Origin of the sequence: Neobacillus terrae, assembly GCF_011393025.1 — a bacterium.
Taxonomy (GTDB): domain Bacteria; phylum Bacillota; class Bacilli; order Bacillales; family Cytobacillaceae; genus Neobacillus_A; species Neobacillus_A terrae.
Genome location: NZ_JAAOEO010000004.1, coordinates 230,686 through 288,356, shown reverse-complemented (window position 1 = coordinate 288,356; position 57,671 = coordinate 230,686). Strand labels below are relative to the sequence as shown.

At 39.5% G+C, this 57,671-nt stretch carries 54 protein-coding genes, 1 pseudogene, 1 riboswitch and 2 other annotated features (2 of these 58 only partly in view); of the genes and pseudogenes, 49 read left to right on the top strand and 6 right to left on the bottom strand.

Annotated features, from left to right (window positions below; all coding sequences use genetic code 11):
• From polA to G8761_RS07980, 17 genes are all read left to right on the top strand, one after another.
• Positions 1 to 1,218: the 3' end of a DNA polymerase I gene (gene polA, locus G8761_RS08060; RefSeq protein WP_338000926.1), read on the top strand. Its footprint begins 1,428 nt before the window's first position; 1,218 of the gene's 2,646 nt are visible here — the last part of the coding sequence; its start codon lies off the left edge, out of view; its stop codon occupies positions 1,216 to 1,218.
• A 36-nt stretch (positions 1,219 to 1,254) separates the two neighbouring features.
• Positions 1,255 to 2,082 carry a DNA-formamidopyrimidine glycosylase gene (gene mutM, locus G8761_RS08055; protein ID WP_166025390.1) on the top strand — a complete coding sequence of 276 codons (828 nt, stop codon included), beginning with the start codon at positions 1,255 to 1,257 and terminating at the stop codon, positions 2,080 to 2,082.
• A gap of 145 nt (positions 2,083 to 2,227) precedes the next feature.
• Entirely contained in the window at positions 2,228 to 2,863 is a 636-nt protein-coding gene (gene ytaF / locus G8761_RS08050; protein WP_166025388.1) for a sporulation membrane protein YtaF, read from the top strand.
• A gap of 19 nt (positions 2,864 to 2,882) precedes the next feature.
• Positions 2,883 to 3,479: a dephospho-CoA kinase gene (gene coaE, locus G8761_RS08045; protein WP_166025386.1), complete on the top strand. Its 597-nt coding sequence runs from the start codon at positions 2,883 to 2,885 to the stop codon at positions 3,477 to 3,479.
• A 461-nt stretch (positions 3,480 to 3,940) separates the two neighbouring features.
• Positions 3,941 to 4,972 carry a glyceraldehyde-3-phosphate dehydrogenase gene (locus G8761_RS08040; RefSeq protein WP_166025384.1) on the top strand — a complete coding sequence of 344 codons (1,032 nt, stop codon included), beginning with the start codon at positions 3,941 to 3,943 and terminating at the stop codon, positions 4,970 to 4,972.
• A gap of 418 nt (positions 4,973 to 5,390) precedes the next feature.
• Positions 5,391 to 5,765, top strand: a complete 375-nt coding sequence (gene speD, locus G8761_RS08035) for an adenosylmethionine decarboxylase (RefSeq protein ID WP_027320232.1) — start codon at positions 5,391 to 5,393, stop codon at positions 5,763 to 5,765.
• Positions 5,766 to 6,045: 280 nt separating this feature from the next.
• Positions 6,046 to 6,444 carry a hypothetical protein gene (locus G8761_RS08030; protein ID WP_166025382.1) on the top strand — a complete coding sequence of 133 codons (399 nt, stop codon included), beginning with the start codon at positions 6,046 to 6,048 and terminating at the stop codon, positions 6,442 to 6,444.
• A gap of 115 nt (positions 6,445 to 6,559) precedes the next feature.
• The gene (gene nrdR, locus G8761_RS08025; RefSeq protein ID WP_166025380.1) at positions 6,560 to 7,021 is read left to right on the top strand and encodes a transcriptional regulator NrdR; all 462 of its coding nucleotides are present in this window, start codon (positions 6,560 to 6,562) and stop codon (positions 7,019 to 7,021) included.
• Between the two features lie 56 nt (positions 7,022 to 7,077).
• Positions 7,078 to 8,475 (top strand): replication initiation and membrane attachment family protein, encoded by a 1,398-nt coding sequence (locus G8761_RS08020; protein WP_166025378.1) that lies wholly within the window; start codon positions 7,078 to 7,080, stop codon positions 8,473 to 8,475.
• A 13-nt stretch (positions 8,476 to 8,488) separates the two neighbouring features.
• Positions 8,489 to 9,418, top strand: a complete 930-nt coding sequence (dnaI, locus tag G8761_RS08015) for a primosomal protein DnaI (protein WP_166025375.1) — start codon at positions 8,489 to 8,491, stop codon at positions 9,416 to 9,418.
• A 124-nt stretch (positions 9,419 to 9,542) separates the two neighbouring features.
• Positions 9,543 to 10,409 carry a sporulation protein YtxC gene (gene ytxC / locus G8761_RS08010; protein WP_166025374.1) on the top strand — a complete coding sequence of 289 codons (867 nt, stop codon included), beginning with the start codon at positions 9,543 to 9,545 and terminating at the stop codon, positions 10,407 to 10,409.
• A gap of 517 nt (positions 10,410 to 10,926) precedes the next feature.
• Positions 10,927 to 12,858: a threonine--tRNA ligase gene (thrS, locus tag G8761_RS08005; RefSeq protein WP_166025371.1), complete on the top strand. Its 1,932-nt coding sequence runs from the start codon at positions 10,927 to 10,929 to the stop codon at positions 12,856 to 12,858.
• A gap of 652 nt (positions 12,859 to 13,510) precedes the next feature.
• The gene (locus G8761_RS08000) at positions 13,511 to 13,738 is read left to right on the top strand and encodes a hypothetical protein (protein ID WP_166025369.1); all 228 of its coding nucleotides are present in this window, start codon (positions 13,511 to 13,513) and stop codon (positions 13,736 to 13,738) included.
• Positions 13,512 to 13,647: a sequence feature (ribosomal protein L20 leader region), on the top strand. (Overlaps the previous gene by 136 nt.)
• Positions 13,739 to 13,816: 78 nt before the next feature.
• The gene (gene infC / locus G8761_RS07995) at positions 13,817 to 14,320 is read left to right on the top strand and encodes a translation initiation factor IF-3 (protein ID WP_207789148.1); all 504 of its coding nucleotides are present in this window, start codon (positions 13,817 to 13,819) and stop codon (positions 14,318 to 14,320) included.
• 17 nt (positions 14,321 to 14,337) lie between these two features.
• Positions 14,338 to 14,538, top strand: a complete 201-nt coding sequence (gene rpmI / locus G8761_RS07990) for a 50S ribosomal protein L35 (RefSeq protein WP_027320224.1) — start codon at positions 14,338 to 14,340, stop codon at positions 14,536 to 14,538.
• A 36-nt stretch (positions 14,539 to 14,574) separates the two neighbouring features.
• The gene (gene rplT, locus G8761_RS07985) at positions 14,575 to 14,934 is read left to right on the top strand and encodes a 50S ribosomal protein L20 (RefSeq protein WP_166025367.1); all 360 of its coding nucleotides are present in this window, start codon (positions 14,575 to 14,577) and stop codon (positions 14,932 to 14,934) included.
• Positions 14,935 to 14,996: 62 nt separating this feature from the next.
• Positions 14,997 to 15,275: a DUF1294 domain-containing protein gene (locus G8761_RS07980; protein WP_166025365.1), complete on the top strand. Its 279-nt coding sequence runs from the start codon at positions 14,997 to 14,999 to the stop codon at positions 15,273 to 15,275.
• On the opposite strand, the gene G8761_RS07975 is transcribed toward G8761_RS07980, so the two are convergent.
• Positions 15,267 to 15,650: a sigma-w pathway protein ysdB gene (locus tag G8761_RS07975; protein WP_166025363.1), complete on the bottom strand. Its 384-nt coding sequence runs from the start codon at positions 15,648 to 15,650 to the stop codon at positions 15,267 to 15,269. The two genes, G8761_RS07980 and G8761_RS07975, sit on opposite strands and share 9 nt — an antisense overlap.
• Before the next feature lie 155 nt (positions 15,651 to 15,805).
• On the opposite strand from G8761_RS07975, the gene G8761_RS07970 reads away from it, so the two are divergent.
• The 4 genes from G8761_RS07970 to G8761_RS07955 all read left to right on the top strand — a co-directional run bounded on the left by G8761_RS07970 (position 15,806) and on the right by G8761_RS07955 (position 18,734).
• A complete protein-coding gene (locus tag G8761_RS07970) occupies positions 15,806 to 16,411 on the top strand; it encodes a dCTP deaminase domain-containing protein (protein WP_166025361.1) in 606 nt (201 codons plus the stop codon).
• A 13-nt stretch (positions 16,412 to 16,424) separates the two neighbouring features.
• Positions 16,425 to 16,955: a dCTP deaminase gene (locus tag G8761_RS07965; protein WP_166025359.1), complete on the top strand. Its 531-nt coding sequence runs from the start codon at positions 16,425 to 16,427 to the stop codon at positions 16,953 to 16,955.
• Positions 16,956 to 16,965: 10 nt separating this feature from the next.
• Positions 16,966 to 17,565, top strand: coding sequence for a hypothetical protein (locus G8761_RS07960; protein ID WP_166025357.1), 600 nt, complete (start codon positions 16,966 to 16,968; stop codon positions 17,563 to 17,565).
• Between the two features lie 83 nt (positions 17,566 to 17,648).
• Complete coding sequence (locus G8761_RS07955) at positions 17,649 to 18,734, top strand: M42 family metallopeptidase (protein WP_166025355.1); 1,086 nt, start codon at positions 17,649 to 17,651, stop codon at positions 18,732 to 18,734.
• A gap of 237 nt (positions 18,735 to 18,971) precedes the next feature.
• On the opposite strand, the gene sspI is transcribed toward G8761_RS07955, so the two are convergent.
• A complete protein-coding gene (sspI, locus tag G8761_RS07950) occupies positions 18,972 to 19,181 on the bottom strand; it encodes a small acid-soluble spore protein SspI (RefSeq protein WP_166025353.1) in 210 nt (69 codons plus the stop codon).
• A 225-nt stretch (positions 19,182 to 19,406) separates the two neighbouring features.
• Here sspI and G8761_RS07945 point away from each other — a divergent pair, with 225 nt between their 5' ends.
• From G8761_RS07945 to pheT, 3 genes are all read left to right on the top strand, one after another.
• Entirely contained in the window at positions 19,407 to 20,159 is a 753-nt protein-coding gene (locus G8761_RS07945; protein WP_166025351.1) for a TrmH family RNA methyltransferase, read from the top strand.
• 55 nt (positions 20,160 to 20,214) lie between these two features.
• Positions 20,215 to 20,466, top strand: a binding site (T-box leader).
• A gap of 74 nt (positions 20,467 to 20,540) precedes the next feature.
• Complete coding sequence (pheS, locus tag G8761_RS07940; RefSeq protein ID WP_166025349.1) at positions 20,541 to 21,581, top strand: phenylalanine--tRNA ligase subunit alpha; 1,041 nt, start codon at positions 20,541 to 20,543, stop codon at positions 21,579 to 21,581.
• A gap of 35 nt (positions 21,582 to 21,616) precedes the next feature.
• Positions 21,617 to 24,031 carry a phenylalanine--tRNA ligase subunit beta gene (gene pheT / locus G8761_RS07935; protein WP_166025347.1) on the top strand — a complete coding sequence of 805 codons (2,415 nt, stop codon included), beginning with the start codon at positions 21,617 to 21,619 and terminating at the stop codon, positions 24,029 to 24,031.
• A 48-nt stretch (positions 24,032 to 24,079) separates the two neighbouring features.
• On the opposite strand, the gene G8761_RS07930 is transcribed toward pheT, so the two are convergent.
• The 3 genes from G8761_RS07930 to rnhC all read right to left on the bottom strand — a co-directional run bounded on the left by G8761_RS07930 (position 24,080) and on the right by rnhC (position 27,245).
• Positions 24,080 to 25,606, bottom strand: a complete 1,527-nt coding sequence (locus G8761_RS07930) for an SPFH domain-containing protein (RefSeq protein WP_166025345.1) — start codon at positions 25,604 to 25,606, stop codon at positions 24,080 to 24,082.
• An 11-nt stretch (positions 25,607 to 25,617) separates the two neighbouring features.
• Positions 25,618 to 26,145 (bottom strand): NfeD family membrane protein, encoded by a 528-nt coding sequence (locus G8761_RS07925; RefSeq protein ID WP_166025343.1) that lies wholly within the window; start codon positions 26,143 to 26,145, stop codon positions 25,618 to 25,620.
• Positions 26,146 to 26,303: 158 nt separating this feature from the next.
• Complete coding sequence (gene rnhC / locus G8761_RS07920) at positions 26,304 to 27,245, bottom strand: ribonuclease HIII (RefSeq protein ID WP_166025341.1); 942 nt, start codon at positions 27,243 to 27,245, stop codon at positions 26,304 to 26,306.
• Positions 27,246 to 27,409: 164 nt separating this feature from the next.
• On the opposite strand from rnhC, the gene zapA reads away from it, so the two are divergent.
• The 15 genes from zapA (at position 27,410) to G8761_RS07845 (ending at position 44,988) form a co-directional block, all read left to right on the top strand.
• A complete protein-coding gene (gene zapA / locus G8761_RS07915; protein WP_166025339.1) occupies positions 27,410 to 27,670 on the top strand; it encodes a cell division protein ZapA in 261 nt (86 codons plus the stop codon).
• A 5-nt stretch (positions 27,671 to 27,675) separates the two neighbouring features.
• Entirely contained in the window at positions 27,676 to 28,230 is a 555-nt protein-coding gene (locus G8761_RS07910) for a CvpA family protein (protein ID WP_166025337.1), read from the top strand.
• Between the two features lie 393 nt (positions 28,231 to 28,623).
• Positions 28,624 to 30,354, top strand: a complete 1,731-nt coding sequence (gene polX, locus G8761_RS07905) for a DNA polymerase/3'-5' exonuclease PolX (RefSeq protein WP_166025335.1) — start codon at positions 28,624 to 28,626, stop codon at positions 30,352 to 30,354.
• Positions 30,355 to 30,376: 22 nt separating this feature from the next.
• Positions 30,377 to 32,734 carry an endonuclease MutS2 gene (locus G8761_RS07900; protein ID WP_166025333.1) on the top strand — a complete coding sequence of 786 codons (2,358 nt, stop codon included), beginning with the start codon at positions 30,377 to 30,379 and terminating at the stop codon, positions 32,732 to 32,734.
• A gap of 19 nt (positions 32,735 to 32,753) precedes the next feature.
• Positions 32,754 to 33,161: a DUF350 domain-containing protein gene (locus tag G8761_RS07895; RefSeq protein WP_166025331.1), complete on the top strand. Its 408-nt coding sequence runs from the start codon at positions 32,754 to 32,756 to the stop codon at positions 33,159 to 33,161.
• Positions 33,162 to 33,549: 388 nt separating this feature from the next.
• Positions 33,550 to 35,253, top strand: coding sequence for a long-chain-fatty-acid--CoA ligase (locus tag G8761_RS07890; protein WP_166025329.1), 1,704 nt, complete (start codon positions 33,550 to 33,552; stop codon positions 35,251 to 35,253).
• Between the two features lie 273 nt (positions 35,254 to 35,526).
• Positions 35,527 to 36,111: a TetR/AcrR family transcriptional regulator gene (locus G8761_RS07885; protein ID WP_166025327.1), complete on the top strand. Its 585-nt coding sequence runs from the start codon at positions 35,527 to 35,529 to the stop codon at positions 36,109 to 36,111.
• A 32-nt stretch (positions 36,112 to 36,143) separates the two neighbouring features.
• The gene (locus G8761_RS07880; protein ID WP_166025325.1) at positions 36,144 to 36,917 is read left to right on the top strand and encodes an enoyl-CoA hydratase; all 774 of its coding nucleotides are present in this window, start codon (positions 36,144 to 36,146) and stop codon (positions 36,915 to 36,917) included.
• A 109-nt stretch (positions 36,918 to 37,026) separates the two neighbouring features.
• Positions 37,027 to 37,800 carry an electron transfer flavoprotein subunit beta/FixA family protein gene (locus G8761_RS07875; RefSeq protein ID WP_166025322.1) on the top strand — a complete coding sequence of 258 codons (774 nt, stop codon included), beginning with the start codon at positions 37,027 to 37,029 and terminating at the stop codon, positions 37,798 to 37,800.
• Between the two features lie 37 nt (positions 37,801 to 37,837).
• On the top strand, positions 37,838 to 38,815 hold the full coding sequence (locus G8761_RS07870) for an electron transfer flavoprotein subunit alpha/FixB family protein (RefSeq protein WP_166025320.1): 978 nt from the start codon (positions 37,838 to 37,840) through the stop codon (positions 38,813 to 38,815).
• Positions 38,816 to 38,997: 182 nt separating this feature from the next.
• Positions 38,998 to 39,312 (top strand): thioredoxin, encoded by a 315-nt coding sequence (trxA, locus tag G8761_RS07865; RefSeq protein ID WP_027320203.1) that lies wholly within the window; start codon positions 38,998 to 39,000, stop codon positions 39,310 to 39,312.
• Positions 39,313 to 39,515: 203 nt separating this feature from the next.
• Positions 39,516 to 41,021 (top strand): FTR1 family iron permease, encoded by a 1,506-nt coding sequence (locus G8761_RS07860; protein ID WP_166025318.1) that lies wholly within the window; start codon positions 39,516 to 39,518, stop codon positions 41,019 to 41,021.
• Positions 41,008 to 41,409, top strand: coding sequence for a hypothetical protein (locus tag G8761_RS07855; RefSeq protein WP_166025316.1), 402 nt, complete (start codon positions 41,008 to 41,010; stop codon positions 41,407 to 41,409). The genes G8761_RS07860 and G8761_RS07855 overlap by 14 nt, the downstream gene beginning before the upstream one ends.
• Positions 41,410 to 41,608: 199 nt before the next feature.
• Complete coding sequence (gene uvrC, locus G8761_RS07850) at positions 41,609 to 43,381, top strand: excinuclease ABC subunit UvrC (RefSeq protein ID WP_166025314.1); 1,773 nt, start codon at positions 41,609 to 41,611, stop codon at positions 43,379 to 43,381.
• 70 nt (positions 43,382 to 43,451) lie between these two features.
• Positions 43,452 to 43,630: riboswitch (Lysine riboswitch) on the top strand.
• A gap of 122 nt (positions 43,631 to 43,752) precedes the next feature.
• Positions 43,753 to 44,988 carry an aspartate kinase gene (locus G8761_RS07845; RefSeq protein WP_166025312.1) on the top strand — a complete coding sequence of 412 codons (1,236 nt, stop codon included), beginning with the start codon at positions 43,753 to 43,755 and terminating at the stop codon, positions 44,986 to 44,988.
• Between the two features lie 122 nt (positions 44,989 to 45,110).
• Here the strand turns inward: G8761_RS07845 and G8761_RS07840 are convergent, their stop codons facing one another.
• The gene (locus G8761_RS07840) at positions 45,111 to 45,560 is read right to left on the bottom strand and encodes a YslB family protein (RefSeq protein WP_338000923.1); all 450 of its coding nucleotides are present in this window, start codon (positions 45,558 to 45,560) and stop codon (positions 45,111 to 45,113) included.
• 445 nt (positions 45,561 to 46,005) lie between these two features.
• Here G8761_RS07840 and G8761_RS07835 point away from each other — a divergent pair, with 445 nt between their 5' ends.
• From G8761_RS07835 to racE, 10 genes and pseudogenes are all read left to right on the top strand, one after another.
• Positions 46,006 to 46,614: a succinate dehydrogenase cytochrome b558 subunit gene (locus G8761_RS07835; protein WP_166025310.1), complete on the top strand. Its 609-nt coding sequence runs from the start codon at positions 46,006 to 46,008 to the stop codon at positions 46,612 to 46,614.
• Between the two features lie 54 nt (positions 46,615 to 46,668).
• Positions 46,669 to 48,426: a succinate dehydrogenase flavoprotein subunit gene (gene sdhA, locus G8761_RS07830; RefSeq protein WP_166025308.1), complete on the top strand. Its 1,758-nt coding sequence runs from the start codon at positions 46,669 to 46,671 to the stop codon at positions 48,424 to 48,426.
• A gap of 7 nt (positions 48,427 to 48,433) precedes the next feature.
• On the top strand, positions 48,434 to 49,195 hold the full coding sequence (gene sdhB, locus G8761_RS07825; RefSeq protein ID WP_166025306.1) for a succinate dehydrogenase iron-sulfur subunit: 762 nt from the start codon (positions 48,434 to 48,436) through the stop codon (positions 49,193 to 49,195).
• A 114-nt stretch (positions 49,196 to 49,309) separates the two neighbouring features.
• Positions 49,310 to 49,894: a class D sortase gene (locus G8761_RS07820; RefSeq protein ID WP_166025305.1), complete on the top strand. Its 585-nt coding sequence runs from the start codon at positions 49,310 to 49,312 to the stop codon at positions 49,892 to 49,894.
• Between the two features lie 188 nt (positions 49,895 to 50,082).
• Positions 50,083 to 52,176 (top strand): annotated as a pseudogene (locus G8761_RS27810) (alpha-amylase family glycosyl hydrolase); the annotation flags it as partial.
• Between the two features lie 651 nt (positions 52,177 to 52,827).
• Positions 52,828 to 55,674, top strand: a complete 2,847-nt coding sequence (gene pulA, locus G8761_RS07810) for a type I pullulanase (protein ID WP_338000925.1) — start codon at positions 52,828 to 52,830, stop codon at positions 55,672 to 55,674.
• 324 nt (positions 55,675 to 55,998) lie between these two features.
• Complete coding sequence (locus tag G8761_RS07805; RefSeq protein WP_166025303.1) at positions 55,999 to 56,463, top strand: thioesterase family protein; 465 nt, start codon at positions 55,999 to 56,001, stop codon at positions 56,461 to 56,463.
• A 136-nt stretch (positions 56,464 to 56,599) separates the two neighbouring features.
• On the top strand, positions 56,600 to 56,824 hold the full coding sequence (gene gerE, locus G8761_RS07800; RefSeq protein WP_027320192.1) for a spore germination transcription factor GerE: 225 nt from the start codon (positions 56,600 to 56,602) through the stop codon (positions 56,822 to 56,824).
• Positions 56,825 to 57,094: 270 nt separating this feature from the next.
• Positions 57,095 to 57,550 (top strand): MarR family winged helix-turn-helix transcriptional regulator, encoded by a 456-nt coding sequence (locus G8761_RS07795; protein WP_166025301.1) that lies wholly within the window; start codon positions 57,095 to 57,097, stop codon positions 57,548 to 57,550.
• A gap of 10 nt (positions 57,551 to 57,560) precedes the next feature.
• Positions 57,561 to 57,671, top strand: the 5' end (the start) of a protein-coding gene (racE, locus tag G8761_RS07790) for a glutamate racemase (protein WP_166025299.1). 690 nt of this gene lie beyond the right edge of the window; only the first 111 of its 801 coding nucleotides appear in the window; its start codon is at positions 57,561 to 57,563; the stop codon falls past the right edge of the window.

Genomic DNA, 57,671 nt, shown 5'->3' with positions numbered 1-57,671 from the left:
GAATTGTTTCGCGAGCTTGAAATGCCCCTCTCACTTATTTTAGCCGACATGGAATATACCGGCATCAAGGTAGATGTTGAAAGGCTAAAAAAACAGGGACAGGAAATTAACCAGCGTCTGAAGGAAATAGAAAGCAGAATTTTTGAGCTTGCTGGGGAATCATTTAATATTAATTCCCCAAAACAGTTAGGCTTAATTTTGTTCGAGAAATTAAATCTTCCAGCCCTGAAGAAAACTAAAACTGGCTATTCTACATCGGCGGATGTTCTTGAAAAGCTGGCCGGCGATCATGAGATCATCGAACAAATTCTCGAATATAGACAGCTCGGAAAATTGCAGTCTACCTATATAGAAGGCCTTTTAAAGGTAATAGACCCTGCATCGGGAAAAGTTCATACCAGATTTAATCAGGCCCTGACTCAAACAGGAAGATTAAGCTCTACCGATCCAAACTTGCAGAATATCCCTATCAGACTTGAGGAAGGTAAAAAGATTCGACAGGCCTTTGTTCCTTCAGAAGAGGGCTGGCTGATCTTTGCCGCTGACTATTCACAGATTGAGCTGCGTGTGCTTGCCCATATTGCAAATGATGATAAATTAATACAGGCCTTTAAAGAGGATCTCGATATTCATACTAAAACAGCAATGGAAGTTTTCCATGTTGCCGCAGATGAAGTAACCTCCAATATGAGGCGACATGCAAAGGCAGTAAACTTTGGAATCGTCTATGGAATCAGTGATTTTGGACTGTCTCAGAGCCTTAATATTACACGGAAAGAAGCAGGAAGGTTCATAGAAAGATATCTGCAGAGTTATCCTGGTGTACAGGAATATATGGATGATATTGTTAAGCTTGCAAAGCAAAAAGGCTATGTAACAACTTTGATGCAGAGAAGAAGATATATTCCAGAGATTACAAGCCGCAACTTTAACCTGAGAAGCTTTGCAGAAAGAACTGCAATGAATACGCCAATTCAAGGTAGTGCAGCGGATATTATCAAGAAAGCTATGATAGATATGGCTGACAAACTCGCTGAACAAGGCTTAAAATCACGGCTTCTGCTCCAGGTGCACGATGAATTAATCTTCGAAGCACCAGAGGATGAAATTGAGATACTGAAAAAAATAGTACCAGAGGTCATGGAAAACGCTATTGAATTAAAAGTACCTCTAAAGGTGGATTATTCCTATGGTCCAACCTGGTTCGATGCCAAATAACTAAAAACAGCGATGAATTAGCAGGAGGAGATTAATATGCCGGAGCTTCCTGAGGTTGAAACGGTAAGGAGGACACTGCACCATTTAGTTCTTCACAAACAAATTAAAGATATCACTGTTCTCTGGCCAAAGATTGTTAAGAAGCCTGAAGAGGCCACGCAGTTTATTGATGCCCTAAAAGGAGAAACCATCCTTGACATTGGCAGAAGAGGTAAATTCCTGATTATTTACACTGACCATTTTGCCTTGGTTTCTCACTTGAGAATGGAAGGAAAATACGGACTGTATAAAGCAGACGAACCTGTTGATAAACATGTACATGTTATTTTTTACTTTAGTGATGGAACCGAGCTAAGATACAGGGATGTTAGGAAATTTGGAACCATGCATCTTTTCAAGAAAGGGGAGGAATTTTCTTTTCCTCCCCTCAGCCAGCTTGGCCCCGAGCCTTTCTCTGAAGATTTCACTGTTGAAATCCTGAATAGCAGACTAAAGAAAACAAACCGCAAGCTAAAAACGGCTCTTTTAGATCAAACAAATCTTGTTGGACTTGGAAATATTTATGTTGATGAAGCACTTTTCAGAGCGGGGCTTCATCCCGAACGATCCGCTAAGGAACTTACGGAGGAGGAAACAGCCAGGCTGCACCGGGAAATTATTGCAACACTAAGTGAGGCAGTGGAAAAGGGAGGAAGCACCATTCGATCCTATGTTAATTCACAGGGACAAATTGGAATGTTTCAGCTTGATTTACTTGTATACAGCCGTAAAGGAGAAGAATGTAAAACCTGCGGTAAACCTATTGAGAAAACAGTTGTGGGAGGAAGAGGTACCCACTTTTGCCCTAACTGCCAAAAACTTTAAATTTATGCTGAACAAAATATATAGCCATTGCCCTGTACATGTCCATTAACTTAATAATCCCAATTTTTGCTGTTGCTTTTTGAATGACACGGGAAAGGCTCCTTTCATATACTATCGTGATGATTGACAGGAAGGAGCTATTTTCATGGTTCACATTCTTTCACTTTTTATTCTCGCTTTTGCTGTCAGTCTTGACAGTTTTAGTGTTGGCTTTACCTACGGCCTCCGGAAAATGGTCATGCCCTTTAAGTCTGTATTAATTATTGCTGCATGCTCAGCTATCTCCCTTATGCTTGCGGTAACCATAGGGCATGGGCTTCAAAGGATTCTTTCGCCTGGGATTACAGCGGCACTTGGCGGTATGATCCTTATTATTTTGGGAGCCTGGGTACTATATCAATTTTTTAAGCCAGAAAAAAACAAAGATCAGGAAAGTGGCGAAAAAACAATAGTTAACTTTGAGATCCGTTCTCTGGGTCTTGTCATTAATATACTGAAAAGACCACTATCCGCTGACTTTGACCAATCAGGGACCATTACAGGCATAGAAGCACTTTTGCTTGGAACAGCACTGTCCATGGATGCTTTTGGGGCAGGGGTAGGGGCAGCAATGCTTGGATATCCCCCTTTTTATCTGGCTGCTTCTGTTGCAGTAATGAGTTCGCTTTTCGTCATTGCGGGAATCAAGAGCGGCACCTTTTTCTCAAAATGCGACTGGGTGCAAAAGCTTACATTCCTTCCAGGACTATTATTAATTATGATTGGAATATGGAAATTATAATCGCTGAAAGGATTTATCAATGGCACTAATAATCGGACTAACTGGCGGTATTGCCAGTGGAAAAAGCACAGTATCCAATATGTTTAAAGAAAAAGGAATTACGGTTGTTGATGCAGATGTTGAAGCACGTCTTGCGGTGGAAACAGGAGAACCTGCATATTTTAAAATCGTTGAAAACTTTGGTTCAGATATACTACTGCCAGATGGGAGTATTGACAGGCCGAAGCTCGGGTCTATAATATTTCATAATGAAGAGAAGCGGCGGGTGTTAAATGAGATTGTTCACCCTGATGTTCGCAGGCGAATGAATGAGAAAAAAGAAATAGCCGTTAATAGAGGAGAAAAAGCAGTTGTTCTGGATATCCCGCTATTATTCGAAAGCCGCTTGGAATACATGGCTGATAAGACTATTCTTGTTTATGTAGATGCCCCAGTGCAGTTGTCGAGGCTGATGAGCAGGAATGGTTTATCTAGGGAAGACGCGGAGGCTAGAATAATGTCACAAATGGATTTAAAGATAAAAATAAATTTGGCAAATGCTGTTATTGATAATAACGGTACGATAGAGGAAACAAAAAAGCAGTTAGACTCTATCCTGGAAAGCTGGATAAAGTGAATATAGTATAACACATTGAGAAGGATAGCCTTCTCTTTTTTTTGTTTGTATCCCTGTTAAACGCAGCTTTTAAAGGAGGGGAATATCGATATTCCATTAAAATAAATTAGATTTTTCATGGGAAATGCACTTTAGTCTAACGGTGTCTCGCATCCTTTGTACATAATCAAAATTTATATCCATCACTCATGAAAGCACGACGGACTGGAGAAGGAAGTCTTTCAGAGGAAGTGCTAAGGAAAGCATCTTGTGATGTTGCGTTTGGAGCTTGATAAGTGGAAATATGGCTTTGCTCTCAACTGAATGTTAAATATCCAGCAATCCCCTAGGGATATTATTCAGAATAGTAAAACATTTCGTTAATTCCGCTCTTTTAGTATCACAAAAGTTTTTAAATATGTTATACTAATTACAAATATACAAGTGATTAAGTATAACATTAATGCGGAAGGAGCCGTACAATGAAAGCAAGAATAGCAATAAACGGTTTTGGGAGAATTGGAAGAATGGTTTTTAGGAAAGCCATTCTTGAAAATAGTCTTGAGGTAGTGGCAATTAATGCTAGTTATCCGGCAGAAACATTAGCGCATTTAATTAAATATGATACAACCCATGGCCAGTTCGAAGGCGAAGTGGTTCCTTTAGATAATGAATTGATCGTTAATGGCAAAAGAGTTCAATTACTGAATAATAGAAATCCAGAATTGCTCCCTTGGAAGGAAATGAATATTGATATAGTAATAGAAGCAACCGGCAAATTTAATTCTTATGATAAAGCAAGCCTTCATCTTGAAGCGGGAGCCAAAAAGGTTATTTTAACAGCACCTGGAAAAGATGAAGATATCACAATTGTTATGGGAGTTAATGAAAATAAATTGGATCCGACTAAGCACCATGTTATTTCAAATGCTTCCTGTACAACCAATTGCCTTGCGCCTGTAGCTAAGGTACTTGATGAGAAATTCGGCATAATTAATGGACTCATGACAACTGTTCATGCTTATACAAACGATCAGAAAAATATTGATAATCCTCATAAGGATTTAAGAAGGGCTCGCGCATGCGGCCAGTCAATCATCCCGACTTCCACAGGTGCTGCAAAGGCATTATCTCTAGTTCTTCCTCAGCTCAAAGGGAAAATTCACGGAATGGCTCTCCGTGTCCCTACACCAAATGTATCGCTTGTGGATTTGGTTGTGGATTTAAAGAGGGAAGTAACTTTAGATGAAATCAATGATGCTTTTATTGAGGCAGCAACGGGACCATTAAAAGGCATTCTTGGATTTACTACTGAGCCTCTAGTTTCAGTAGATTTCAATACTAACGAACATTCAGCTGTTATTGATGGCCTTTCAACTTTAGTTATGGGCGGTCAAAAGGTGAAGGTTTTGGCCTGGTATGACAATGAATGGGGCTATTCATCCCGTGTAGTAGATCTCACTATGTATGTTGCTGAAGCAATGGCAAGTGAATCACAGGTGAAAGTCGGATAATATAAATATTTAAAAAGAAATTGCTGTCCAACAGGGCAGCAATTTTATGCGTTATAGGATTTTTAGGCAGTAAGGGAAGCTATTAAGCAGGAGGTTTCGGAAATGTCTACACATTATTTTTTGCTTGACTATGCAGAAAAAATTCTCCGCACAAACCCAGTGCTCTGCAGCTGCACTATTTGCTTAAAGCCCGTGCAAATTATTTTGAAAAATTATGTGAAAAATTTTAATTTGATAGGTTGCAAAAAAAATATAAACAAAGTATACTAGTCAACGTGAACTTCTTGAGATTAGGTATAGGTTAATTACTTAAAGGGTTAGGACCTCTCTGGACTAACTTTCCCCCGTGGTAGTTAGAAGATACCGTGAATATCAGGGTTTCAGGAAGATACAAAAATGTACGAGGGGGAAATTTATTATGGAAACAATGGGACGCCACGTCATTTCCGAACTATGGGGATGCGACTTTGAAAAATTGAATGATATGGATTTTATTGAACAAACATTTGTAGAAGCTGCTTTAAAATCGGGTGCTGAAATTCGCGAAGTTGCTTTTCATAAATTCGCACCTCAAGGTGTAAGCGGAGTAGTTATTATTTCTGAATCACATTTAACAATTCACAGCTTCCCTGAACATGGTTATGCAAGCATTGATGTTTACACATGTGGAGATTTAAACCCAAATATTGCTGCTGACTTTATTGCGGAAGCATTAAATGCACAAACACGCGAAAATATTGAGATTCCTCGTGGAATGGGTCCTGTGCATGTGAAGCAGGCAAAAGTTCTTTAATTCTAACAATAATAATGTGAAATTGAAACGTACGGAGGTGTATTTTGAATACACCTCTTTTTATTTACTAATCAGATTTATACACATGAATTCTGTACGCACGACGGAAGGACAAGGAAAGCATCATCAGCTTTGCCTCGTACGAAGAAAAATCATAGCGTACCGTTTTGAGCCGGTAAGTAATACTACGGTATCCGCCAATAGAAGCTGGCTGAAGCTGAGTTTTCTAATATTGGTTCTTAAGGTAAAATATAAAGAAAAGACGTAAAGGAAGAGGTTAATGGGCATTTTTAGCAGTATTTTTAGCCGCTATCAAAAACAAATTGAAACAGCTGAAGGCCAAACAGATGAGCAGTTAAGGACTCATTATTACAAAGCTAATTTTCATAAGCTTTTTCAATCAGTTGAAGAAATATTCCGCAATGATCCAAACTGCAGGATAATCAGTGTTTCCAAGGAACACGGCGAAATAGCAGTCGAGGTAAAATCTCCATTGCAAAGCTTTCTGATTGCGACAGTGATTTCAGTAAAACCTCTTGAAACTGCCGTGGATTTTAATGTATCATCCGAAAAAATGTCTCTAACTGGCTTGCGTCCGTCTCTAAGGAAGCAGATTGCGGGTTATTACAGCCGACTCAATAAGCTCCATACATATACGGGAGCAGGGAAAAACGTATAATAGTAAGTCTTGTATTAACTATTTCTTTTTTATAAAATAATATTAAAGAAGCGTATTGAAGAAAAGGTTTTTTAACATTTACCGCAACTCTTATAGAAAAGATGGAGCTGATGGAATGAAGTGCCCTTCATGTCAAAATATCGGAACACGCGTGCTTGACTCCCGTCCGGTTGACGAGGGGCGGGCAACGCGGCGCCGTCGTGAATGCGAGGAATGCGGTTTCCGATTTACTACTTTTGAGAAAATAGAAGAAATACCGCTAATTGTGGTTAAAAAAGAAGGAACACGCGAAGAGTTCAGCCGGGATAAAATTTTGCGCGGGCTGATTAAAGCCTGCGAAAAGCGCCCGGTGGCATTAAAAGTTCTTGAAGACATTACTGCTGAAGTAGAAAAAGAACTGAGAGGCCAGGGAACCTCCGAGATAAACAGTGAAATAGTAGGTGAGATGGTAATGGACAGGCTTGCCACTGTCGATGAGGTCGCCTATGTCCGCTTTGCTTCTGTTTATCGCCAGTTCAAGGATATTAATGTATTTATTGATGAATTAAGGGAATTGATTAAAAGAGGGCAATCCTAAGAGCTGAAGCATCAATCTTTAGCTCTTTTTTACTCTTTAAGAAAGGTTTGAAAAAGATGGCGCAGCACTGGCAGGAACTTGTTCCTATCGATAGGTACATCGTTGCAGCAGAGGGGCTCCTGCATGAGTATGACCGGAAAGTCCTGACGTTTTTATATCAGCCGCTAATTGGCAGCAGCTGCTTTAGTTTATACATGACACTTTGGGGTGAACTGGAAGCAAATCGTTTATGGTCCGAATCTTCATCCCATCATCTTTTAATGAATTTAATGGGAATGAATTTGAAAGATATATATGAAGCGCGGTTAAAGCTTGAAGGCATCGGTCTTATAAAGACATATGTAAAAACTGAAGATGGTGAGCGGGCATTTATCTATGAACTGCAGCCTCCATTAACTCCGGAGCAGTTTTTCCTTGATGGCATGCTGAATATTTATCTATATCGCAAAATAGGAAAAAATCATTTTGCACGGTTAAAACGCTTTTTTAGCGACCAAAAAATACCAGACGAGCATGAATATAAAGAAGTAACAAAATCCTTTCAGGATGTATACGCATCAGCAGCTCCAGGTTCAATGCAGTATATGCAGGATAATTCCAGAGAGCTTGAGGCGGAGGATGAACAGGTTTTTGTTGGGAGGCATGGGCAAAAAGGGGTACAAATTAATACTGTTTCCTTTGACTTTGATCTGCTGTTGTCTGGTTTAACCGATTCCCTTGTTCCAAGAAAAGCTTTAAATCCAAAGGTAAAGGATGTAATCAGTAACCTAGCTTTTTTATATGGAATCGACCCCATGCAGATGAAAAATATTGTTTTAAGTGCTGTGGACGAAGAGAATGAAATAGATGTTGAAGAGTTAAGAAAGGCAGCCAGAGACTGGTACCAGTTTATACACTATGATGATCTTCCATCTTTAATTGAAAGATCCCAGCCTGCTATTCATAAAGTTCTCCATGATGAGCCAAAGACAAAAGAAGAAAAGCTGATGCATTATATGGAAACAGCTTCACCTCTCCAATTTTTAAAAGATCTTTCAGGGGGCGGAGATCCTTCGAAGTCAGATATGCAAATAATTGAGGAAGTCATGTTTAAGCAAAAGCTTCTTCCAGGAGTTATTAATGTACTTATTCATTTTGTTATGTTAAAAACGGATATGAAACTGACAAAAGGCTATGTAGAAAAGCTGGCAAGCCATTGGAGCAGGAAACAGGTTAAAACCGTAAAAGAAGCAATGGAGCTCGCTAAAAATGAACACAGCAAGTACATTAGCTGGACTGAGACCAAAACGGCAGGGAGGTCCGCTTCCAAGAAGAAACCGATTCGGACTGAATTTCTTCCTGACTGGTTTGACGAGACCACCGAGAATAAACCTACGGTCAATACGGCTGACCAAAATGATATTGATTTGAAGAAACGGGCCCTTGAAGAAAAGTTAAAGGCTCTTCGCAAATAGGAGGTGATTGGGTATGGAGAGAATTAACCAGACATTAAAAAGGCTTGCTTCGAATGAGAATTTTCAAAAGAGATACGAAAAGATGCGGAGCGATACCTTAAATCATCCTGATGTGAAATACTTTTTAATGGAGCACCAGGACGATATTACCTCAGAAATGATTGAAAAAAGTATTGGTAAGCTATTTGAATATACCAATCAGAGTAAAGAATGCACCCTTTGTCCAAGCCTGGAGGGCTGTATAAATATCATGCAGGGGTATCATCCAAGGCTTGTTTTGAATAGAAACTCCATTGATGTTCAGTATGACCGCTGCCCAAGAAAAGTCATGCACGATGAAAAACAGAAAAACCAAAAACTGATTAAAAGTATATACGTACCTAGAGAAATCTTAACTGCAACCTTTGACTCTCTAAAAATCAGTGAAGGTAAAATGGACGCTGTTGATAAAGCGGCTTCGTTTGTGATGAATTACAAGCGGGGGCAAAAACAAAAAGGTTTATTTCTTTATGGGAAATTTGGTGTTGGAAAGTCTTATCTTCTGGGTGCTATCGCCAATAAGCTGGCAGAGGATCAAATTTCTTCCATGATTGTTTATGTGCCAGAATTACTGCGTGAAATGAAGAGCTCTATCGCTGATTCAACCTTAAATGAAAAAATTGAGAAGCTGAAAAGGGAACCAGTGCTAATGTTAGACGACATTGGTGCCGAGGCTATGTCCAGCTGGACCAGGGATGAAGTTCTTGGACCTATTCTACAGTTCCGTATGCTTGAAGACCTTCCTACCTTTTTTACTTCAAACTTTGATTTTCAGGGGCTTGAGCATCATTTAACTTACAGCCAGCGCGGAGAAGAAGAAAAAATGAAAGCAAAGAGGATTATGGAACGTATCCGTTATTTAACAGAGCCAGTACAAATAGACGGGCCAAATCTGCGGAATTAATATATTAAGCCGAAAAAACTGCCGAAGAAATGCGGCAGTTTTTTTTACTATCGTTCCCCATTCTAATTTCGGACAATCCCCCATATACATTAAACAGAGATTCTGGGAGCATGGGGGGATCTGGTTGATCGAAATTACTTTTCAAAGCAAAAATGATGCAGTAAGTTTGTTTAAAATAATTAAACAGCAATTGCCGGAAGAGGAACAAGAAAAAATTCTTCTTGGTGAAGATCGATATATATTTACAATAACACTGCCGAATTACTGTGACAGAGTACTGACAGATGGTCTTTGCCGATTTATATATGGACCCAAAAAAGATGATTGGTTCATAAATGTCCTTAAACAACGTTTTTATTACGAAGATCCAGAAGAGCAGCAGCAAATAACTTACATTTTCTATTCTATTTTGGAAGGAACCAGAAAGGGTCTAAAATCCTTTTTATCCAATCCTGAGGATGAAAAAATAGTACCTGAAGCTGTTGGGCAAATGGTTGTGGAGAATGCTTGCTTCTCTTTTGATTCGTTTGTCCAATTCCGTCTTCGTCCATATCTTAAACTTCTTGAGAACTACGCTGAAATAGCCATTGATGAATATAAAATGGAACAGGAATATCAAATGTTTGTCCAGACTTTAAGAGACTTTTTGTCCAGGCAGCCTTCTTCCTATAGCTGTATTCATGCTGTCTTTGCCGATGAAATTACCTTTTATACGGGACAGTTTATTCCTATCAAGAAAAATGAATTGATAAAGATGATCGACAGGCGATTACTAATCAATCATCCTGTTTATGTAGATTCTGTTTCGATTGCGCCGCTTCTATCGATTGCACCTGAGTCCATCTATGTCTATACGAAGGATAGAGATCAGCCGTTAATTCGGACAATCCAAAATATTTTTGAAGAAAGGGTTGTCATTAAGAATCTATCTGAGTTTCCTGGAAGTACTACAGCTGACAGGCAGACCTCTGCAGCAAATGACACTAACTGAAATTTTAAGCTGGAAGCCAGAAAAAATACTCTTATAACACCTATTTTTAAAAAAATATTTTTGTCCGCTTGATTTTTCCATTCTTAAAAATTATAATTACGTACATAGTAATTAGAAAAGCGTAAGCGCCCGTTAAGCGACGTTTGGACACTAGGCGCTGAAGCTGGACAGTAATTAAGTTTAACATTAAAAGTGATGATAAGGACATGGGTATTCATTTACGGTTTCCAGAGAGGGAAGGGTGCTGAAAACTTCCTAACACGAATTGAGTGCTTACCGCCTTTAAACTTCGGCTGTGAAAGTTCTGTTTTATACTGAACGATTAATAGCTGACGGATGCAGCCGTTACACTGCCCACAAGCCGGTGATTTTTCATGCCGGAAAATTGGGTGGAACCACGTGTTTATTAAAACTCGTCCCTTTACCAGGGACGGGTTTTTTTATTTTTTTTTAGTTGCTGGGAATACCGTCAATAGTTCCGGGTTTCAGCAATCCAAAATGAAAAGGAGGAGTTACCATGTCAGAAGTTGTGAAAATAGCGTTTCCAGATGGAGCAGTAAAGGAGTTTGCTGCGGGTACAACGACTGAAGACATCGCTGCTTCCATTAGCCCGGGCCTCAAGAAAAAAGCAATTGCAGGGAAATGGAATGGCCAACTGTATGATCTTCGCCGTCCAATTAATTTGGATGGTTCCATAGAAATTGTGACACCAGATTCAGGAGATGCCCTTGAAGTCCTTCGCCACAGCACAGCCCATTTAATGGCACAAGCGCTTAAAAGAATCTATCCTAATGCTAAATTAGGAGTAGGTCCAGTGATTGAAGGCGGTTTCTACTACGATATCGATCTTGAAGAGTCCCTGACACCTGAAGACCTTCCAAAAATCGAAAAAGAAATGGCGAAAATTGTTAACGAGAATCTTGAAATTGTCCGCAAGGAAGTCAGCCGCAATGAAGCTAAAAGACTTTTTGAGGATATTGGTGACCAATACAAGCTTGAATTGATTGACGCCATCCCTGAAGATGAAACAGTAACAATTTACGAACAAGGCGAATTTTTTGACCTTTGCCGGGGGATACATGTACCTTCCACAGGCAAAATTAAAGAGTTCAAGCTTCTAAATATTGCTGGTGCGTACTGGAGAGGTAACAGTGATAATAAAATGCTTCAGCGTATTTATGGCACTGCCTTCTTTAAGAAAGAAGATCTTGCAGAACATCTTCGGCTGCTGGAAGAAGCAAAAGAACGAGACCATCGGAAGCTTGGTAAAGAATTAAGCCTGTTCACTACATCTCAGAAGGTGGGGCAGGGGCTTCCACTTTGGCTTCCTAAAGGTGCAACTATCCGCCGGATTGTAGAACGTTACATTGTCGACAAAGAAGAAAGACTTGGATACAGCCATGTTTACACTCCAATCATGGGAAGTGTGGACCTTTACAAAACTTCAGGACACTGGGACCATTATCAAGAGGATATGTTTCCTGTCATGGAGATGGATAATGAGCAGCTTGTTCTTCGTCCAATGAACTGCCCTCATCACATGATGGTTTATAAAAACAGCATTCACAGCTACCGAGAGCTTCCTATTCGAATAGCTGAACTTGGCTTAATGCACCGTTATGAAATGTCAGGCGCCCTTTCAGGACTGCAGCGGGTTCGTGGAATGACTTTAAATGATGCCCATATATTTGTAAGGCCTGACCAAATCAAGGAAGAATTCCAGCGTGTTGTCAGCCTGGTTCTTGATGTATATAAGGATTTTGATTTAAAGGATTATTCTTTCCGTCTTTCTTATCGCGATCCACAGGATAAAGAAAAATATTTTGATGATGATGCAATGTGGGAAAAAGCTCAAAGCATGCTGAAAGAAGCAATGGATGAACTCGGCTTGGAATACTTCGAAGCCGAAGGAGAGGCAGCCTTCTATGGCCCTAAACTAGATGTTCAGGTTAGAACAGCTCTTGGTAAGGATGAGACTCTTTCAACTGTCCAGCTCGACTTCCTTCTTCCTGAAAGATTTGACCTGACTTATATCGGTGAGGATGGCAAGCAGCACCGTCCGGTTGTCATCCACCGCGGTGTTGTATCTACAATGGAGCGCTTTGTTGCTTTCCTTATTGAAGAATATAAAGGAGCTTTCCCAACATGGCTTGCTCCTGTTCAGGTTCAGGTAATCCCTGTATCTCCTGATGCCCATCATGATTATGCTAAAAAAGTTCTGGAGCAGCTTCATAGTGAAGGCTTTAGGGTTGAAATGGATGGCCGTGATGAGAAAATCGGCTATAAGATCCGTGAAGCTCAAATGCAAAAAATTCCGTATATGCTTGTAGTTGGTGATAAAGAAGTGGAAGAAAACGCAGTCAATGTAAGAAAATACGGTGAACAAAAATCCGAAACTATCCCATTTGACCAATTTATTACTTCCTTGAAAAATGAGGTAAAAAGATAAATATAGAAATTTAAGAGGGAGAAGCTTTTCTCTCTCTTTTTCTATTGGATTTATTCTCTTGAAAGAGAAAATTTTAGATACGCTAAGTTGATTGGTAGAAAGATGGTTCCCAATGGAGGATATTTTTCAATAAAAGACATATTAAGAACATTTGTGTTCTAGAAGAGCAAGAGTTTGTTCTCAATGGGGCTTGTTAAGAACATTTAGCCCTTAACAGTGCATGTAAAAGTCCTCTATAAGGAATATTAAGGAAATTTCACCCTTGAAACACATGGAATTTTCCCAATAAATTACTTATTGAGAACATTTGCGTTCTAGAAGAGCAAGAGTTTGTTCTCAATGGGGCTTCTTAAGAACATTTAGCCCCTAAAAGTGTGTGTAAAAGTTCTTAAGAAGAGGTATTAATGAAAATGCCTTCTGCAGGTGAGACTCGTAGACTGCCTGAGCTGAAGAGGCTTTCGAACCGTCCGCGGAAGGTGACAGCCGGGAGCGAGATTAGCGGTAAAAATAAAAAGACTAAAAAATATAACTAAAGGTATTGTAAAAACTATTTTATTTTGATATGATACAAAGCGTTGTGATGAGAATGATTCGTTTGACATCTAATGTTCCTATATGATATAGTTACAAAGGTAAAATTGAATACGAGTTTTTGGGAAAAGAAGAAGCACCCGCTTCTCACCTGATTGACGCGATCCTTAGCAGTTGGCAGGTTTTACGTAAACGAACTAGAACCTTTAATGTGTTTCGTAAAGTGTGGGTGTATTACATCCGCACTTTTTTGTTTGTGAAGGGAACGCTGGAATATCCCGGCCATGTAAGCCTGCATCTGCTGGCTTTTGTGATCAGCCAGGTGTCTGGCGGAGTAATGCAGGGATAATAGCTTATCCTATTAATTTCTTGACCCAGATGTGTATTCGTTATTAAACCTTGGAGGTGGCTAATTATTAGTAAAGATATGCTGTTAAACGATGGTATTCGTGCTCGCGAAGTCCGTCTGATTGACCAGAACGGCGAGCAACTTGGTATTAAGTCTAAAATTGAAGCGCTTGAAATAGCCGGACGCGTTAATCTTGACCTGGTGCTTGTTGCACCAACTGCCAAGCCACCGGTAGCCCGAATTATGGATTATGGAAAGTTTAAATTCGAGCAGCAAAAGAAAGATAAAGAAGCTCGTAAAAATCAAAAGATCATCACTACTAAAGAGGTTCGTCTGAGCCCTACAATTGATGAGCACGATTTTAATACAAAGCTTCGCAATGCAATTAAGTTCCTTGAAAAGGGCGATAAGGTAAAAGCCTCGATCCGCTTTAAAGGCCGGGCAATTACCCATAAAGAAATCGGTCAGAAGGTTCTGGACCGTTTTGCTGAAGCGTGCAAGGAAGTTGCTACAATTGAGTCCCATCCAAAAATGGACGGACGGAGCATGTTCCTCGTTTTAGCACCTAAAAACGACAAGTAATAGGGAGGAATTCCAAAATGCCAAAAATGAAAACACACCGCGGCGCTGCAAAGCGTTTCAAGAAGACTGGTTCTGGCCAGTTAAAGCGTGACCACGCTTATACAAGCCACTTATTTGCAAACAAATCTACTAAAGCAAAGCGTAAGCTTCGCAAATCATCTCTTGTTTCTAAAGGTGACTTCAAACGCATTCGTCAATTATTAACAAACATGAAGTAATCTCGAAGATCGAGTCATATATAGGAGGGAAATTACATGCCACGTGTAAAAGGCGGTACTGTAACGCGCAAGCGTCGTAAAAGAGTTCTTAAATTAGCAAAAGGTTATTTCGGTTCTAAACATACATTATACAAAGTTGCTAACCAACAGGTTATGAAATCATTACAATATGCATTCCGTGACCGTCGCCAGAAAAAACGTGACTTCCGTAAACTTTGGATCACTCGTATCAACGCAGCAGCTCGTATGAACGGTCTTTCTTACAGCCGTTTAATGCACGGTTTAAAGCTTGCTGGTATCGAAGTAAACCGCAAGATGCTTGCTGAATTAGCAGTTAGCGATGCAAATGCATTTGCTCAATTAGCTGAAGCAGCAAAACAACAAAACAATAAGTAATAATATATAAGCCATTCTCTTAGTTGAGAATGGCTTTTTATACATTAGGGGGAAGGGGAAAAATGGACGGTAAATCATTAATACTGGCGGCCTATGTACTGATGAATTTCATAGGTCTGCTTACGATGAAGGCAGATAAACAGAGGGCTATTAAGCATCAATACAGGATTCCAGAAAAAACTTTATGGCTTGTAGCTTTATTTGGCGGTGCCATAGGTACTTCAATGGGAATGCAGATGTACAGGCATAAAACAAAGCATTTATCTTTTATGATAGGGTTTCCTCTGCTCGCAGTTATTGAGTTTTTGGCATTTGTTTATATCAACCTAAAACTAGTCTAACAGAAGGAATTCTTTTATGGGGCTCTTCCATTCGACTTCCGCTTTAGGATACTGTTCGTGAATTTTTTTTTCAAGAAACAAAAAGTCTTCACGAGTCAATCCTTTTAATGAAGGTGAATTTTTAGACCATATGAAAATCGAGACAACTTCAAAGGAACTCTTTGATGGATCTGCATATTTTTCACCTTCAAAAAGAGCTCCTTTATAAGTAAGAAAGAAATTTCTTTCGATACTATAGGGAAAATCTATCAAACAGTACCGCTTCTTTTTGAGGGCTTTATTAAGTTTGCGTTTTGGATCGTCAATCGTTTTATAAACAAGAAAAATTAAAAAGAAAATGAGCATGATTAAAATAATGCGCAGCAGCCAAATCATTTTCGTTTCCTCCAGCACTTATTTTAATAATTATACGAGTTAAACATTTAATTGTTTCATTATAATGCTTCAAAAGAATAATCCCGAAAACCTTCCATTTTCTAGTATCTTTTAATATTATTATTAATAGATATCAGAACTAAGGGAGAGTTATTATGATAATAGACTTAAAACAGAGAACAACTACTGATTGGAGCAAGTTTGATAGTTATAAAAAATCAATGGAAAGTCTTATTTTTGTTGATAAGAAAAATATTAAAGATGATGGAGCTTGTTGTTTAGACTTTACAATTGGAGAAAGATGGTTCAATCAATCTAATTCACAATGGTATATTATCCCGGATGATGGAATTATTCTTAAGTCTACCGAAGCAATAACGATTGAAACAAATGAAAAACTGGGAGTACCTCTCAACGTTTTCGGAGTAGTAACCGGTGTCGGCAGGAATATTTATTCTGGGGGAATGGTTTCCTCGGGAAAAATAGACCCTGGTTTTAATGGAAAGTTAAGAATAGGTTTTTTTAATTCAAGCAGAAAAAAAATGACTTTAAAAAAAGGTGAAACAATTTGCGCATGCTATTTTATTCAGTCTGAAACTAGTATTGTTGCTCCTTTACCTGCCTACATAGATGAGTCGCAATCTTTACCAACAAAAGGAGGTTTTAAGGTTAAAAAGTTTTTGCTGGCAAATTGGGATAAAATTTTAACGATTGCTATCGCTGGTTTTGCGTTATATGTCAGTATTTTAGCCTTGAAATAGGGAGGTCACTAATATGTTAATTGTAGGAGATAATTTAAAATATCTTATAAAACAATATGATGTAGTTTCAGAGGATTCGTTTGACAATACTTCAGTTTCGTTGCGGCTTGGAAAAACTATAATTAGGATGGAGCCGCCAACAAGTGAAAAAACATTTATATATTATGGGGAAGATATTCCAGAAGAGTTCTTTAAAGAAGAAGAAATTACTCAGGGTGGTTTAATTATTCCTCCTAAAAGTTGTATCTTAGCAAGTTCATATGAGAAAGTTAATATTCCAAATGGGTATTTTGGTTTATTGCAAACGAAGGGATCATTAGCAAGGTTATTTGTAAGTTTAACATGTACCGATGGACAAATTGAACCTGGCTATTCAGGGAATATTACTTTTGAGATATGTAATCATTCGAATTTTTATATTAAAATTAAACCGAAGCAATTTGTTGGCCAGTTATTTTTGTTTAAGACTTCAACAAAACAAGTAGAGTTATATGCAGGAAAATATCAAAATGCAACAGGGCCTACAAAACATAAATCAGAGTGAGATGGTATAGATGGAAAATGTAGTAGTAGTAAAAAGGGATTTTATTTCCAACTTAATTAACATGGAAGTGCCACAACTAAATAATGAAAAAAATGAAAAGTTCATTGAGGTTGTTGATAAAGAGTCTTTTCTACTTTCTAGGGATAGTGCTGAAAAAAATGAGAATTATAAACAAATAATACCTTATGCTTTTTTAACTTATAATGATTATATATATATTTTAAAAAGATTACCTAAACAAAATGAAAAAAGATTACATAATAAATTTTCTGTTGGTGTAGGTGGTCATATTAATGATTTAATGCCATCCGGTGATTATAATATTGTTGAAACTGGCTTATTGAAAGAACTAAACGAAGAAATTATCCTGAAGGATTGTACCATAATTTCTTTGGAATTTAAAGGCATACTAAATGATGAATCCAATGAGGTTGGAAAGGTCCACCTAGGATTTGTTTATCATATAAAATTAGATAATCAGGCAATAGAAATTAATGAAACTGAAAAAATGACTGGTAAGTGGATAAGAATTGAAGAAATAAAAAATTATTTTAAAAATATGGAAACATGGTCAAAAATTTTATTAGAGAATCTTTTTTCCTTGGAGTGAAGGATTATCTATATACAGAATCTTTGTACATCTTCTTCAGGATTCGTTATAATTAATGATGTACATATGAAGGGGGTAAATATATGGCACAATTAGATGAAACTCTAACAATGCTTAAGGATTTAACAGATGCCAAAGGCATACCAGGAAATGAACGAGAAGTACGCGAAGTAATGAAAAAATACATAGCTCCATTCGCAGATGAAATTACTACTGATGGATTAGGAAGTTTGATTGCCAAAAAAACAGGCAAAGAGGGCGGCCCTAAAATAATGGTAGCCGGTCACCTTGATGAAGTTGGCTTTATGATTACTCAAGTTGATGATAAAGGATTTTTGCGCTTCCAGACAGTTGGAGGCTGGTGGGGACAGGTTATGCTTGCCCAGCGTGTTACGATCACAACAAGGAAAGGTGATGTAACTGGAATCATTGGTTCCAAGCCTCCTCATATATTGCCTGCTGAAGCACGTAAAAAACCAGTTGATATCAAGGATATGTTCATTGACATTGGTGCTTCCAGCCGCGAGGAAACGGAATCTTGGGGAGTCCGCCCTGGAGACATGGTAGTTCCTTATTTTGAATTTACTGTTATGAACAATGAAAAAATGTTGCTTGCCAAAGCATGGGATAACCGCATTGGCTGTGCCATTGCTATTGACGTCCTTAAACAATTAAAAGATACAGACCATCCAAATGTGGTTTACGGTGTTGGCAATGTTCAGGAAGAGGTTGGACTTCGCGGTGCACGTACAGCCGCAACCAAAATTAATCCTGACATCGGTATTGCTGTTGATGTAGGTATTGCTGGAGATACACCAGGGGTTTCGGAAAAAGAAGCTATGGGCAAAATGGGAAATGGACCACAAATCGTACTTTACGATGCGTCCATGGTAGGACATAAAGGGTTGCGTGATTTTGTAACAGATGTTGCAGATGAATGTAATATCCCTTATCAGTTTGAAGCCATTCCTGGCGGCGGAACTGATGCAGGAACTATTCACCTTACCCATAATGGTGTACCAGCGCTTGCTATTTGTATTGCAACCCGTTATATCCATTCACATGCTGCAATGCTCCACCGTGATGATTATGAAAATACAGTGAAACTGATTGTTGAAGTAATCAAGCGTTTGGATCGTGAAACTGTAGATAAATTAACTTTTGAATAAGAATAGATTGTAGCTGATTCTAAAGGATATTATTTGTCCTTAGATTCAGCTTTTTTTTGTAGAAAAAATACCCCTTTTTGTAGAAAATTTCTTAAATTGTAGATGTTCCCTTTCTTTTTGTTGATAGGAACAAAGAAATTGTAGAAAGCCCCTCTATTTTTGTAGAAGAGATATGAGATAGTTCCAATCCATTAAACCAAAAAAAAACTGCCAACATGAGCTGGCAGTCATACGTCCTTACTGTTTTAACCCATTTTCAAGTGTTTCAAGCATTTCTTTCTTCTCCTCTTCGGAGGAATTCTGCCAAATTACTTCAAAAAGGACTCCCAATCCAGGAAGCATTTTTTCTTCCCCATTTTGAATTGCGTCAACAATGGTATCTTCCAGTTGATCCTGTGTGTTTCCGGTTACATTGTGTATAATGGCATTTCGTAAATTAAGATTCAATTGATTCACTCCTTTTACATTTTCTTTTTAGTATCAAATTTATTTGTTATCAAACTTGATATTGTTTGCTCCAGCACCCAAAGACTAGCCAATTTATCCTTACTACCCATAGTGTTGAAGGGTGCTTCCGCATTTCTTTCATAGCTTTTTCTGATTTAGGTTTTATTATGTATTGTGGTTAAGATATAATTAGAAAATCATGAAAAGGAAAAAGGAGAGACTGTGTTGAATCATATTCACTCTTCAAAGAACCCGCAGGTTAAACAGTGGAAAAAGCTTCATACGAAAAAGGAACGAGATTTAACCGGGACATTTATAATAGAAGGTTTTCATCTTGTAGAGGAAGCATTAAAACAAAAAGAAATGGTGGATGAGCTAATTTATTCAGAGGAGACTGATCTGCCTCATAGCTGGGATTATGAATCCATTCCGGTAACAATCATTACGGAAGAGGTAGCAAAAGCTATTTCTGAAACAGAGGCGCCACAAGGGGTATTTGCTGTATGCAAACAAACGGAGGCTTCTATAACAGATGCGAAAACCTTCCTTCTGATCGATGCAGTTCAGGACCCCGGAAACCTCGGCACTATGGTCAGAACGGCTGATGCGGCTGGTATTGACGCCGTTATTGTTGGTCAAGGCAGTGTTGATATTTACAATTCCAAAGTTCTCCGGTCGGCCCAGGGCAGTCACTTTCACCTTCCGATCATAAGAGGGAATTTATCGGAATGGATTGATCAGCTTTTAAGCAAAGAAATCCCTGTATACGGAACCGCCCTGGAAAATGGGAATATATATACGGAAACAGCTCCTTCAGAAACCTTTGCTCTCGCAGTAGGAAATGAGGGCAGCGGGGTTAGCAAAGAGGTTTTATCTAAAACAACAAGGAACCTATATATTCCTATTTACGGAAAAAGTGAATCACTTAATGTTGCCATAGCCACTGGCATCCTTTTATATTACTTAAGAAAGTCGTAAATCAGTTTGAAACCAAACAAAACTTATTATATAATAAACAACAAAATCAATATTTTTAATGACTAAGACGGAGAAAAGTACCTTGTGTGAAACCATTCAGGGAGAAAGTGCCCGGGACTGAAAGCACTTTTATGGAGGATACATGGGAAGTTCACCTCCCGAGTTGGCATCAGGACCACTTAAAGCAGCAGCTTTTTGTGTAAAGATGCACCGGCATAAGCCGTTATCCGAATGAAGCGAACACAATGTTATGTATACATAGCGTGTTTACAAGGGTGGTACCGCGAAATAGAACCTCGTCCCTTTCCAGGGAGGAGGTTTTTTGTTTTTTTTCAGGGATCTTCTATTCGGAATACATAAAAGAAAAAGGAGGATTTATTCATGCAGGAACGTTTACAGGAATTGCAAACTGAAGTACTTCAAAAGATTGAGCAATCTGAAAACCTAAAAGAGCTAAATGAAGTAAGAGTGGCCTATTTGGGGAAAAAGGGACCAATTACAGAGGTTCTAAGAGGAATGGGGAAGCTTTCGGCTGAGGAACGCCCGAAAATGGGTGCGCTTGTCAATGAAGTGCGCGAGGCTATATCTGTGAAATTAGAAGAAAAACAAAAGGAACTGGAGGAAGCTGAGGTTCTTGAAAAACTAGCATCTGAAACAATTGATGTAACCCTGCCAGGACGTCCAGTAAAGGCTGGCAGCCATCATCCATTAACAAAGATCATTGAAGAAATTGAAGATTTATTTATCGGTATGGGCTATCAGGTTGCCGAAGGGCCAGAGGTTGAAAAAGATTATTATAATTTTGAGGCACTTAACCTTCCAAAAGGCCATCCAGCAAGAGATATGCAGGATTCCTTCTATATCTCAGAAGAAATTCTGTTACGCACACATACATCTCCTGTCCAGGCACGCACGATGGAGAAGCATCAGGGAAAAGGCCCTGTAAAGATTATCTGCCCCGGAAAAGTTTACCGCAGAGATAACGATGATGCGACCCATTCCCATCAATTTATGCAAATTGAAGGCTTGGTTATTGATGAGAATATCCGAATGAGTGACCTGAAAGGTACACTCGAGGTATTTGCCAAAAAAATCTTCGGTGAAGACAGAGAAATCCGGTTAAGACCAAGCTTTTTTCCTTTCACTGAACCATCTGTAGAGATGGATATCTCCTGTAAAATTTGCGGCGGAAAAGGTTGCAGTGTATGTAAAGGAACAGGCTGGATTGAGATATTGGGAGCAGGTATGGTTCATCCTAATGTACTTGAAATGGCAGGATTCGATTCGAAAAAGTATACCGGTTTTGCATTTGGAATGGGACCTGAGCGAATTGCCATGCTGAAATACGGCATTGACGATATCCGCCATTTTTATACTAATGATGTCCGGTTCTTAACACAGTTTTCAAGGCATGAGGAATAACCCCATAATCCGGTTGATATAAAGGAGGAATAAAAATGTTTGTATCATATAAATGGCTGCAGGACTATGTTGATCTATCCGGCATAACGCCTGAAGAGCTGGCTGAAAAAATAACTAAGAGCGGAATTGAAGTTGAAGGTGTCGAAACCCTGAATGAAGGAATTAAGGGGGTTGTTATCGGTTATGTAGTCCAACGTGAACAGCATCCTAATGCAGATAAATTAAACAAATGTCTTGTAGATGTCGGAGAAGAGGCACCTATACAAATCATTTGTGGGGCTCCAAATGTTGCACAAGGCCAAAAAGTTGCCGTCGCTAAGGTTGGAGCGGTCCTGCCTGGTAATTTTAAAATCAAACGCGCAAAGCTTCGCGGAGAAGAATCAAACGGAATGATTTGTTCTCTTCAAGAACTTGGTATGGAGGGAAAAATTGTTCCGAAAGAGTATGCAGAAGGCATCTTTGTTTTTCCTGGAGATGCAGAAGTAGGAACTGATGCTATCGGGGCTTTAAACCGTGATGACTCAATTCTGGAACTAGGCCTGACTCCAAACCGTTCAGATTGCCTAAGCATGCTGGGTGTTGCTTATGAAGTGGCAGCAATTTTGGGCAGAGAAGTAAAATTACCGGAGGTTCGCCTTGAATCTTCTTCAGAAATGGCTTCTGACTATATTGATATTAAGGTAGAAGCAAAGGAAGATAACCCGTTATACGTGGCTAAGGTAATCCGAAATGTAAAAATTGCTCCATCTCCATTATGGATGCAAACGCGTTTAATGGCTGCCGGGATTCGTCCGCATAATAATGTTGTAGATATTACCAACTACATTTTGCTGGAATATGGCCAGCCGCTTCATGCCTTTGACTATGACCGTCTTGGTTCAAAGGAAATCGTCGTTCGAAGAGCAACTGAAGGCGAAACAATGGTTACGCTTGATGATGTAAAAAGAACATTATCTGCAGACCACCTAGTTATTTCTAATGGTAAGGAGCCAGTGGCTTTAGCTGGAGTTATGGGGGGAGCAAACTCAGAAGTTTCCTCTGAAACAACCACTGTCTTGCTTGAATCCGCTTATTTTAGCGGAGCAGCAGTAAGAAAGGCTTCAAAGGATCATGGATTAAGAAGTGAAGCTAGTGCCCGTTTTGAAAAAGGCGTTGACCCGAATCGAGTAAGAGTTTCCGGAGACCGCGCAGCCTATTTGATGGCAAAGTATGCAGATGGGGAAGTGCTTGGAGGATCTGTAGAGGCGGATACCTTAACAGTGGAACCCGCAGTTGTTTCCATTACTCTTGAAAAAATCAATCGCGTGCTGGGAACTGAATTGTCTATGAACGTGATTGAAGATATTTTTTCGAGGCTTCAATTTGATACCAATACAGAAGAAGATACTATCACAGTTACGGTACCAACCAGACGCGGTGATATTAGAATTGAAGAGGATTTAATCGAAGAAGTGGCCCGTTTATACGGCTATGATAATATTCCAAAAACACTGCCGGAAGGTTCCTCTACACCTGGGCATTTAACTGGGTATCAGCAAAAACGCCGTGTTGTCCGCCATTTCCTTGAAGGGGCGGGGCTTTACCAGGCCGTTACCTACTCACTAACAAGTGAAGAAAGAGTAGCTCAATATGCACTGGAAAATGGAGAGGCTATCCGCCTTGCAATGCCGATGAGTGAAGACAGAAGCATGCTTCGTCTAAGCATTGTGCCGCAATTGCTGGAAGTATTAAAATACAATAGCGCCCGCCAAAATGAAAATTTCGGTGTATATGAAACTGGTGCCGTTTTCCTTGCCAATAAAGGTGTTGAGCTGCCAGAGGAAAGAGAGCATCTTGCAGCAGCCATAACTGGTGTTTGGCATAGCCATTCCTGGCAGGGAGAGAAGAAGCCTGTGGACTTCTATGTCCTAAAAGGTATTCTTGAAGGTTTATTTAATAAGCTTGGAGTTTCAAGTCAGATCAATTATGTCCAGGCAAAAATGGATGGTATGCATCCAGGCCGTACAGCTGAGATCCTTCTCAATGGTGCTAAGATTGGCTTTGTTGGCCAGGTTCATCCAACCGTGCAAAAGAATTTTGACTTAAAGGATACTTTTGTATTTGAACTTTCCTTAAAAGCTGTCCTTGAAGCAAGCGTTGAACCGCTTCATTACAATGCGATTCCACGCTTTCCGTCCATTACAAGAGATATAGCTCTTGTAGCGGAAAAGGAAACTGCATCAGGCCAACTAAAAGAAATTATTGCCGAGGCAGGCGGGAAGCTGCTTAAAGACGTACAGGTATTTGACTTATACGAAGGTGACCGCATGGAAGCAGGCAAGAAGTCCATTGCCTTTTCACTGAAATATGAGGACCCTGAAAAAACTTTGACCGATGAAGAAGTAACAAAGGTTCATGAGAAGGTTTTAGAGGCGCTTAAAGAAAAAGCAAGAGCGGTTTTAAGAGGCTAAGTATAAAGGAAAAGGGAGACCTGCCAAAACGGTGAGGTCTCCCTTTTCTTATTTGCTTTCTACTAGAGAATCAGATTGAACAGCTCGCGATTCAATTAACTCGTCAATGCTTGCCCGGATGTTTCTTTTCCCGGCCAGATTTTCGAGAAGCTCTTTTACATCAAGTCCTGAAGATGCTTTTAATGATTCCTGCATGGTTGACATTAAATTGGTTGCATATGAGGTTATTTTATTTGCGCCCCCTGATGCTGAATCACTGCCGGTATCAACCACTGTTATTTTGTCAATATTGGATAGAGGACTTGCAATTTCTTTTGCATACTGTGGAAGCATTTTAAGAACCATATCTAAAACAGCAGCCTGGCCGAATTGTTCAAAGGCCTCGGCAATTTTACGTTTTGCTTCTGCCTCTGCAAGACCCTTCATTCTAATTACCTCTGCTTCTGTCTCACCCTGTGCACGCTGCGCATCGGCTTTTGCAACTCCGTCTACCCGGACACGTTCGGCATCAGCTTTAGCCATTGCTTCAACCCGGTACTTTTCTGCATCCGCTTCTGCCATTAGCTTAGCTTTACTTGCAGCTGCAGCCTGTTCTACAGAGTAGCGGTCGGCATCGGCTTTTTTCTTAACCTCAGAATCGTACTGTCTTTCGCGTCTCAATATTTCCTTTTCTTCCAATTCAATTTGTTTTTGGCGCTCGACGATTTTAACCTGCATTTCCTGCTCGGTTACCTCTTGTTTGGCACGTGCAGTTTCCAGATCATATGCCTGGTCGGCGCGCGCTTTTGCAATATCCTGTTCACGGCGGTATTCTGCTACTTTTAAAAGATTTACTTTTTCCGCCTCAGCAATTTCAGTTGCTCTTTCTAATTCCGAACGTTTCGCGTCCTTTGATGCTTCGGCACGCTTAATTCTGGTTTCTTTGTCAGCTTCTGCAGTTGCAATATCGGCATCCCTTTTAACCTGGGCAATTCGTGGTTTTCCAAGTGATTCCAGATAGCCGTTTTTGTCCCGGACATCCTTGATTGTAAAGGACACAATCATTAGTCCCATTTTAGCCAAGTCTTGAGATGCAACTCGCTGGACCTCCTGGGAAAACTTTTCGCGGTTTTTATAAATCTCTTCAACGGTCATAGATCCCAGAATAGAACGGAGGTGGCCCTCTAAAACCTCACGTGCCTCACTTTCTCGGTCTTCCTTTGTTTTTCCTAAAAATTGTTCAGCGGCTGTCGCGATTTCCCCAATTGATCCGCCGATTTTTATAATGGCGGTGCCATCTGCCATAACAGGAACACCCTGTTCTGTATATACCTCATGTGTATTGACATCCAGCTTGCTCGAGAGGAGGCTTAAAGGCTTAGCCTGTTGAAAAATAGGCAGGATAAAAGCACCGCCGCCGCGGATAATTTTAATTTTATTTCCGGACTCATCAACATGAACATTTTTACTGCCTAAGTAACTGCCAGTTACTATCAAAGCCTCATCAGGACCTGCGGTATGATATTTTTTGATAAATACACCAATAAAAGCAAGTAAAATAAATACAACAATAGCTACAACAATCCAAATAAACACTTATTCCCCTCCTAAAATGGATGCTCGTATTCTTTAACTGTTAAAAAACCTATTTCTGCATCTATTATTAAAACAGTTGCCCCCTCTTTAATTATAGAATCATCAAAGCTCCGGGCGGATTTTGATATCATTCCGGTAGTGCTTTCCAAAACTACTTCTCCAAAGCCATTGGCCGGAATGGTAATAATTACTTTCCCAACCCGCCCATTAAGGGACTCTGCTGTATAAACAAGAGACTCTTCTGCTTTTGAAAGTGGAAGAAGAACAAAAACATTTAATATGATATCAAGAATAAAAGAAATAATAGCCGAAATAACAAGTATGAGGTAGCTATTCAGACTCGTTACACTCTCAAATATGTAGCCAGATGCAGACATAAAGGTAATAAATGCGAGCACGATTACCGGATTTAAGAAATCCAGCCCTACGGCCGCGCCATGTGCAGCATCCCCAAAGAAGATAAAAAGCACAGTAAGAGCACCAATAATAAAAAGAGTGTATAGATAAATAGTTTCTATGGGAGTTCCAAATAACTCCATGATCCCCCCTCCTTTAGCAAATTTAAATTCTGGGATTCCCCATGACCCTTATACGCACCACATGTTAGAAAAGTTTCAAAAATTTTACATTAATTGTAACAAAAAAAGCATCTATCGTCGATGCTTTTTAAAAATTAGGATTCCCCTCTTTAAAGTCTTCAGATGCCTTTTTTCTTATTAACCAGATTCATTGCTTTTCCAGTGTTAGCAAAATGGAGTTTGACGAATCTTGGCAGCACATCTTTACCTTTGGCCATGATCAATTTAGCAGCCGCAACATCAACTTGAGCGCCGGCGCCTTTTGGAATGGTAAATCCTGCTGAACTGCTTAACTTCTCAAAATATTGGACAAACGCATACCTGGCCAATATGGACGCAGCGGCAACAGCAAGATGGATTCCTTCTGCTTTCGTGCTGAAATAAACATTTTCCTTTGCAATTACTTTCTGCCCCTTTAAGTGCCGATAATAGGATTCAGCCTCAACAAATTGATCAATAAGGATAGCCTCGGGCTTGGTAGGAGCTATTTTATCGAGAACATTTAATATCGCTTTGTTGTGAAGGATGGCCTTCATTTTACCCTGTGACATTCCCGATTGCTGAAGCTGGTTGTATTTTTCATTATGTAATGGTAATAAACTATGCGGTACAATGTCTTTTATCTGCCGCGCAATTTCTATAATTTTAGCATCGTTTAAGTCTTTGGAGTCTTTGACTCCTAACTCCTTTAATAATGAGATGTCTTCTTTCCTAACATAAGCGGCTACAACTGTTATCGGTCCAAAAAAATCACCGGTGCCTACCTCATCAGAACCAATAGCCGACATGGAACTGATTTGGGGAGGCAGTCCAGCGGAGCTTTTCCCAGCTTTTTTGGCTGGAGCTGTCTTGGCAGAAGCTTTTCCCCATTTTAGTGCTTCTGCTTCACTGCCGCCTCCCTGAAATAAAACTTTTCCTGATTTATAAGCAGTGATCACACAGGCAGGGGTTTTTGCTGAAAATAATCCTCCTTGGGGAACCTTTTCCAGAAGGTAGGGACGATAGAATTCTTTTAATTTATTTAATTCGTTTGCTTCTAATACAATAACTGAGTTAGCCAAAATAGGATGCTCCTTTTTCATTTTGTTTTATTTTTTGTTTGGAATATAGACGCTTCCACTTTTTCGAAAGGGAGGAGAACGGCCTGTGAAACTGTTTGGCTTTTCTGCTGATATTCCTTCATGATATGATATAGATTAGGATTCTTTGAATGGAGGCATTTACGTTGTCGAACCAACATAAAAACCGGACTGCAGTAGATATATACGGACAGCAATATATCATTATTGGTGAAGAAAGCTCAAGGCATATCAATATGGTTGCTTCGCTGGTTGATGATAAAATGCGTGAGATAGGTTCCAAGAATCCATCGCTTGAAGTAAATAAACTTGCAGTGTTGACAGCATTAAATGCCGTCAATGATTATATAAAAATTAAAGACCAATTGGAACGGCTTCAAGCTGAATTGGAAAGGGAAAAGGGCTGAAATACATGTTGGATTTAGCTATTATTATTATTTTAATTATTGGTTTTTTTGTAGGCCTTAAAAGAGGCTTAATCATGCAGCTATTTCATTTAGTAGGCTTTATAATTGCTTACATTGCTGCAAGAACTTATTATGATGACCTTGCACCAAAACTTACACTTTGGATTCCATATCCCAGCCTGGGAGAAAACAGCACTCTTAAGCTTCTGACAGACAGTGCAAATATGGAAGCTGCTTTTTATCGGGCCATTTCTTTTGTGATTATCTTTTTTGCTGTTAAAATTCTTCTCCGAATTATTGGAGCAATGCTTGACTTCATTGCCCATCTGCCTGTATTAAAACAGTTAAACACTCTGGGAGGAGGCATTCTTGGTTTTATAGAAATTTATTTTGTCCTTTTTATATTATTATATATTGCTGCCTTAATTCCAATAGAAGTTCTTCAGGGACCGCTTGACAGGTCTTTCCTGGCGGATGCAATTGTGAATCATACACCGGTTCTCTCCGACCAGCTGAAAAAGCTTTGGATTGCCTATGTCGCAGCTCCAACTTCTCTGTGACAGAGAAGTTTTTCTTCTTTTAGGAAATTATCGATTATTACCTTGTGGATAACTTGAACTTGGTTATTGTAATCCAGCTCCAGCACCCAGCCAGTTTTCCTCGAGAATATGCTTCTTTGAATATCTTGTGAGGATCATGACCGATAGGTGATGATTCGAGCAGCTCGGGGTCATAAGCCAAATCACTTCAGAAATAAGGATTTCCTACGTGATTCGTCTTATGCCTGTTGGAGGCCCACAGGAAGTGGGTCAGAAAGGCGTTGCCACAGGATGTGGCGTATTTAGCCTTTCATCATAAAAATAGGGCGCTTGCGCCTTTTGTTACTGTTTGAATGATTTTCATTAGGGAATCCAAATTAATTCCAGATTAAAATTTTTAGGGCGGTGTTAAAAATGGAAATAAACAAAAAAGATGTTATTCACCTTTTGGAAGCAATCGCTATCTACCTGGAACTGAAGGGTGAAAATCCTTTTAAAATATCAGCCTTTCGTAAAGCTGCAGGTGCTTTGGAGGCGGATAACCGCAGTTTAACAGAAATTAAAGATTTTACTGCTATTTCCGGGATCGGTAAAGGAACGGCAGCCGTTATAGAAGAGTATATGGTTGACGGCGAATCAAGTGTACTGAAGGAGCTTCAGGAGGAAGTGCCAAACGGGCTGATTCCTCTCCTTGACCTACCCGGTTTGGGCGGTAAGAAAATTGCCAAGCTTTATCAGGAGCTTGGGATTGAAGATATTGCCGACCTTGAAGAGGCCTGCCGTGCGGGAAAGGTACATTCCCTGCCAGGCTTCGGAAAGAAAACAGAAGAAAAAATTCTCCATGCTATTGAGAATTTTGGTACCAGGCCAGAAAGGCTTCCTATTGCCTACATGCTGCCAATTGCAGAGAATATAGAGAAAAGCCTTACAGAAATTCCTGAAATCATTCGTTTTTCACGAGCTGGAAGTTTAAGACGTATGAGAGAAACAATAAAGGACCTGGATTTTATTATTGCCACAGAAAGTCCGGTGGCTGTTAAGGACAAGCTCCTTGCTTTTTCCAAAATTAAAGAAGTAATTGGGGCCGGAGATACAAAGGTATCTTTAACCTTTGCCCTGGACAATGATGTTTCGGTTGATTTTAGACTGGTTGAGCCTAAAGAATTTGCTACAGCGCTTCACCATTTTACTGGTTCTAAGGAGCATAACGTAAGAATGAGGCAGCTGGCAAAGGAACGCGGCGAAAAAATCAGCGAATATGGGGTAGAAAATAACGAAACTGGTGAGATTCTCACTTTTTCATCAGAAGAAGAATTTTACCATCACTTTGGACTTCCTTTTATTCCGCCTGAAATTAGAGAGGATGGGACCGAAGTGGAAGAATTCCGTCCAGCTGAAAAACTAATTTCTATTGAGGATATAAAAGGCGACCTTCATATGCATTCAACGTGGAGCGATGGTGCTCATTCCATCGAAGAAATGGTAGAGGCCTGCAGGGAAAGAGGATATCAATATTTGGCTATTACAGACCATTCGCAATTTTTAAGGGTTGCAAATGGCCTAACCCCGGAAAGGCTGCTTCAGCAAAGGGAAGAAATTAAAAAGCTTAATGAAAAGTACGACGATATTACCATACTGTCAGGGATAGAAATGGATATCCTTCCTGATGGCTCGCTTGATTATGATGATGAACTGCTTGAGGGGCTGGATATAGTAATCGCCTCCATCCATTCTTCTTTTTCACAACCAAGAGAAAAAATAATGCAAAGACTAAAAAATGCATTAACCAATATTCATGTTGATATAATTGCCCACCCTACTGGAAGGCTAATTGGCAGGCGGGAAGGGTACGATGTTGATATGGACATGCTGATTCAATTGGCAAGGGAAACAAATACAGTTCTTGAATTAAACGCAAATCCACACAGGCTTGATCTTTCATATGAAAATTTAAGGCAGGCCCAGGATGCAGGCGTGAAAATTGTTATTAATACGGATGCACATAAAATGGATACACTGGAACATATGGAAATAGGGGCTGGGGCAGCAAGAAAAGGGTGGATCAAAACATCAAATGTAATTAATGCTCTTGATAAAAATGATCTTCTTGACTTCCTGCATAACCGTCACGCTCGAACTGACTAAGAATAATAGGAGGATCATCTCCATGCAGCGAAATGCTTTAAAGGTATTAGAATATGCAAAGATAAAAGAACAGCTTTTGGGTCATGCATCATCCTCATTGGGAAGAGATGAAATTAAGAATCTGCTGCCATCAGCGGATTTTGAGAATGTAGTTCGCCTTCAGGAAGAAACAGATGAGGCAGCAATGTTATTAAGATTAAAAGGAAATGTTCCCTTATCCGGGATATTTGATATACGTGCCCATATTAAAAGGGCTGATATTGGCGGTGTTTTAAGCCCGTCAGAGCTTGTCCAGATCTCCAGTACCATTCATGCCAGCAGGCAAATAAAGCGGTTTATTGAGGATTTAGCTGAAGAAGATATCAAGGTTCCAATTCTCTCTGAAAAAACGGAAAGAATCATCCCCTTGGCGAAACTGGAAGAAGCAATCAAAAATGCAATTGATGAGAGCGGAGAAGTTCTTGACAGTGCCAGTGAACTTTTGAGGTCACTTAGAAACCAAATCAGAGCAAACCAGGCACGTGTAAGAGAAAGGCTCGAGGGAATGATCAGATCCTCCAGCGCTCAAAAGATGCTATCGGATGCGATCATAACCATTCGTAATGACCGGTTCGTTATTCCGGTAAAGCAGGAATACAGAGGCCATTATGGCGGTATTATCCATGACCAAAGCTCTTCAGGGCAGACTTTATTTATAGAGCCACAGGCTATTGTTCAGCTTAATAATGCCCTTCAGGACATACGGGTAAAGGAACAGCTTGAAATCGAACGGATTTTAGCTGATCTTTCTGCCCAGACAGCTGAATTTGAAGGAGAGCTCCGGATTATTGTTGAAGTTATGGGAAGCCTTGATTTTATCTTCGCAAAAGCAAGGTATAGCAGGCAGATAAAGGGATCAAAACCTCTAATGAATAATGAAGGCCGTATTTCTTTATATAAAGCCCGTCATCCGCTTATTCCCATAAAAGAAGTTGTGGCTAATGATATCCTTCTTGGCAGGGACTTTACAATCATTGTAATTACAGGCCCAAATACAGGAGGTAAAACCGTTACTTTGAAAACCGTTGGATTGTGTACTCTTATGGCGCAATCTGGTCTGCAAATACCTGCGCTTGATGGGTCTGAATTGGCTGTATTTGATTCTGTATATGCAGACATTGGTGATGAACAATCGATTGAACAAAGCTTAAGTACATTCTCATCTCATATGGTTAATATCGTGGATATTTTAAAAAAGGCAGATTTCAATAGCCTGATTCTGTTTGATGAGCTTGGTGCAGGAACTGACCCGCAGGAAGGGGCTGCCCTGGCCATTTCCATTCTTGATGAGGTATATAAACGTGGAGCAAGAGTTATTGCCACTACTCACTATCCTGAGTTGAAAGCATATGGCTATGACCGGGAAGGCGTTATGAATGCAAGTGTGGAATTTGATGTAGAGACGCTTAGTCCAACCTATAAGCTTTTACTTGGTGTTCCAGGCCGAAGTAATGCGTTTGAGATTTCAAAAAGGCTTGGTCTTGATGAAGGTGTTATCAATGCGGCCCGCTCTCATGTGAGTGCAGATACCAATCAGATTGATAAAATGATTGCTTCCCTTGAGGAAAGCAGACGACAGGCTGAACGTGATCGTGAAGAAGCAAACGACTTTTTGAAGCAGGCAGAGAGACTTCATAACGATATGCAAAAGCAGATGGCTGACTATTATGTTCATAAGGATAATCTATTTGATAAGGCTGCTTCCCAGGCAGTAGATATTGTAGAGCAAGCCAAAGAAGAAGCGGAAAAAGTTATTCGCGATCTTCGAAAAATGAGGCTGGAGAAGCATGCGGATATAAAGGAACATGAATTAATTGATGCAAAAAAACGCCTGGCTGGAGCTGCTCCTGACATCAAGAGATCAGGCCGTAAGACGGCGCTAAAGGACCAAAAAAGGATCTTTAAGCCAGGTGATGAAGTTAAAGTTCTTACTTTTGATCAAAAGGGAACTCTTCTTGAAAAAACATCAGATAATGCATGGAATGTCCAAATTGGTATCTTGAAAATGAAAGTCACAGAAAAGGATTTAGAGTATTTATCAACTCCAAAACAAACTGAAAAGCGTGCTGTTACTACCATAAAGGGGAAAGACTTCCATGTGAGTCTAGAACTCGACCTCCGTGGTGAGCGATATGAAAATGCGCTGATGAGGGTAGAAAAATACTTGGATGACGCCCTATTGGCCGGATATCCCAGAGTATCGATTATACACGGTAAAGGAACAGGGGCATTAAGGCAAGGTGTTCAGGAATACCTGAAAAACCACCGTTCCGTCAAAAAAATCCGCTTTGGGGATGCTGGAGAGGGCGGGACTGGCGTAACCATTGTAGAGTTTAAATAAAGTCCGGGGAGAATGGGATATGGACCGATTTTGGGAGAATAAATATACTCTGACAGCAGCTAATTACAGCGTGGTCATTTTATGTTTAATTGTCTTTATGGCTGTTTTTGAACTGGTAACAAAATATAAAAATTGGGAAGAAATAAAAAATGGAAATATGGCGGTTGCTATGGCAACAGGCGGAAAGATATTTGGCATCATAAATATTTTCCGTCATTCTATTGCGCAGCATAATTCTCTAATGAATATGATTGGCTGGGGAATTTATGGATTTATCCTTTTGCTGGCAGGCTACTTTATTTATGAATTCCTTACACCCAAGTTCAATATCGACCATGAAATTAAAAATGACAACCGAGCTGTTGGATTTATATCAATGGTTATCTCAATAGGCCTTTCCTATGTCATTGGTGCAGGGATTAAATAAGGAGAGATTGGAATTGGAGAAGCTGGCAAAAATCCTTCTAGTACTGTGCGGCTTATTTTTGCTAATCGGGCTGGGTTATATGTTGTTTTTTGCACAATAGTAAAAAAATCAGGGCTGTCCTTTTGGGCGGCCTTTTTTTAGTTAATCGCCAATTAAAACTTCGTCAGCTTTAATTGGCATGGAGGACAAACTTAGCTTCCTTGAGACTGCGGAGGTTTGAACGTGAACAACTACGGCTATGTTCTTGCTAAAAGCGCGGTAATCGCTGAGTTTACTAAAAGCATTTTGTCGAATATCAAAAGGTGTTCTATTTGTTTTAAAAAAATGATTATATTATAATAGGCAGAAGTAATTAGAATTTTATAATAATTCGAAAAGGAGGGTTTGCATGTTTGAAACAAGACCTTGGATTAAAAACTATCCTAATGAAATCCCTTCCAGCCTGGAGTATTCATCACAGCCTGTTCAAGATTACTTGAAAAAGGCAGCTGATGAATTTCCCAACAAAATCGCCATTCATTTTATGGGAAAGGATTTATCCTATTCAAAGCTGTATGAGTCTGCAAACAAATTCGCTGGGTATCTTCAGGAAATTGGAATCACTAAAGGTGACAGGGTAGCTATTATGCTTCCTAATTCACCACAGTCTGTTATTAGTTACTTTGGTATTTTAATGGCAGGTGGAGTAGTGGTTCAGACAAACCCGCTATATATGGAGCGGGAGCTGGAATACCAAATGATTGATTCGGGATCAAAAGCCATTGTTTGCATGGATATCCTTTATCCACGAGTATCGAAGGTAATCTCCAAAACAAATTTAAAACACATCATTGTAACCGCTATCAAGGACTATTTGCCGTTTCCAAAAAATCTGGTTTACCCATTTATTCAGAAAAAACAGTATGGCATTGTGGTTAATGTCAAGCATGAAGGGAACTCTCATTTGTTGACAGAAATCCTAAAACAGCCGGCCAGAAATTTGAAAGAGCATGAATATGATTTTGAAGAAGATCTAGCTCTATTGCAATATACGGGCGGAACAACAGGATTTCCAAAAGGAGTCATGCTAACCCATAAAAATCTGATTGCCAATGCGTCTATGTGCCAGGCCTGGATGTACAAATGCAAACGCGGTGAAGAAACCGTTCTTGGACTGCTGCCATTCTTTCATGTTTATGGAATGACAACGGTTATGATTCTATCAGTAATGCAAGCCTATAAAATGGTCCTGCTCCCAAAATTTGATGCTGAGGCCACTCTTAAAACGATACAAAAACAAAAACCCACGCTTTTTCCAGGAGCTCCCACTATTTATATTGGCTTATTGAATCATCCAGATATTAAAAAATATGATCTTTCGTCCATCGATTCTTGCATAAGCGGGTCCGCTCCGCTTCCTGTTGAGGTACAGCAAAAGTTTGAAGAAGTAACTGGAGGGAAATTAGTAGAAGGTTACGGTTTAACTGAGTCCTCACCTGTTACCCATTCAAATTTTCTCTGGGACCGGCCAAGGGTAAAGGGAAGTATTGGAGTTCCGTGGCCTGACACTGATGCGGCTATTTTTTCTATGGAAACTGGAGAAAGGCTTTCTGCCGGTGAAATTGGAGAAATTGCTATTAAAGGGCCACAGGTAATGAAGGGCTATTGGAACAAGCCGGAGGATACGGCACAGACTTTAAGGGATGGCTGGCTGTTAACTGGGGATCTTGGATACATGGATGAAGATGGTTATTTTTATGTTGTAGACAGAAAGAAAGATATGATCATAGCTGGTGGATATAATATATATCCGAGGGAAATCGAAGAAGTATTATATGAGCATCCAGATGTACAGGAAGTTGTCGCTGCAGGTATTCCGGATCCCTATCGGGGTGAAACGGTTAAAGCCTATGTTGTTTTAAAAGAAGGGACAAAAATTACAGAAGAAGAACTAAATAAATTTGTCCGCCAGCATCTTGCTGCATACAAAGTGCCACGTATTTATGAGTTCAGACAGGAACTTCCCAAAACTGCAGTTGGAAAAATCCTGCGAAGAGCACTTGTGGAAGAAGAAAAGAAAAAAATAGAGGATCAAGGCCAAAAACATGCTTAATTTTTGAGCCGGAAAGTGGCTCTTTATTTTTGGAAAATTAGGCTTGTCCGCTTGAAGCTTTATAGTAAAAAATATAATATAAAAAAAGAACTGTATTTCTTGACAGAAAAGCGGTATCTAACTATTATTAAATTATGAATGACTATTCATTCAGTTTTGATTGATAGTTATACCGTTTTTTATATACTTAATGTTTTTCAAGCTCCATTTTGTATTTCCATGAAGGCTATTAGGTGCTTCTTCTGAGAAATACGGCTTTGAGGGAGGGATAAAATGAAAAAAAACAAACCGAAATATAAGCAGATTATCGATGCTGCAGTTATAGTAATAGCTGAAAATGGCTATCACCAGGCTCAGGTCTCTAAAATTGCTAAACAGGCAGGCGTCGCTGATGGAACCATTTATTTGTATTTTAAGAATAAAGAAGATATTTTAATCTCTCTCTTCGAAGAAAAAATGGGCAGCCTTATTGAAAATTTAAATGAAATGATGGCAGGAAAAGAAAGCGCAGCAGAGAAGTTATTAATGATGATTGAGACGCACTTTAACCTGCTGTCAGGTGACCGACATCTTGCCATAGTTACACAATTAGAGTTAAGGCAATCCAATAAGGAACTTCGTTTAAGGATAAATGATGTACTTAAAGGGTATTTAAAGCTGATTGATAAAATTCTAAATGAGGGCAAAGAAAGCGGAGAGTTTTCCCAGCAGCTCGATGTCAGACTAGCAAGGCAAATGATCTTCGGTACGATGGATGAAACAGTGACATCCTGGGTGATGAATGATCAAAAATATGATTTGCAGGCCCTTTATAAGCCAGTACATCAGCTGCTCATCAGCGGGTTGCGCGGATCATAAATATTGTTTCTTTAGCCATAGGAGGGATTGATTTGGAATACTTAAAATGGTCGACAGCAGACAGAATCGCTACCATAACGATTCAGCGGCCTCCTGCAAATGCCCTTTCATCAGGCCTTTTGAGGGAATTAGCTTCAGTGCTTGATGAAATTGAAACAAATGAAGAAGTCAGGGCAATTATTGTCCATGGCGAAGGGCGTTTCTTTTCGGCAGGTGCAGACATTAAGGAGTTTACATCTATTCAAACAGGTGAAGACTTTTCAAAGCTTGCGAAATATGGCCAGGATTTATTTGACAGAATGGAAAGGTTCCCAAGACCAATTATTGCTGCTATTCACGGTGCAGCACTGGGAGGCGGCCTGGAACTTGCTATGGCCTGCCATTTTAGGCTTGTCAGCGAAACAGCAAAATTAGGCCTTCCGGAATTACAGCTAGGTCTTGTTCCCGGATTTGCCGGAACTCAGAGACTGCCGAAATTCGTAGGCACTGCCAGGGCTGCTGAAATGCTTTTTACTTCTGATCCTATTACCGGGTTGGAGGCTGTGCAATTTGGCTTGGCAAATCATGCCTATCCTGAAGAGCAAGTTATGGAAAATGCCTATAAGATTGCTAAGAAGATTGCCAAAAAGAGTCCTGTGGCATTAAAGGCTGCCATTGAATTACTTAATTTCTCGAAGACTGAGGAATTTTACAATGGAGTAAACAAAGAAGCTGAACTATTTGGACACGTATTTTTGTCTGAAGATGGACAGGAAGGGATTCGGGCTTTTATGGAAAAAAGAGAGCCTGAATTTAAAGGGAAATGATATAGCGGGAATAGGTAACTCCCGCTTCTCAAATTAAAAAAATTTTTTTATATAAAATTTTTTTAATCTTTAGAACAGAAAAAATGTTTGAATTCTTAGGAGGGAAACTATGAATATTTATGTTTTGCTGAAAAGAACATTTGACACTGAAGAAAAAATTACTATTTCCGGCGGCAAAATCAATGAGGATGGTGCCGAGTTTATCATTAATCCTTACGACGAATATGCGGTTGAAGAGGCAATCCAAGTAAGAGATGCACAGGGCGGAGAAGTTACTGTCGTTTCGGTAGGAGACGAAGAAACAGAAAAGCAGCTTCGCACTGCACTGGCTATGGGTGCTGATAAAGCCGTTCTTATCAACACTGAAGATGATGTGGAAAATGGTGATCAATTTACAACTGCTAAAATCCTGGCTGAATACTTAAAGGATAAAGATGCAGATCTCATCATTGGAGGAAACGTAGCTATTGACGGAGGGTCTGGTCAAGTTGCTCCCCGTGTAGCTGAAATGCTTGGCATTTCATACGTAACCACTATTACAAACCTTGAAATTAACGGTACTACTGCAACTGTTACCCGCGATGTTGAGGGAGATTCCGAGGTTATTGAAACAACCCTTCCTTTATTGGTTACCGCACAACAGGGATTAAATGAGCCAAGGTATCCATCCCTGCCGGGCATCATGAAAGCAAAAAAGAAGCCGCTTGATGAGCTCGAGCTTGATGATCTCGATTTGGAAGAAGAAGATGTTGAAGCTAAAACAAAAACAATTGAAATCTATCTTCCTCCAAAGAAAGAGGCTGGTAAAGTGCTTCATGGTGAACTTACTGATCAGGTAAAGGAACTTGTTAATCTGCTCCACACTGAAGCAAAAGTAATTTAATCCTTTAAGACAACAATTCATGCAGGAGGTAAATAGAATGGCTAGAAAAGTATTAGTTTTAGGTGAAGTACGAGACGGCGCATTGCGTAATGTATCTTTTGAGGCAGTTGCTGCAGGAAAAACGGTTGCTGAAGGCGGAGAAGTTGTAGCTGTTTTGGCTGGGGAGTCTGTAAGCGCTTTAGCAAATGAAATGGTTGCAGCTGGTGCAGACCGAGTGCTGACAATAGAAAACGAAAACTTAAAGCAATATACTCCGGATGGTTATTCGCAGGCCGTTTTGGCTGCAGTAGAACAGGAACAGCCTGAAGGATTAATTTTTGGTCATACAGCCCTTGGAAAAGACCTTGCACCAAAAATTGCAGCAAAACTTTCATCTGGATTAATCTCCGATGCTACTGATGTGGAAGCGGCAGGAGGAAACATTGTATTTACACGCCCTATTTATTCCGGTAAAGCGTTTGAAAAGAAAATCGTAACGGATGGATTGGTTTTTGCAACGATTCGTCCAAATAACATTGCACCGCTTGAAAAGGATGATAGCAGATCAGGAGAAGTAACAAGCCTTTCAGTTGATGTAAAGGATCTTAGAACTGTTATTAAGGAAGTTGTCCGCAAAGCAACAGAAGGTGTTGATCTTTCTGAAGCAAAAGTTATTGTAGCGGGTGGACGCGGCGTAAAGAGCGAAGATGGCTTTGAGCCGTTAAAGGAACTTGCAAATGTTTTGGGCGGAGCAGTCGGAGCATCCCGTGGAGCATGCGACGCAGATTATTGTGATTATTCACTTCAGATTGGCCAGACAGGTAAAGTAGTAACGCCAGACCTTTACATTGCGTGCGGAATTTCAGGAGCTATCCAGCACCTAGCAGGTATGTCCAATTCTAAGGTCATTGTGGCTATTAATAAGGATCCTGAAGCCAATATCTTCAAGGTTGCAGATTATGGCATCGTTGGAGACCTTTTTGAAGTAGTGCCAATGCTTACAGAAGAATTTAAAAAGCTTAAGGTACATTCGTAATACTTCCCTTTTATAAATCGGTTCCAAGGTAAAAATGGCCGGCAATGCCGGCCGTTTTCTGTATCTATGAATAGTTTAATTGAAAAAGGGTAAAATACATCAGAAACAAATTATTAGCATGATTTTTAAATCGATGATATACTTTCCGTAGTATTTGAGTATTAAATTAGGAGGAAATTCCAATGGCAATTTCACACGTTACAGACCAAACTTTTTCAGCTGAAACTGGATCAGGCTTAGTGCTTGTTGACTTCTGGGCTCCATGGTGCGGACCTTGCAAAATGATAGCTCCAGTTCTTGAAGAACTTGACTCAGAAATGGGAGATAAAGTAAAAATTACTAAACTTGATGTAGATGATAACCAGGAAACAGCTGCTAAATTCGGCGTTATGAGCATCCCAACATTGTTGGTATTAAAAGACGGAGAAGTAGTAGATAAAGTTGTTGGCTTCCAGCCAAAAGATGCTCTTGCAAGTGTTTTGCAAAAGCACATCTAATAATATATAGATAGTTAACCCCCAGCTTTAGCTGGGGGTTTTTGTTTTGTAAAACCATTACAGTAGTAATGTGCATTTTTAACTTGCTTATTCACTTAAATGACATTGACATTCATTCTCAATGAATATATAATTTTTAATGTAATTGAAAATGGTTTTCATTTATCAAACATAATAGACAGTCAATACATAAGGAGGAAACTATGAAACTTAAATTTATTACGGCTTTATTAATAGTACTTGCAGCATATATAGCCCTCCCAACAAATAGCTCTGCTGCAAGTACAGAAGAAGATATGACAAATGCAAACATAATTATTAACGAAACAATTGGGTCAGTTGATAAAGGTGAATTGGAAAAAGCTTCGGAACAATTTAAGAAATTTAATTCAACTTGGCTTTCAATTGAGGATGGCATTAAAAATAAATCTTCTCAGGCTTATCGTGAAATTGAAGATAAAATGGGCATGGTTTCATTTGCATTTGCACAGCAGCCTGCAGATCAGACGAAGGTAAAAAATGCTCTTCTTGATTTGAAAGAAACCAATGAAAAGTTTATCGACGGAAAGTATACAGACGGACCGGATAAAAATAATAATAATAACGGCCAAACAGGGAATGTTTCTGAGCTGGTTACCTTGTTAAACCAATCGTTATCCAAAATTAAAGATAATGATATTGAAGGTGCCAGAAAGGATATAGAAGAGTTTCGTAAATCCTGGTTAAACGTTGAAGGAGTTGTCCTCACACAGTCTTCAACAGTCTATAGTGATGCAGAAAGGGATATGGTTTCTTCCTATGCGATGCTTTCATCAAAGCCGGCAGATGTAAAAGATGCCAAAAAGACAATTGAAGGTATGAGAGATTACCTTTCACCTCTTGTTGCAAAAACAAGCTACAACATGATGGATGCGATAACGATTCTTTTGCGTGAAGGATTAGAAGCTCTGCTTGTTATTGTCGCTTTACTTGGATTCTTAAAAAAATCGGGGCATGAAAATAAGGGAAAATGGATTTGGTTAGGGGTGGCAGCTGGACTGGGAATAAGTATTATTCTTGGGACAATTGTTAACTTATTATTCTCTGCAGGTGCATTTGGCAGCAACAATTTTCTTATTGCTGGCTGGACCGGTGTTTTTGCAGCCGCCATGCTTCTTTATATGAGCTATTGGCTTCACAGCAAATCAAGTATTTCAGAATGGCAGAGATACATTCGAACCCAAAGTACTAAGGCCTTAAATAAGGGAAGTCTCATCTCACTGGCCCTCTTATCGTTCCTGGCTGTTTTCCGTGAAGGAACAGAAACAGTCTTATTCTTTATTGGGATGGCGTCATCTATTAAACTGACATCTTTACTCTTAGGCATTGCAATTGGTTTAGCTATTCTAGCTGTATTATCTTATCTAATCCTAAAAGTAGGCTTAAAAATTCCAATGAGACCGTTCTTCCTGGTATCAAGTATTTTAATGTTTTATTTGTGCTTCAAATTTGCAGGTATGGGTATTCATGGCCTGCAGCTTGCAGGACTCTTGCCAGCTACCCAAGCACCAATACCAACTATCGACTTTTTTGCTTTATATTCAACCTGGGAAAGCTTCATCCCACAATTGCTTCTCCTGGTTATTGCGGTTATCGCAGCAATTATAAATAAAAGAAAAGATAACAAAATGAAGATGCAATCTGGGAGGAATTTAAATGAAATCGCCTAAACTTATCATACCAATCATACTTGCTTTATCATTCTCACTTGCGGCCTGCGGCGGGGGAAATGAAAACGAAAAGGCTGAAAAAACAAATAGCGGTACTTCAATCAGCGAAGGGGCAAAAGAAATGCAAAAGACCATTGCAGACTTGAAAATACAGCTAAAAGACAAAGATTCTGCTAAGGTTAAAAAAAGTGGGGCAGAACTTGAAGAATCCTGGCAAAAATTTGAAGATGGCGTAAAGGATAAAGACAAAGAATTGTATGAAAAAGTAGAAACACCACTTCATACAATTGAGGCGGGGGCCAAATCTGAACCGCTGGATGGAAATACCCTTTCCAAGGCAGCAGATGAACTTAATAATGCTTTGACAGAAGTTAAAAACTTAAAATAATAAAGAAGAAGAGCAGAGCTAATCTTTGCTCTTCTTTTGCCGTTTAATATCAGTTATTTTATTTCCTGCAGGAATCAAGCAGAGGACAAAAACAGGATAATGGTTCAGCCGTTTAGGACGGAAACGGCATAAGCTTATCTAATTATTGTTTGTAAAGTGTTTATCATGATATAACATATATAAATGGGAGGTAGCAAGAATGAATGAGATCATAAAGCAAAAACTCACATTGCTGCCGGATCAGCCTGGCTGCTATTTGATGAAGGACCGTCAGGGAACTATTATCTATGTGGGAAAGGCAAAAGTTCTGAAAAACCGTGTCCGATCTTACTTTACAGGCTCTCATGATGGAAAAACCCTCAGGCTTGTAAATGAAATTGAGGACTTTGAATACATTGTTACATCGTCGGATATAGAGGCGCTTATTCTTGAGTTAAATTTAATTAAGAAGCATGATCCGAAATATAACATCATGCTTAAGGACGATAAAACTTATCCGTTTATTAAACTTACAGCGGAAAGACATCCAAAGCTGATTATCACAAGGAAGGTAAAAAAGGATAAAGGGAAATACTTTGGTCCCTACCCTAATGTGCAGGCAGCCAATGAAACCAAAAAGCTGCTGGATAGAATCTATCCTCTTCGAAAATGTGCCACCCTGCCGGACAGAGTCTGCCTGTATTATCATCTGGGGCAATGTCTTGCTCCATGTGTAAAGGATATTGCAGCAGAACAATACAAACAAATTACCGATGATATTACTCGTTTTCTTAATGGTGGTTATAAAGATATTAAGAATGAACTTACAGAAAAAATGACCATTGCAGCAGAAAATTTAGATTTTGAAAGAGCTAAGGAATACCGGGATAAAATTGCTCATATAGAAACAACCATGGAAAAGCAGAAAATGACTACAACTGACTTTACCGACCGGGATGTATTTGGTTACGCGGTTGATAAAGGATGGATGTGTGTTCAGGTGTTTTTTGTCCGTCAGGGAAAATTAATTGAACGGGATGTCTCCTTATTCCCAATATACAACGAGCCTGAAGAAGAAATCTTAACCTATCTTGGCCAATTTTATGAAAAAGCAAACCATATCAAGCCAAAGGAAATTCTCATTCCAGACGAAATTGATACTGCACTAGCCGAACAGCTTTTAGAGGTAAAAGTACTGAAGCCGCAAAGAGGGCAAAAAAAAGAGCTTGTAAAGCTTGCCGTTAAAAATTCCAGAATTGCTTTAAATGAGAAGTTCTCACTTATTGAACGGGATGAAGAGCGTTCCGTTAAAGCAGTTGAAAACCTGGGAAGCCTTCTTGGAATCTATACGCCACACCGGATTGAGGCATTTGATAACTCTAATATTCAGGGAACTGATCCTGTTTCAGCTCTGGTTGTTTTTCAGGATGGAAAAGCAAATAAAAGAGAATATCGTAAATATAAGATTAAATCCGTAAAAGGTCCGGATGATTATGAATCAATGAGAGAAGTTGTTAGAAGAAGATACACAAGAGTTCTCAAAGAATCACTTCCACTTCCCGATTTAATCATCATTGACGGAGGAAAAGGGCACGTTGAAGCTGTTAGAGATGTATTGGAAAATGAGTTGGGCCTGGATATTCCTCTTTCAGGATTGGTAAAAGATGAGAAACACAAAACCTCCCAGCTTCTTTACGGAAATCCTTTAGAAATTGTTCCATTAGGAAGAAACAGCCAGGAATTTTATTTGCTGCAAAGAATCCAGGACGAGGTTCACCGGTTTGCTATCACTTTCCACCGGGAGACCCGGGGGAAAACAGCTTTTCATTCTCTCCTTGATGATATCCAGGGTATCGGTGAAAAGAGGAAAAAGTTATTGCTTAAACATTTTGGATCTGTTAAGAAGATGAAGGAAGCTGGACTTGAAGAATTTTTGGAGGCTGGACTTCCGGTAAATGTAGCCGAAGAGCTGCAAAAAAAACTTCAGGAATAAACATTGTCAAGGAATTTTAGTTATGCTATAATTTAAAAAACTTTATATTACTATCACTTTATAGTATTAAAGTGAAGGTAGAGGTGCGGGAATCAAGAGTAATGGCCTGGAGAAGAGTGAGCTTCCGGGAAGGGTCATGAAAGGGATTATCCGCCGAAGCAGTGAAGGACTCATCACCTTCTTTGCTGGTCCTGTATTGAATAAATGCCGGATTGTCAGGGTACATAACCCTGGAGAGCTATCTCACATTGTACGCGTATATTTTTTATTCGTGTTCAAAGCAATGAGATATTCTCTCATTGCTTTTTTGTTTTTTTATGGGGAAAACTGAAATAAGCCAGCTCGGAAAAAACAGAAAGAAGGGGAAAAGTGTGGGATTAATTGTTCAAAAATTTGGAGGAACTTCTGTTGGCAGCGCGGAAAGAATCTTGAATGTGGCAGAGAGAGTCAAGGAAGAAAAGGCTAGAGGGAATGACGTTGTTGTGGTTGTTTCTGCTATGGGTAAAACAACTGATCATCTAGTTAGTCTTGCAAAAGAATTATCTGCCCAACCAGATAAGCGAGAAATGGATATGCTTTTAACAACAGGCGAACAAATTACAATCTCCCTGCTGGCCATGGCTTTGAAAAACCAGGGGACCGATTCTGTATCCTTTACAGGCTGGCAGGCGGGTATACATACAGAGCCAGTACATGGGAATGCACGTATATTAAAAATTGAAACTGATTCAATTAAAAAACAGCTCTCCGAAGGGAAAGTTGTTATAGTGGCAGGTTTCCAGGGGATCTCCGATTCCGGAGAAATTACCACTCTTGGGCGCGGCGGGTCAGATACAACTGCAGTAGCACTTGCAGCAGCTTTGAAAGCAGATAAGTGCGATATTTATACTGATGTTACAGGAGTTTATACAACCGACCCTAGATATGTAAAGGATGCCCGAAAACTCCTGGCAGTGTCCTATGATGAAATGCTGGAGCTTGCCAATTTGGGTGCAGGGGTTCTGCATCCAAGAGCGGTTGAATTTGCCAAAAATTATAGCGTGCCTCTCGAGGTTCGTTCAAGCATGGAGAGAGTGTCAGGTACAATTATTGAGGAGGAACCAAAAATGGAGGAAAATTTAGTTGTCCGTGGAATTGCTTTTGAGGATGAAATTACAAGAGTGACAATCTTTGGATTGCATAATTATCTGACTGGATTATCAACAATCTTTACTACCCTTGCAAAAAATCAAATAAATGTTGATATTATCATTCAGAGTACGACTGAATCTAATGAAACAAATCTTTCTTTCTCAATTAAGACAGAGGATCTTGAGAATACATTAAAGGTTCTTGAGGAAAACAGGGCCGTTCTTGAATATGACCAGGTAGAATGGGAAATGAAGCTGGCAAAGGTATCTATTGTGGGATCCGGCATGGTTTCCAATCCAGGCGTTGCAGCAGAAATGTTCAAGGTTCTTGCTGATAACGGAATTTATGTGAAAATGGTTAGCACCTCAGAAATCAAAGTATCCGCTGTTGTAGCAGAAACAAGTATGCTTAAGGCGGTTGAAGTGCTTCATAACGCTTTTGATTTAGCTAAGGAATACCAGGCTGTAAAAAGATAAAAAAATGAATTGGCTTATTTTTATGAAAGACTAAAATAAAAAGCTTTCACCTAGGATTTTCGGGTGAAAGCTTTTTGTTAATGTTTTTGGATGACAGCAACTTGCTTCGTTTTTTGTTCCTATTACAGGGTGTCTTTATGATCCCATTTCACAGTGAATTTTACCTTTAATTCCTTTTTTAAAGGGTGCTCAAAGGCTTCAGTTACTGCACCTTTTAAGAATTCAATTTGCTGAGCAAGGAAGCCCGCCTCAAGCTGAAAAAAGTGTTCGGACTTGGATTTTACTCTTGAGACCATTAACGGGCTTTCCATTTCAAATTCCATTTCACTTTTATCCTCGACTTTTAGCTCGAGAGAACCCCACGAGGCTCGTATAAAAAAGTCGTTAATTTCTAAAAGGCTTTTAAGCGGGTGCTTTCTGGCAAGATGTTTGCCAGCCCAATATAAGATTTCCGGGGTGTCCTTGCCTAATAACGCTGGCAGAAGATCTCCGCGTAAAAGTTCATATCCAAACATATCCGGATTCTCAGTTTGATTAGATGCTTCAAGTTCAGCAGATGTATGTTCTTTCAAAGCTCTCCCCTCTTTCTATTAGTCTATTATATACAATTTGAATTGGATTTAAGCATTTTTTTTGGAAAAAGTAAATTCTGCCTATTAAAATATTGTTATTTTAGTATACCCATTCTTTTGGTATAATTTTTAAAGATCCAAAAACCGTATACGAATTTTTTTCAAAATTCGGCAATATATTCAAAATGTCTTTATATATAAGGGGAAACAGGCTTTATTTTAAAGCTTTTTTTAATAATTTTGTCACTATCAATATATTTAAAAAATTTTTTAAATATAAGACTTTTATGTATACGTTTTCTTGACGGTACAAAATGATGGGAGTAAAATGAACATGTTCACAGTATTGTTACAAAGGGGTATTTACTTTGTCAGATGATGATAGTTTTAATTCTTAGAAAGAGAGAAAACTTGATTCATCTCTATAATTTAAGGGGGGTAATGTATGGCTGGTAATCGAGAGTTTTTTTATCGAAGATTGCATTCATTGCTAGGGGTAATTCCTGTAGGAATTTTCCTGATGCAGCACTTGGTAGTCAATCATTATGCAACAGGAGGAGCAGCATCGTTTGACAAGGCTGCCAATTTTATGGGCAATCTGCCGTTCCGCATTTTGCTAGAAACGGTTATTATTTTCTTGCCTTTGCTTTTCCATGCAATCTATGGCCTTTATATTGCTTTTACAGCTAATAACAATGTTGGCAGATATGGCTATTTCCGAAACTGGATGTTTATGCTTCAGCGTGTTTCAGGAGTTATTACTTTAATTTTTGTTGCGTGGCATGTATGGGAGACCAGAATTGCAGCGGCTTTTGGAACGGAAGTAAACTTTCAGATGATGGAGAACATCCTTTCTTCTCCATTTATGTTCTGGTTCTATGTAGTTGGAATCCTTTCTACTGTATTCCACTTTGCAAATGGATTATGGTCATTTCTTGTTAGCTGGGGAATTACAATTACACCAAGATCACAACGAATTACTACATACGTTACCATCATTTTATTTGTTGCGCTTTCTTATGTAGGAATTAGTGCACTTGTTTCTTTCATTTAATAGACTTCAATTTTTATATGTAATAGGATGCAGTATTTAGGGGAGTGAATCACTATGGCTAAAGGAAAGGTGATTATTGTCGGCGGCGGTTTGGCCGGCTTAATGGCAACAATTAAGGTTGCAGAATCGGGAACACCGGTAGAGCTATTCTCACTTGTTCCTGTTAAACGATCTCACTCTGTTTGTGCCCAGGGTGGTATAAATGGAGCGGTAAATACAAAAGGTGAAGGGGATTCTCCTTGGATCCACTTTGACGATACAATCTATGGCGGGGACTTTTTGGCTAATCAGCCTCCTGTTAAAGCAATGTGTGAAGCTGCACCGGGCATTATACATTTATTTGACCGTATGGGTGTTATGTTTAACCGTACACCTGAAGGATTGCTTGACTTCCGCCGCTTTGGTGGAACACAGCATCATCGTACTGCTTTTGCTGGTGCAACTACTGGTCAGCAGCTCCTTTATGCATTGGATGAGCAGGTACGCCGTTTTGAAGTTGCTGGCTTGGTTACAAAGTATGAAGGCTGGGAATTCTTAGGGGCAGTTCTTGATGATGAGGGAACTTGCCGCGGAGTAACAGTTCAAAACTTGAAATCGATGGAAGTAAAAGCTTTCTCAGCTGATGCCGTTATCATGGCATCAGGAGGACCTGGAATTATCTTCGGTAAATCAACCAACTCCGTTATTAATACAGGATCTGCTGCTTCCATCCTTTATCAGCAGGGTGCATATTATGCAAATGGTGAGTTTATTCAGATTCACCCAACAGCTATTCCTGGGGATGATAAGCTTCGCTTGATGAGTGAATCAGCACGTGGTGAAGGCGGTCGCGTTTGGACTTATAAAGACGGTAAGCCTTGGTATTTCCTTGAGGAAAAATACCCTGCATACGGAAACCTTGTTCCAAGGGATATTGCAACACGTGAAATTTTCCATGTTTGCGTTGACATGAAACTGGGTGTTAATGGCGAAAACACGGTTTTCCTTGATCTTTCCCATAAGGATCCGAAGGAATTGGATATTAAGCTTGGCGGTATTATTGAGATTTATGAGAAGTTCATGGGTGAAGACCCACGTAAGCTTCCAATGAAAATTTTCCCTGCTGTCCACTATTCAATGGGCGGACTTTGGGTTGATTATGATCAAATGACTAATATTCCTGGATTATTTGCAGCGGGAGAGTGTGATTTTTCCCAGCACGGTGCTAACCGTCTTGGAGCAAACTCACTTCTTTCTGCCGTATACGGCGGTATGCTTGCAGGACCAAATGCTGTTAAATACGTTAATGGATTGAAAAAGGGTTCAGATTCCCTATCTTCTTCATTATATGATCAGCATGTGCGAGAGCAAGAAGATAAATGGAACGGCATTATGTCAATGAATGGAACGGAAAATGCATATGTCCTTCATAAGGAACTTGGAGAATGGATGACTGACAACGTAACGGTTGTCCGCTATAACGATAAGCTTCAAAAGACAGACGAAAAGCTCCAAGAGCTTCTGGAACGTTACCAAAATATTAATATTAACGATACAGCTAAATGGAGCAACCAGGGAGCTGCCTTTACAAGACAGCTTCAGAACATGCTGCAGCTTGCACGTGTTATTACAATTGGTGCACTAAATCGTAATGAAAGCCGCGGAGCACATTACAAGCCTGATTTCCCGGAAAGAAATGACGAGGATTTCTTAAAAACAACTATGGCAAAGTTCGTGGATGCTAAATCTGCACCTGCGTTCCACTACGAGGATGTAGATATTTCCTTAATTAAGCCGCGTAAACGCGACTATTCAAAATCAAAGGAGGAGTAGAAGCGTCATGGCTGAAAATAAAACAGTAAAGTTTATTATTTCTAGACAGGAAACACCGGATTCTGCTCCTTATACGGAAGAATTCGATATTGAATATCGTCCAAATATGAACGTGATTTCTGCCCTTATGGAAATTCGCAGAAATCCTGTAAATGCCAAGGGAGAAAAAACAAGTCCAATTACGTGGGAAATGAACTGCCTTGAGGAAGTTTGCGGTGCTTGTTCCATGGTTATCAACGGTAAGCCACGCCAATCCTGTTCAGCCCTAGTTGACCAGCTTGAGCAGCCTATCCGGCTTGAACCAATGCGTACATTCCCTGTTGTCCGTGACTTACAGGTTGACCGCAGCAGAATGTTTGATTCACTGAAAAAAGTAAAAGCCTGGATTCCAATCGATGGAACTTACGATTTGGGACCGGGGCCACGTATGGCAGAGAAGAAACGCCAGTGGGCTTATGAACTTTCGAAATGTATGACTTGCGGCGTATGTTTGGAAGCCTGTCCGAATGTTAACAGCAAATCAGACTTTATTGGACCAGCTCCATTGTCTCAAGTGCGTTTATTTAATGCTCATCCTACCGGTGAACTAAATAAGGCAGAACGTCTGGAAGCAATCATGGGAGACGGAGGAATCACTAATTGTGGTAACTCTCAAAACTGTGTTCAGTCTTGCCCTAAAGGTATTCCTTTGACTACTTCAATTGCAGCTCTTAACAGGGACACTACTTTCCAGGGATTCCGCAATTTCTTTGGAAGCGATAGTATTTAACTTTAAAAAGCTCCTTTCCCGTCGGGAAGGGGTTTTTTTCTGCCTTTTGAACAATAGAGCCTATTCTTTTTGTTATAATATGAAAATGATATTGCTCATGAAAGAGGGAGAAGAATGAAATTTAAAACATTTCTACCTTGGATAATAGTAATAATAGGTGTTGGTGTTCTTGGTACTGGAATATGGCAGCTTACTGATTCTGGAATTAAAGAGGATACCACCCTTAAAAAAGCAAAACAGGTGGTTGCAAGCCATAATGCTAATACAAAAACACCAGCTATACAGAAAAAGGAATTCTCGCCTATCAAGGGTGATGCAATAGGTATCCTTACTTTGCCCAAATTAAAATCAGAATTAGCGGTAGTTGAAGGAACAAATGGAGATGACCTCAAAAAGGGCGTTGGACACTATAAAGGATCATTTTATCCCGGGGGGCACGGGCAGATTGTCCTATCGGGTCACAGGGATACCGTCTTTAGAAGACTGGGAGAACTCAAAATCGGAGATACCCTTCAGGTAAAAATGCCTTATGGTAACTACAACTATCAAATTATCAAGACGAAAATTGTAAAAGCAGATGATAGAAGTATTATTACCCTGCAAAATAAAGAGGAAGAGTTAATTGTTACTACATGCTATCCGTTCAGATATGTCGGAAATGCACCAAAACGTTATATCATATATGCGAAACCAATTTAAGAGGGGGCTAAAGGCCTTCTTTTTTTGTCGAAATTTCCAAAATCCTTTGTCAAAAACACAACTATTTTCACATATAAATTTGTTTGTATAAAAGATTTTTGCATGGTACGCTTTTTATATGAAAACGTTTGCATCTCTCGTTTGTGCAAACGTTTTCACAAAAATACAATTTTAAGAGGAGGAAAGGTATGAAACGCTTATCCAGTGTGTTTTTAGCGTTTATACTGCTTTTTAGTACGTTTGTGGCACCGATTGCACAAAAGGCAACTGCTGCAGACAAGACGTATGAAAAAGTTGTGCTGCGAGGAGATGCAGCATCGCTCGATTGGAGTTCAGACAACAACCCGCTTACATACAACCAAACAAAGGGCGTATGGGAGAGTAAACCTATTAATCTCCCAGGGGGAAAACAAGTAGAATATAAGTTTGTTACGGATGGAAATTGGATGGAAGGAGAAAATCTCCGATTTACACCTCCACAAACAGGAGATTATATCTTCGTTTTCCATCCAGATCAGGAAAGAACTGTAGATGTAAATCTTGATTTCTCTAAATTTACTGGAAAACTGACGCTTAAGGTTGCGTTGCCTTCCAATACGCCAGATTGGGCAACACCAACAGTTGGTACTTCTTTAAATGGCTATAATTATACGGTTACTCCTCTTACGAAACAGGAAGATGGTACCTGGGCAGTAACCCTTGCGGGAAATGCCGGGGAAACATTAAATTACCTGTATTCTTTAGGGGATGAGAAGTTTAAGGAACAGGCTTCTTCAAACCGCCAAGCAGCTTTCACGTCAGAAGGTACTGTATATAAGGATACAGTTACAAGCTGGAGTGCTGTGCCAGTTGCAAAGGATGTAAATAATAATTACGCATATTCACCAAAAATTCCAACAAGCAATGATGCCGTAACAGTTACTGTAACTGTTAAACATTATAATTCGGTAACTGACGGTGCGATTTACTATACAACTGACGGTACCGTCCCAAGCGGAAGCCGAGGAACAGCAACACAAGGAACTGCTGTTAAACTTCAAGGTACTAAGACAACAGAAAATGGAATCATAACAACTATATTTAAAGGAGTTATTCCAAAACAGCCTGATGGCACGGATGTTAAATATATTACGGATGTTTGGAATACAGATGGAACAGGTTCACAATACGGCGATTCAAATAGTGTAGTTCCTGAACAGGCAACGCCATTTGGTTATTATGTCGATCACTTTAAGTCTCCTGATTGGGCAAAAAACGCAGTCATTTATCAGGTATTTGTAGACCGCTTTAATAATGGTGATACAACGAATGATGATGAATCAAATGCAGGCAAATCTAGTGATGAACAATTAAAAGGCTGGATGGGTGGAGACCTGCAGGGTGTTATTAACAAATTGGACTATATTAAAGGCCTTGGAGTTAATACCATTTGGATTTCTCCGGTATATGAAGGACCATATTCACATGGTTACCATCCAACCAATTTTAAAGGTATCAATCCTCACTTTGGGGACGAGCAAACAATGAAGCAATTGCTTGTTCAGGCTCATGATAAGGGCATGAAGGTGGTATATGATTTTGTTGCTAACCATTCATCCTCTCAGCATCCTTTTTTTGAATCCGCTAAAGCTCAAGGAGAGGGCAGCCCTTATTACAACTGGTACACATTCACAGATTGGCCCAATCAGTATAAAACCTTTTCAGGGGTTTCAGAGCTCCCTGAATTAAATAATGATAATCCTGAAGTAAGAAATTATATGATTAATGATGTGGTTCCATTTTGGTTAACTAATCTAGGATTTGATGGATTCCGCCTGGATTATGCAAAAGGTCCTAGCTATAGCTACTGGGCAGATTTCCGCCATAAAGTTAAACAGATTAATCCAAATTCCTATATTTTTGGGGAAGTTTGGGACAGCAGAGATAAAATTAATTCTTATGCAGGTGAACTTGACGGTGCTTTAGACTTTGGCATGAACGATGCACTCGTTAATGCATTTGCCAATGACCAATCAATGGCAGATTTATGCAAGACAGTTAAAGATAATATTGCGACATATCCATCACAGTATGTTGTTTCTTCTTTCCTTGACAGCCATGATAAACCTCGCTTTATTTATAAAGCAGGTGTAACAAAGATGGAGCTGGCTGTGGGAACTCAATTTACACTGCCTGGGCCTCCAATCATTTATTATGGTGATGAAGTAGGACTTTCAATGAGTAAGGACCCAGATACTGTTTCAGATTGGAAAGATCGTTATTATCGTGAAATGATGCCTTGGGATCCTGCTAAGCAAAATTTGGATCTGCAAAGCTACTATAAGAAAATGATCAAGCTGCGCAATGATATTAGCGCGTTGCGTACAGGAACAATTAACTCATTGCTGGCTGACCAGAATGTCTTTGCTTATGAGAGGGCCGACCAAAATGGTCAATATCTGGTTGTTGTGAACAAAGGCGCCTCCGACCAGCAAATCGATGTAAATAAATTATATAATCAGGCCAAAATTACTGATGTAAAATTAACTAATCAGCTTGGAACAACTAATTTTAGCAATGATAGCAATGGAGATTTAAAGTTTAATAGCAATGCAAATTCATTCTCCATCTATAAAGTAGAAGGATCACTCCAATACAGTGATGTTCCACTTGATAGAAACAAGATTTACGACAATGTAGTTCTAAGAGGCTCTGATCCTCTAGCTTGGGGTGGGGCAGACAAACCACTAACCTATGACTCAGCAGATATAGTCTGGAAGAGTCAGCCGATTGCCCTTGAAGCTGGTAAAAAGATTGAATTTAAATATGTAATGGATGGCAATTGGCTTGATGGCGATAATCTCTCCTTTACACCTCAAACCAGTGAAGATTATGTATTTGTTTTTGATGCGCTTAATCCAAGAGTTGTAAAGGTCGAACCTGCTCAGCAGAAAATTACTACCAAGATAAAAATCCATTACCAGCCGAAAGCAGGGGATACAAAGGATTGGAACCTTTGGGTTTGGCCTGATGGAATGAGCGGCAAGGTGATGAATTTTACTGGCACAGATAGCTTTGGTAAAGTGGCCGACCTAACAGTCGATGGAGATTGGAATAAGATTGGTTTCATTGTCCGCACTGACAGCTGGGAAAAGGATGGCGGAGACCGCTTTATTGATAACATCTGGAATGGCCAGAATGAAGTATGGGTTAAAGCCGGAGATGACAAAGTTTATACTAGTCCACCGGATGGTGAATACCGAGACATTCCAACATATAATCATTTAGAAGTTAAATTCAACTACTACCGATATGATTTGAATTATAATAATTGGGATTTATGGGTATGGACTGACAAGTCTGATGGCCAGCCGGTAAAACTGGATAAAACCACATCATTTGGCAAACAGGGTACTTTGGTTCTTGATAACCTTAATGGTGCCACGAAGGTTGGTTTTATAGTGAGAAAAGATGACTGGTCAGCAAAAGATACTGAGGGAGATCGCTTTATTACAAAATTCACGGCAGACGGAAAAGCCGAGGTCTGGCTTGCACAAGGCCAAAAACGGATTTATGATAATCCGGCCAAAATAGACCGTTCACCGCGAATTACGAAGGCGGCAATTGATGAACTAAATAAAATTACCTTTGAAACGAACTTCCCATTTGCATTTGAGGAAGGAAAAAATCCTGGGATTGTAATAAATGGGGCAGAGATTGATAAGGTAGAGGCTGCTGGAACAGTGACGGATGGTTTGACTAACAAGGTTGTTATTTATACAAAAGATGAACTTGATTTATCTAAGACATATACCATCAGTAAAGAAGGGTTTGGTCAGGCAACTGTTCAGATGGGTAAAGTCATTGGAAGTAAATCTTTTGAAGACCGTTTCTATTATGACGGTAAAGATCTTGGTAACACCTATACAAAGGAAAAAACAAACTTCCGTCTTTGGGCACCGACCGCAAGCGAGGCAAAATTAGTAACATATGATAAATGGAATTCCCAGACGGGTACCGAAATTCCGATGACCCGTTCTGAGAAAGGAACATGGACTGCAGAATTGTCTGGTGATAAAAAGGGCTTGTTATACACCTACAAGGTGAAAATTGGTGACTCATGGAACGAAGCAGTTGATCCTTATGTACGTGCAACTTCCGTCAACGGTGATAAAGGTGCGGTCGTTGATTTAGCAACAACAAATCCAAAGAACTGGAGTACGAAAAAACCTTCTTTTAAAAATCGCGAGGATGCCATCATTTACGAAACCCATATTCGTGATTTAACGATTGATCCAAAAAGCGGTGTAAGCAGTGCCCATCGTGGAAAGTTCCTTGGGGTTGCTGAAACAGGAACTAGAGGACCTAATGGGGTAAAAACAGGCCTGGATCATATTAAGGATCTTGGGGTAACACATGTACAGTTTATTCCTATGTATGACTATAACACTGCAAGTGTAGATGAAACTAAGCTCGATCAGCCTCAATATAACTGGGGATACGACCCTAAAAACTACAATGTTCCAGAAGGATCATATTCAACTGATCCTTATACACCGACCGTAAGAATTAATGAAATGAAGCAAATGATTCAAACGCTTCATGACAATAATCTTCGTGTAGTAATGGATGTTGTTTATAATCATATGTTCAGTGCACAGGAATCAAACTTTAATAAGCTTGTGCCGGGTTATTATTTCCGTTATAACGAAGACGGCACCTTAAGCAATGGAACAGGTGTAGGAAACGATACAGCCTCCGAACATAAAATGATGAGGAAGTTTATTGTAGACTCTGTTATTTATTGGGCTAAAGAATACCATATTGATGGATTCAGATTTGACCTAATGGGTATCCATGATGTAGATACGATGAACCCTGTCAGAAAAGCACTGGACAATATCGATCCTTCGATTATTACTATTGGAGAAGGATGGGATTTGGGAACAGCCCTTGACCCAGCATTGAAAGCAAACCAAAAGAATGCAGCTAAAATGCCTGGTATCGCCCATTTTAATGACGATATTCGCGATGGTTTAAAAGGCAGCGTATTTGATGGAAACGATAAAGGTTTTGTAAATGGAAAAACTGGAATGGAGCTTCGTATTAAGAAGGGGGTTGTAGGAGGAATTAATTACAACGATCAGATTATGACCTTCTCACAAGATCCTGAACAGACTGTCACCTATGTAGAAGCCCATGATAACCTTACTCTTTGGGATAAGTTAGCCATTACAAATAAGAGTGATACCGAGGAAGTACGCAAGCAGATGCACAAGCTTGCTACATCGATTGTTTTGACTTCTCAGGGACTTTCCTTCATTCATGCGGGCCAGGAATTCATGCGCACAAAGGGCGGCAATGAGAACAGTTATAATGCCGGAGATGCAGTCAATATGCTTGATTGGACCCGCAGAAGTCAGTTTAATGCAGAGGTAGAGTATTTTAAAGGATTAGTTAAGGTAAGAAAAAGCCACCCTGCTTTCCGTATGACAAATGCGGATGACATTAGGCAGCACCTCAAATTTATTGATGCTCCTGCTAATTCCGTTGCTTATGTTCTTGATGGAAATGCTAACGGAGATAAAGCAGAAAAAATTGTCGTAGCTTATAACGCCAACAGAACCCCAGTTGAAATTCAACTTCCACGCAAAGGAAAATGGGATATTCTTGTTAATGGAGTTAAGGCTAGCGATGAAGCATTAGATAAATTGAATGGTGATAAGGTAAAAGTTCCAGCATTAAGCACGTTCGTTCTTACCTTCCACGACAAAAAAGCTGAGAAGGAAGACCAGGATTGATTTCACTGATCAAGTAACTTAATTAATTTCCACAGAGGGTGCTCGCCGAAAAAATAAGGGCACCCTTTTTGCATGAGATTGAACTGGAAATCTTCATCAAGGACAAAACAAATGGAACCCGATAAAGATTTGTCCCTGAACTCCCGTCTCGAGGACAAAACGTAAGGAACGCGGAAGAGAATTTTTCCCTAAAGGCGCGTCTGAAGAAAGAATCTTAAGGATAACTTGATAATGTTTCTAATCTAATTCCTTTAAAAATCCTACAATAATAATATATAATAGAAAAATGAATAATGATTCAGTTTTTAGGAGGCGAAATTATTAGTGGCAAAGATGGATTACATCGAAGAAATTATTTCATGGGAGAAAGAATTTTCTTTTTATCATCCTGTAAAGGTACGGTTTTCAGAAACAGACATGTTTGGGCATTTAAATAATACAGTGCCTTTTTCTTACTTTGAAGAAGCAAGGATTAACTATTTTCAGAGTCTGGGTTTTATGCAGGATTGGGTAAAGCCAGAAAGTGAAAATATTCCTGTTGTTGCGGATTTGCAATGCGACTATGTAAAACAAGTGTATTACGACCAAAGTTTAAGAATTTATGTAAAAGCCAATAAAATTGGAACCTCTTCTGTAGATCTTCATTATATGGGTAAGAGGGAAAACGGAGACATTTGCTTTACTGGCAGAGGGACTGTTGTGCAAATGTCGAAAAAAAGCGGCAAGGGAGCACCCTGGACGGAAGAGATGAAAAAGTTGTTTTTGAAAAAAAGTTCTGTAAACGCCTAGAGACCAATTTTATTAGTTTTCGTTCTCTTTCAAGGAATTCAGTCACTCCGGCTATTGAAATTACATATGATATGGTGACTAAATATATACCCATCCCACGGTTCATAACTGGCGAAGGCAAGGAGGGTTACAATACTTGAAGGAAAATGAATTTTCGCATAAGCCATTACTCACCAAACGGGAAAGAGAAGTATTCGAACTGTTGGTTCAAGACAAAACAACAAAAGAAATCGCTGGTGAATTATTTATAAGCGAGAAAACGGTTCGAAATCATATTTCGAATGCAATGCAAAAGCTTGGTGTTAAGGGGCGTTCACAAGCTGTTGTAGAGCTCCTCCGTATGGGAGAGCTGGAATTGTAATCTAGACCGGCCTACTATTAGGCCGGTCCTGATTTTTTAGATTAGTAGATCATGGTATACCAGATAAATGACAGGTTTGCTTTAAAAACAGGTACTTCATTTGACTCCATTATGCCATTTCAATAAGAAATAAGTGTATCCTCTTGAATTTTCCCTCGAAAAAGTAGAAAATAAGAGAATAGGAAAGCCGTAAATCCTGTCATGCAGCCGGTCATTCATCAGGTTATGAATGCTTACCAAATTGCATAAGGTGAATAGGAGTGTATAATAATGAAAGCCGAAGAGACTATTAAAAAGGACAGGCCTATTGTAGCTGATATTGAGAAAGACTTGCGCTACATAGCCGGTATTATCAAGCAAAAGGGAAGAGAGCTATTAAGCAACTATACCATTACACCGCCTCAATTTGTAGCGCTTCAATGGCTTTTTGAAGACGGGGACATGACAATAGGCGAACTTTCCAATAAGATGTACCTTGCATGCAGCACAACAACCGATCTTGTTGATAGAATGGAAAAAAATAAGCTTGTTATGCGTGTAAAGGATCCAAATGACAGACGCGTTGTCCGGATACATTTGCTTGAAGAAGGAGAACGTATAATAGAAGAAGTAATCATTAAGCGACAAGGATACCTAGAAGCTGTTTTGATAAATTTCTCTGACGATGAAATTCGGGTACTACAGAGTAATTTAACAAAGCTGCATTTAGAAATGCGTAAAGAATGAGGAGAGAAGTTTGAAACAGGCAATAGGAGTAATGGATTCGGGGGTTGGCGGCCTTACGGTAGCTAAAGAAATCATGAGACAGCTTCCTAATGAGAAAATCATTTATCTTGGCGATACAGCC

Excerpts from the sequence above, each read along its gene's own strand:
- dnaI (WP_166025375.1), top strand. The coding sequence starts at position 8,489 with ATGGAGAGAATTAACCAGACATTAAAAAGGCTTGCTTCGAATGAGAAT.
- G8761_RS07955 (WP_166025355.1), top strand. The coding sequence starts at position 17,649 with ATGGCACAATTAGATGAAACTCTAACAATGCTTAAGGATTTAACAGAT.
- sdhA (WP_166025308.1), top strand. The coding sequence starts at position 46,669 with ATGGCTAAAGGAAAGGTGATTATTGTCGGCGGCGGTTTGGCCGGCTTA.
- polX (WP_166025335.1), top strand. The coding sequence starts at position 28,624 with ATGGAAATAAACAAAAAAGATGTTATTCACCTTTTGGAAGCAATCGCT.
- G8761_RS07855 (WP_166025316.1), top strand. The coding sequence starts at position 41,008 with ATGAAATCGCCTAAACTTATCATACCAATCATACTTGCTTTATCATTC.
- G8761_RS07925 (WP_166025343.1), bottom strand. The coding sequence starts at position 26,145 with ATGGAGTTATTTGGAACTCCCATAGAAACTATTTATCTATACACTCTT.
- G8761_RS07895 (WP_166025331.1), top strand. The coding sequence starts at position 32,754 with ATGGACCGATTTTGGGAGAATAAATATACTCTGACAGCAGCTAATTAC.
- speD (WP_027320232.1), top strand. The coding sequence starts at position 5,391 with ATGGAAACAATGGGACGCCACGTCATTTCCGAACTATGGGGATGCGAC.
- G8761_RS07875 (WP_166025322.1), top strand. The coding sequence starts at position 37,027 with ATGAATATTTATGTTTTGCTGAAAAGAACATTTGACACTGAAGAAAAA.
- G8761_RS07870 (WP_166025320.1), top strand. The coding sequence starts at position 37,838 with ATGGCTAGAAAAGTATTAGTTTTAGGTGAAGTACGAGACGGCGCATTG.
- pheS (WP_166025349.1), top strand. The coding sequence starts at position 20,541 with ATGCAGGAACGTTTACAGGAATTGCAAACTGAAGTACTTCAAAAGATT.
- G8761_RS07890 (WP_166025329.1), top strand. The coding sequence starts at position 33,550 with ATGTTTGAAACAAGACCTTGGATTAAAAACTATCCTAATGAAATCCCT.
- G8761_RS08020 (WP_166025378.1), top strand. The coding sequence starts at position 7,078 with ATGGCGCAGCACTGGCAGGAACTTGTTCCTATCGATAGGTACATCGTT.
- rpmI (WP_027320224.1), top strand. The coding sequence starts at position 14,338 with ATGCCAAAAATGAAAACACACCGCGGCGCTGCAAAGCGTTTCAAGAAG.
- G8761_RS08040 (WP_166025384.1), top strand. The coding sequence starts at position 3,941 with ATGAAAGCAAGAATAGCAATAAACGGTTTTGGGAGAATTGGAAGAATG.
- pheT (WP_166025347.1), top strand. The coding sequence starts at position 21,617 with ATGTTTGTATCATATAAATGGCTGCAGGACTATGTTGATCTATCCGGC.
- G8761_RS07960 (WP_166025357.1), top strand. The coding sequence starts at position 16,966 with ATGGAAAATGTAGTAGTAGTAAAAAGGGATTTTATTTCCAACTTAATT.
- G8761_RS07910 (WP_166025337.1), top strand. The coding sequence starts at position 27,676 with ATGTTGGATTTAGCTATTATTATTATTTTAATTATTGGTTTTTTTGTA.
- G8761_RS07965 (WP_166025359.1), top strand. The coding sequence starts at position 16,425 with ATGTTAATTGTAGGAGATAATTTAAAATATCTTATAAAACAATATGAT.
- G8761_RS07980 (WP_166025365.1), top strand. The coding sequence starts at position 14,997 with ATGGACGGTAAATCATTAATACTGGCGGCCTATGTACTGATGAATTTC.
- mutM (WP_166025390.1), top strand. The coding sequence starts at position 1,255 with ATGCCGGAGCTTCCTGAGGTTGAAACGGTAAGGAGGACACTGCACCAT.
- G8761_RS07970 (WP_166025361.1), top strand. The coding sequence starts at position 15,806 with ATGATAATAGACTTAAAACAGAGAACAACTACTGATTGGAGCAAGTTT.
- ytaF (WP_166025388.1), top strand. The coding sequence starts at position 2,228 with ATGGTTCACATTCTTTCACTTTTTATTCTCGCTTTTGCTGTCAGTCTT.
- uvrC (WP_166025314.1), top strand. The coding sequence starts at position 41,609 with ATGAATGAGATCATAAAGCAAAAACTCACATTGCTGCCGGATCAGCCT.
- rplT (WP_166025367.1), top strand. The coding sequence starts at position 14,575 with ATGCCACGTGTAAAAGGCGGTACTGTAACGCGCAAGCGTCGTAAAAGA.
- thrS (WP_166025371.1), top strand. The coding sequence starts at position 10,927 with ATGTCAGAAGTTGTGAAAATAGCGTTTCCAGATGGAGCAGTAAAGGAG.
- G8761_RS07975 (WP_166025363.1), bottom strand. The coding sequence starts at position 15,650 with ATGATTTGGCTGCTGCGCATTATTTTAATCATGCTCATTTTCTTTTTA.
- nrdR (WP_166025380.1), top strand. The coding sequence starts at position 6,560 with ATGAAGTGCCCTTCATGTCAAAATATCGGAACACGCGTGCTTGACTCC.
- infC (WP_207789148.1), top strand. The coding sequence starts at position 13,817 with ATGCTGTTAAACGATGGTATTCGTGCTCGCGAAGTCCGTCTGATTGAC.
- G8761_RS08030 (WP_166025382.1), top strand. The coding sequence starts at position 6,046 with ATGGGCATTTTTAGCAGTATTTTTAGCCGCTATCAAAAACAAATTGAA.
- G8761_RS07860 (WP_166025318.1), top strand. The coding sequence starts at position 39,516 with ATGAAACTTAAATTTATTACGGCTTTATTAATAGTACTTGCAGCATAT.
- trxA (WP_027320203.1), top strand. The coding sequence starts at position 38,998 with ATGGCAATTTCACACGTTACAGACCAAACTTTTTCAGCTGAAACTGGA.
- G8761_RS07885 (WP_166025327.1), top strand. The coding sequence starts at position 35,527 with ATGAAAAAAAACAAACCGAAATATAAGCAGATTATCGATGCTGCAGTT.
- G8761_RS07900 (WP_166025333.1), top strand. The coding sequence starts at position 30,377 with ATGCAGCGAAATGCTTTAAAGGTATTAGAATATGCAAAGATAAAAGAA.
- coaE (WP_166025386.1), top strand. The coding sequence starts at position 2,883 with ATGGCACTAATAATCGGACTAACTGGCGGTATTGCCAGTGGAAAAAGC.
- G8761_RS07835 (WP_166025310.1), top strand. The coding sequence starts at position 46,006 with ATGGCTGGTAATCGAGAGTTTTTTTATCGAAGATTGCATTCATTGCTA.
- sdhB (WP_166025306.1), top strand. The coding sequence starts at position 48,434 with ATGGCTGAAAATAAAACAGTAAAGTTTATTATTTCTAGACAGGAAACA.
- G8761_RS07795 (WP_166025301.1), top strand. The coding sequence starts at position 57,095 with ATGAAAGCCGAAGAGACTATTAAAAAGGACAGGCCTATTGTAGCTGAT.
- G8761_RS07820 (WP_166025305.1), top strand. The coding sequence starts at position 49,310 with ATGAAATTTAAAACATTTCTACCTTGGATAATAGTAATAATAGGTGTT.